At 41.2% G+C, this 57671-nt stretch carries 51 protein-coding genes and 1 riboswitch; of the genes, 27 read left to right on the top strand and 24 right to left on the bottom strand.

From position 1 onward, the window contains the following. Window positions 1-10 precede the first annotated feature (10 nt). The 5 genes from cobA to cysC all read left to right on the top strand — a co-directional run bounded on the left by cobA (window position 11) and on the right by cysC (window position 5808). Entirely contained in the window at window positions 11-886 is an 876-nt protein-coding gene (gene cobA, locus VCASEI_RS11540; RefSeq protein ID WP_086962078.1) for a uroporphyrinogen-III C-methyltransferase, read from the top strand. Window positions 887-949: 63 nt separating this feature from the next. Next, window positions 950-1858 (top strand): sulfate adenylyltransferase subunit CysD, encoded by a 909-nt coding sequence (gene cysD / locus VCASEI_RS11535; RefSeq protein ID WP_086962076.1) that lies wholly within the window; start codon window positions 950-952, stop codon window positions 1856-1858. A 77-nt stretch (window positions 1859-1935) separates the two neighbouring features. Further along, window positions 1936-3387, top strand: coding sequence for a sulfate adenylyltransferase subunit CysN (cysN, locus tag VCASEI_RS11530; protein ID WP_089110765.1), 1452 nt, complete (start codon window positions 1936-1938; stop codon window positions 3385-3387). 24 nt (window positions 3388-3411) lie between these two features. After that, window positions 3412-5136 (top strand): SLC13 family permease, encoded by a 1725-nt coding sequence (locus tag VCASEI_RS11525; protein ID WP_086962072.1) that lies wholly within the window; start codon window positions 3412-3414, stop codon window positions 5134-5136. A gap of 60 nt (window positions 5137-5196) precedes the next feature. Further along, on the top strand, window positions 5197-5808 hold the full coding sequence (gene cysC, locus VCASEI_RS11520; protein ID WP_089110766.1) for an adenylyl-sulfate kinase: 612 nt from the start codon (window positions 5197-5199) through the stop codon (window positions 5806-5808). Window positions 5809-5918: 110 nt separating this feature from the next. Here cysC and VCASEI_RS11515 read toward each other — a convergent pair whose 3' ends face one another. The 5 genes from VCASEI_RS11515 to VCASEI_RS11495 form a co-directional block, all read right to left on the bottom strand. Beyond that, window positions 5919-6458: a DUF3299 domain-containing protein gene (locus VCASEI_RS11515; RefSeq protein WP_089110767.1), complete on the bottom strand. Its 540-nt coding sequence runs from the start codon at window positions 6456-6458 to the stop codon at window positions 5919-5921. A 3-nt stretch (window positions 6459-6461) separates the two neighbouring features. Beyond that, a complete protein-coding gene (locus VCASEI_RS11510) occupies window positions 6462-7721 on the bottom strand; it encodes an ABC transporter permease (protein WP_086962068.1) in 1260 nt (419 codons plus the stop codon). Further along, window positions 7721-8452 carry an ABC transporter ATP-binding protein gene (locus tag VCASEI_RS11505; RefSeq protein WP_086962143.1) on the bottom strand — a complete coding sequence of 244 codons (732 nt, stop codon included), beginning with the start codon at window positions 8450-8452 and terminating at the stop codon, window positions 7721-7723. Before VCASEI_RS11505 ends, VCASEI_RS11510 begins: the two co-directional genes overlap by 1 nt. A 108-nt stretch (window positions 8453-8560) precedes the next feature. After that, a complete protein-coding gene (zrgA, locus tag VCASEI_RS11500; protein WP_110957803.1) occupies window positions 8561-9169 on the bottom strand; it encodes a zinc uptake protein ZrgA in 609 nt (202 codons plus the stop codon). A gap of 146 nt (window positions 9170-9315) precedes the next feature. Continuing rightward, window positions 9316-9867: a YtfJ family protein gene (locus VCASEI_RS11495; protein WP_374701003.1), complete on the bottom strand. Its 552-nt coding sequence runs from the start codon at window positions 9865-9867 to the stop codon at window positions 9316-9318. 303 nt (window positions 9868-10170) lie between these two features. Here VCASEI_RS11495 and VCASEI_RS11490 point away from each other — a divergent pair, with 303 nt between their 5' ends. Next, window positions 10171-10386 carry a DUF1107 family protein gene (locus tag VCASEI_RS11490; RefSeq protein WP_086962063.1) on the top strand — a complete coding sequence of 72 codons (216 nt, stop codon included), beginning with the start codon at window positions 10171-10173 and terminating at the stop codon, window positions 10384-10386. A gap of 166 nt (window positions 10387-10552) precedes the next feature. On the opposite strand, the gene msrA is transcribed toward VCASEI_RS11490, so the two are convergent. Further along, window positions 10553-11185 (bottom strand): peptide-methionine (S)-S-oxide reductase MsrA, encoded by a 633-nt coding sequence (msrA, locus tag VCASEI_RS11485; RefSeq protein WP_086962061.1) that lies wholly within the window; start codon window positions 11183-11185, stop codon window positions 10553-10555. 407 nt (window positions 11186-11592) lie between these two features. On the opposite strand from msrA, the gene tamA reads away from it, so the two are divergent. The 3 genes from tamA (at window position 11593) to VCASEI_RS11470 (ending at window position 17593) form a co-directional block, all read left to right on the top strand. After that, window positions 11593-13314 carry an autotransporter assembly complex protein TamA gene (gene tamA / locus VCASEI_RS11480; RefSeq protein WP_226983277.1) on the top strand — a complete coding sequence of 574 codons (1722 nt, stop codon included), beginning with the start codon at window positions 11593-11595 and terminating at the stop codon, window positions 13312-13314. Next, window positions 13314-17087 carry an autotransporter assembly complex protein TamB gene (gene tamB / locus VCASEI_RS11475; protein ID WP_089110769.1) on the top strand — a complete coding sequence of 1258 codons (3774 nt, stop codon included), beginning with the start codon at window positions 13314-13316 and terminating at the stop codon, window positions 17085-17087. The genes tamA and tamB overlap by 1 nt, the downstream gene beginning before the upstream one ends. A gap of 140 nt (window positions 17088-17227) precedes the next feature. Then, window positions 17228-17593 (top strand): DUF2799 domain-containing protein, encoded by a 366-nt coding sequence (locus tag VCASEI_RS11470; protein ID WP_086962057.1) that lies wholly within the window; start codon window positions 17228-17230, stop codon window positions 17591-17593. 76 nt (window positions 17594-17669) lie between these two features. Here VCASEI_RS11470 and ppa read toward each other — a convergent pair whose 3' ends face one another. Beyond that, window positions 17670-18197 carry an inorganic diphosphatase gene (gene ppa, locus VCASEI_RS11465; RefSeq protein ID WP_086962055.1) on the bottom strand — a complete coding sequence of 176 codons (528 nt, stop codon included), beginning with the start codon at window positions 18195-18197 and terminating at the stop codon, window positions 17670-17672. A 191-nt stretch (window positions 18198-18388) separates the two neighbouring features. After that, a complete protein-coding gene (gene fbp, locus VCASEI_RS11460) occupies window positions 18389-19399 on the bottom strand; it encodes a class 1 fructose-bisphosphatase (RefSeq protein WP_086962053.1) in 1011 nt (336 codons plus the stop codon). A gap of 257 nt (window positions 19400-19656) precedes the next feature. On the opposite strand from fbp, the gene mpl reads away from it, so the two are divergent. The 5 genes from mpl (at window position 19657) to thiQ (ending at window position 25364) form a co-directional block, all read left to right on the top strand. Further along, complete coding sequence (gene mpl, locus VCASEI_RS11455) at window positions 19657-21021, top strand: UDP-N-acetylmuramate:L-alanyl-gamma-D-glutamyl-meso-diaminopimelate ligase (protein WP_086962050.1); 1365 nt, start codon at window positions 19657-19659, stop codon at window positions 21019-21021. Window positions 21022-21099: 78 nt separating this feature from the next. Then, complete coding sequence (locus VCASEI_RS11450) at window positions 21100-21726, top strand: flavin prenyltransferase UbiX (RefSeq protein WP_089110770.1); 627 nt, start codon at window positions 21100-21102, stop codon at window positions 21724-21726. A 73-nt stretch (window positions 21727-21799) separates the two neighbouring features. Then, window positions 21800-21908, top strand: a riboswitch (TPP riboswitch). Window positions 21909-22002: 94 nt separating this feature from the next. Then, entirely contained in the window at window positions 22003-22962 is a 960-nt protein-coding gene (gene thiB / locus VCASEI_RS11445; protein WP_089110791.1) for a thiamine ABC transporter substrate binding subunit, read from the top strand. Window positions 22963-23019: 57 nt separating this feature from the next. Further along, window positions 23020-24609, top strand: a complete 1590-nt coding sequence (gene thiP / locus VCASEI_RS11440) for a thiamine/thiamine pyrophosphate ABC transporter permease ThiP (RefSeq protein ID WP_086962046.1) — start codon at window positions 23020-23022, stop codon at window positions 24607-24609. A gap of 35 nt (window positions 24610-24644) precedes the next feature. Next, window positions 24645-25364, top strand: a complete 720-nt coding sequence (gene thiQ, locus VCASEI_RS11435) for a thiamine ABC transporter ATP-binding protein (protein WP_086962044.1) — start codon at window positions 24645-24647, stop codon at window positions 25362-25364. A gap of 76 nt (window positions 25365-25440) precedes the next feature. Here the strand turns inward: thiQ and VCASEI_RS11430 are convergent, their stop codons facing one another. Further along, on the bottom strand, window positions 25441-26127 hold the full coding sequence (locus VCASEI_RS11430; RefSeq protein WP_110957802.1) for a hypothetical protein: 687 nt from the start codon (window positions 26125-26127) through the stop codon (window positions 25441-25443). Between the two features lie 368 nt (window positions 26128-26495). Beyond that, a complete protein-coding gene (locus tag VCASEI_RS11425) occupies window positions 26496-27935 on the bottom strand; it encodes a PhoH family protein (protein WP_086962041.1) in 1440 nt (479 codons plus the stop codon). A gap of 488 nt (window positions 27936-28423) precedes the next feature. Between VCASEI_RS11425 and rapA the strand changes: the two genes are divergently transcribed. From rapA to VCASEI_RS11410, 3 genes are all read left to right on the top strand, one after another. Beyond that, on the top strand, window positions 28424-31348 hold the full coding sequence (gene rapA / locus VCASEI_RS11420) for an RNA polymerase-associated protein RapA (RefSeq protein ID WP_086962039.1): 2925 nt from the start codon (window positions 28424-28426) through the stop codon (window positions 31346-31348). Between the two features lie 116 nt (window positions 31349-31464). Beyond that, on the top strand, window positions 31465-32202 hold the full coding sequence (gene rluA, locus VCASEI_RS11415) for a bifunctional tRNA pseudouridine(32) synthase/23S rRNA pseudouridine(746) synthase RluA (RefSeq protein ID WP_086962037.1): 738 nt from the start codon (window positions 31465-31467) through the stop codon (window positions 32200-32202). A 32-nt stretch (window positions 32203-32234) separates the two neighbouring features. Next, window positions 32235-33224 carry a D-2-hydroxyacid dehydrogenase gene (locus tag VCASEI_RS11410; RefSeq protein WP_086962035.1) on the top strand — a complete coding sequence of 330 codons (990 nt, stop codon included), beginning with the start codon at window positions 32235-32237 and terminating at the stop codon, window positions 33222-33224. A 78-nt stretch (window positions 33225-33302) separates the two neighbouring features. Here VCASEI_RS11410 and VCASEI_RS11405 read toward each other — a convergent pair whose 3' ends face one another. Then, the gene (locus VCASEI_RS11405; protein WP_086962033.1) at window positions 33303-34286 is read right to left on the bottom strand and encodes a TAXI family TRAP transporter solute-binding subunit; all 984 of its coding nucleotides are present in this window, start codon (window positions 34284-34286) and stop codon (window positions 33303-33305) included. A gap of 296 nt (window positions 34287-34582) precedes the next feature. Further along, window positions 34583-35053 carry a transcriptional regulator ArgR gene (gene argR / locus VCASEI_RS11400; RefSeq protein WP_086962031.1) on the bottom strand — a complete coding sequence of 157 codons (471 nt, stop codon included), beginning with the start codon at window positions 35051-35053 and terminating at the stop codon, window positions 34583-34585. A 300-nt stretch (window positions 35054-35353) separates the two neighbouring features. Between argR and mdh the strand changes: the two genes are divergently transcribed. Beyond that, window positions 35354-36289: a malate dehydrogenase gene (mdh, locus tag VCASEI_RS11395; RefSeq protein WP_089110771.1), complete on the top strand. Its 936-nt coding sequence runs from the start codon at window positions 35354-35356 to the stop codon at window positions 36287-36289. A gap of 104 nt (window positions 36290-36393) precedes the next feature. Here the strand turns inward: mdh and ispB are convergent, their stop codons facing one another. Continuing rightward, complete coding sequence (gene ispB / locus VCASEI_RS11390; protein WP_086962028.1) at window positions 36394-37365, bottom strand: octaprenyl diphosphate synthase; 972 nt, start codon at window positions 37363-37365, stop codon at window positions 36394-36396. Window positions 37366-37637: 272 nt separating this feature from the next. Between ispB and rplU the strand changes: the two genes are divergently transcribed. From rplU to folA, 6 genes are all read left to right on the top strand, one after another. Continuing rightward, window positions 37638-37949, top strand: coding sequence for a 50S ribosomal protein L21 (gene rplU / locus VCASEI_RS11385; protein ID WP_086962026.1), 312 nt, complete (start codon window positions 37638-37640; stop codon window positions 37947-37949). Between the two features lie 29 nt (window positions 37950-37978). Beyond that, the gene (rpmA, locus tag VCASEI_RS11380) at window positions 37979-38236 is read left to right on the top strand and encodes a 50S ribosomal protein L27 (RefSeq protein ID WP_017026335.1); all 258 of its coding nucleotides are present in this window, start codon (window positions 37979-37981) and stop codon (window positions 38234-38236) included. A gap of 182 nt (window positions 38237-38418) precedes the next feature. Next, window positions 38419-39591, top strand: coding sequence for an Obg family GTPase CgtA (gene cgtA / locus VCASEI_RS11375; protein ID WP_086962024.1), 1173 nt, complete (start codon window positions 38419-38421; stop codon window positions 39589-39591). A gap of 184 nt (window positions 39592-39775) precedes the next feature. Next, on the top strand, window positions 39776-40543 hold the full coding sequence (locus tag VCASEI_RS11370; protein WP_086962138.1) for a threonine/serine exporter family protein: 768 nt from the start codon (window positions 39776-39778) through the stop codon (window positions 40541-40543). Then, complete coding sequence (locus tag VCASEI_RS11365; protein ID WP_086962022.1) at window positions 40540-41007, top strand: threonine/serine exporter family protein; 468 nt, start codon at window positions 40540-40542, stop codon at window positions 41005-41007. Before VCASEI_RS11370 ends, VCASEI_RS11365 begins: the two co-directional genes overlap by 4 nt. A 55-nt stretch (window positions 41008-41062) precedes the next feature. Continuing rightward, window positions 41063-41548 carry a type 3 dihydrofolate reductase gene (gene folA / locus VCASEI_RS11360; RefSeq protein WP_170924594.1) on the top strand — a complete coding sequence of 162 codons (486 nt, stop codon included), beginning with the start codon at window positions 41063-41065 and terminating at the stop codon, window positions 41546-41548. A 62-nt stretch (window positions 41549-41610) separates the two neighbouring features. On the opposite strand, the gene VCASEI_RS11355 is transcribed toward folA, so the two are convergent. From VCASEI_RS11355 to lptD, 6 genes are all read right to left on the bottom strand, one after another. Further along, window positions 41611-42429 (bottom strand): symmetrical bis(5'-nucleosyl)-tetraphosphatase, encoded by an 819-nt coding sequence (locus VCASEI_RS11355; protein WP_086962018.1) that lies wholly within the window; start codon window positions 42427-42429, stop codon window positions 41611-41613. Between the two features lie 9 nt (window positions 42430-42438). Then, window positions 42439-42822, bottom strand: coding sequence for a Co2+/Mg2+ efflux protein ApaG (gene apaG / locus VCASEI_RS11350; RefSeq protein ID WP_086962016.1), 384 nt, complete (start codon window positions 42820-42822; stop codon window positions 42439-42441). A 196-nt stretch (window positions 42823-43018) separates the two neighbouring features. Next, entirely contained in the window at window positions 43019-43840 is an 822-nt protein-coding gene (gene rsmA, locus VCASEI_RS11345) for a 16S rRNA (adenine(1518)-N(6)/adenine(1519)-N(6))-dimethyltransferase RsmA (RefSeq protein ID WP_086962014.1), read from the bottom strand. Beyond that, a complete protein-coding gene (gene pdxA, locus VCASEI_RS11340) occupies window positions 43837-44862 on the bottom strand; it encodes a 4-hydroxythreonine-4-phosphate dehydrogenase PdxA (RefSeq protein ID WP_086962012.1) in 1026 nt (341 codons plus the stop codon). Before pdxA ends, rsmA begins: the two co-directional genes overlap by 4 nt. Beyond that, window positions 44849-46153 (bottom strand): peptidylprolyl isomerase SurA, encoded by a 1305-nt coding sequence (gene surA / locus VCASEI_RS11335; RefSeq protein ID WP_086962010.1) that lies wholly within the window; start codon window positions 46151-46153, stop codon window positions 44849-44851. The genes pdxA and surA overlap by 14 nt, the downstream gene beginning before the upstream one ends. Before the next feature lie 84 nt (window positions 46154-46237). After that, on the bottom strand, window positions 46238-48547 hold the full coding sequence (gene lptD / locus VCASEI_RS11330) for an LPS assembly protein LptD (protein ID WP_086962008.1): 2310 nt from the start codon (window positions 48545-48547) through the stop codon (window positions 46238-46240). A gap of 177 nt (window positions 48548-48724) precedes the next feature. Between lptD and djlA the strand changes: the two genes are divergently transcribed. After that, complete coding sequence (gene djlA, locus VCASEI_RS11325) at window positions 48725-49573, top strand: co-chaperone DjlA (RefSeq protein WP_086962006.1); 849 nt, start codon at window positions 48725-48727, stop codon at window positions 49571-49573. A 35-nt stretch (window positions 49574-49608) separates the two neighbouring features. Here djlA and VCASEI_RS11320 read toward each other — a convergent pair whose 3' ends face one another. The 5 genes from VCASEI_RS11320 to leuA form a co-directional block, all read right to left on the bottom strand. Further along, on the bottom strand, window positions 49609-50394 hold the full coding sequence (locus VCASEI_RS11320) for a DUF547 domain-containing protein (protein WP_086962004.1): 786 nt from the start codon (window positions 50392-50394) through the stop codon (window positions 49609-49611). Window positions 50395-50531: 137 nt separating this feature from the next. Beyond that, on the bottom strand, window positions 50532-51137 hold the full coding sequence (leuD, locus tag VCASEI_RS11315; protein WP_086962002.1) for a 3-isopropylmalate dehydratase small subunit: 606 nt from the start codon (window positions 51135-51137) through the stop codon (window positions 50532-50534). Window positions 51138-51147: 10 nt separating this feature from the next. Further along, window positions 51148-52602 (bottom strand): 3-isopropylmalate dehydratase large subunit, encoded by a 1455-nt coding sequence (leuC, locus tag VCASEI_RS11310; RefSeq protein WP_086962000.1) that lies wholly within the window; start codon window positions 52600-52602, stop codon window positions 51148-51150. 19 nt (window positions 52603-52621) lie between these two features. After that, on the bottom strand, window positions 52622-53716 hold the full coding sequence (gene leuB, locus VCASEI_RS11305; protein ID WP_086961999.1) for a 3-isopropylmalate dehydrogenase: 1095 nt from the start codon (window positions 53714-53716) through the stop codon (window positions 52622-52624). A gap of 75 nt (window positions 53717-53791) precedes the next feature. Further along, window positions 53792-55342 carry a 2-isopropylmalate synthase gene (gene leuA, locus VCASEI_RS11300; RefSeq protein ID WP_086961997.1) on the bottom strand — a complete coding sequence of 517 codons (1551 nt, stop codon included), beginning with the start codon at window positions 55340-55342 and terminating at the stop codon, window positions 53792-53794. A gap of 494 nt (window positions 55343-55836) precedes the next feature. On the opposite strand from leuA, the gene VCASEI_RS11295 reads away from it, so the two are divergent. Both VCASEI_RS11295 and VCASEI_RS11290 read left to right on the top strand, forming a co-directional pair. Beyond that, a complete protein-coding gene (locus VCASEI_RS11295) occupies window positions 55837-56364 on the top strand; it encodes a phosphatase PAP2 family protein (RefSeq protein ID WP_086961995.1) in 528 nt (175 codons plus the stop codon). Between the two features lie 6 nt (window positions 56365-56370). Further along, window positions 56371-57423 (top strand): MJ1255/VC2487 family glycosyltransferase, encoded by a 1053-nt coding sequence (locus tag VCASEI_RS11290; RefSeq protein WP_086961993.1) that lies wholly within the window; start codon window positions 56371-56373, stop codon window positions 57421-57423. Window positions 57424-57671 lie beyond the last annotated feature (248 nt).

Genomic DNA, 57671 nt, shown 5'->3' with positions numbered 1-57671 from the left:
CATTATTTGTATGGATACAATCAAACTATTTCCCAGTAAAAAAAAGGAAAGTAGTTCCAATGAGTCGGAGTTGTCATTGGTGGCTTTTTCTCAATTTACTCGCAGTCAATTACAAGCTGGTACGGTTGCTTTAATTGGGGCGGGGCCTGGTGATGCTGAGCTTTTAACGATTAAAGCTTTGTCTTATCTACAGCAAGCTGATGTCGTTTTATATGACTATTTAGTGTCGGATGACATTATGGCACTGATTCCAAATTCGACGATTTTGGTGTGTGTAGGGAAAAAGGCAGGTCATCATAGTGTCCCCCAACATAAGACAAATCAGCTGTTAGTCGATTTTGCTACACAAGGTTACAAAGTGGCAAGAATTAAAGGAGGCGATCCTTTTATTTTCGGTCGTGGCGGAGAAGAGTTGGAAGTTCTAGCTGATGCAGGTATTCAGTTTGAAGTGATCCCCGGGATTACTTCAGCAGCCGGTGCGACGGCTTATGCTGGGATTCCTCTCACTCATCGAGATTATGCTCAATCAGCCCTGTTTATCACTGGTCATTTGAAATCCGAAGAGGATCAGATGGATTGGACTACTTTGGCGCGTGGTCATCAAACGCTTGTGATTTATATGGGATTGATGAAGTCGAGCCATATACAAGAACAATTGATCAAACATGGTCGTAGTACTTCAACACCACTTGCGATTATTGAACGTGGCACGCAAAAACAGCAAAAAGTATTACTGGGCCAATTATCTGATTTATCCACTTTAGCTCAGCAAGCACAATCGCCTTCTTTGATTGTGGTCGGAGAAGTTGTGCAGCTTGCAAAGAAATTGAGTTGGTTTCAAACAGAAAACCAAATCACAAAACAAACCCAAAAAGTCGCGGTTTAGCCACACGCTAACGACGAACTTATTGAACAGACATGCTTATAAGAGCGATAAGGAAATAGTGACATGGACCAAGAACGTTTGACCCACTTACAGCAATTGGAAGCGGAAAGTATTCACATCATTCGTGAAGTTGCTGCGGAATTTGATAACCCCGTGATGATGTATTCAATTGGTAAAGATTCTGCGGTGATGCTGCACTTAGCTCGTAAAGCTTTTTACCCCGGTAAAATTCCATTCCCACTTTTGCATGTGGACACGGATTGGAAATTTAAAGAGATGATTGAGTTTCGTGATCGTACTGCTGAAAAATATGGCTTTGAATTGTTAGTGCATAAAAATCCTGAAGGTATGGCGATGGGGTGTAATCCATTTGTACATGGATCATCCAAGCATACCGACATCATGAAAACTCAAGGATTGAAACAGGCACTGAATAAATATGGTTTTGATGCCGCCTTTGGTGGTGCCCGTCGTGATGAAGAAAAATCTCGCGCCAAAGAGCGTGTGTATTCTTTCCGTGATAAGCACCATGGTTGGGATCCTAAAAATCAACGTCCAGAGCTATGGAAGACTTATAACGGTCAAGTAAATAAAGGCGAGAGTATTCGAGTATTCCCATTATCAAATTGGACTGAGCTCGATATCTGGCAATATATCTATCTAGAAAACATTGACATTGTGCCCTTATATTTAGCAGCCGTTCGTCCAGTTGTTGACCGTGATGGCATGCTGATCATGGTGGATGATGACCGTTTTGTGTTTGAAGAAGGGGAAACCGTTGAACACAAAAGTGTGCGTTTTAGAACGTTAGGCTGCTACCCATTAACAGGCGCTGTCGAGTCTAACGCCGCAACGTTACCCGAAATTATCCAAGAAATGTTAGTGGCAACTTCAAGTGAAAGACAAGGGCGGGCTATCGATCATGACCAATCAGGGTCAATGGAATTGAAAAAACGCCAAGGCTATTTTTAAAAAACGATCTCCATATTTTCAGATTGTAACGCTCTAACGTTTACTCCTAGAGAGTGGTTATTAACAAGGATTTTAATATGAACGCAGCAGTAGAGGCCGAGTTGGCCGAATTGGGTATTGAAGGATACCTGACGCAACATCAATACAAATCATTAATGCGTTTTTTAACGTGTGGTTCGGTTGATGATGGTAAAAGTACTTTAATTGGTCGTTTGCTACATGATTCTAAGCAGATTTATGAAGATCAATTAGCCGCAGTCAATAATGATAGCCAACGTGTTGGCACTACTGGTGAGCGCCCGGACTTAGCACTTCTAGTGGATGGGTTGCAAGCTGAGCGCGAGCAAGGGATAACGATTGATGTTGCCTACCGTTATTTCTCGACACAAAAGCGTAAGTTCATTATTGCCGATACGCCTGGGCATGAACAATACACACGGAATATGGCAACAGGGGCGTCGACTTGTGATGTAGCTGTTATCTTGATAGATGCTCGTAAGGGCGTATTAGACCAAACTCGTCGTCATTCCTTCATTGCCAGTTTATTGGGAATTCGTCATTTTGTGGTTGCGGTTAATAAAATGGACTTGGTGGAGTACTCACAAGCTCGCTTTGAAGAAATTCGCCAAGAATATTTTGAATTTGCTAAAAACCTAAATCAAGATATTGATATTCAACTGATCCCTATATCGGCGCTAGAAGGTGACAATGTGGTGGATCAAACTGAAAATCTTGCTTGGTATCAAGGCCTACCATTATTACAAATATTAGAGAATATTGATTTAAGCCAAGCGCATACACAAGGTGAATTCCGTTTACCTATTCAGTATGTAAACCGTCCTAACTTAGATTTTCGTGGTTTTTGTGGAACCATTGCAAATGGCACGATTGCGGTTGGCGATAGCGTAACGGTTTTGCCCTCTGGAAAAAGTTCAAAAGTGGCCCGTATTGTTACCTTTGATGGTGATCTCGACTCTGCGCGTGCAGGGCAAGCGATCACTTTGACTTTAGAAGATGAGATAGACATTAGCCGTGGTGACTTGTTAGTACCTATTGGTGCTTCAATTAAAGCCACCAATCAATTCTTAGCGGATGTGGTATGGATGACGGAACAACCTTTAATTGCTGGGCGTCAATACGATATTAAAGTTGCGGGAAAACAAACCATTGGCCAATTAGAGTCGATTAAGTATCAATATGACATCAATAAACTTGAGCAATTTGATGCCAAAGAATTACCACTTAATGGCATTGGATTATGTGAGATTTCGTTAACTGAAACGGTCGCTTTAGATAAATATACCGATTGTGAAGATACGGGCGGTTTCATTTTTATTGATAGACTCACTAACGTTACCGTGGGAGCCGGTATGATCCGTGAGCGTCTGATCGAACAACAAACGACAACCGAAAACTTGAGCTTTGAAGTTGAGTTAAACGCGCTTATCCGCAAGCATTTCCCACATTGGGAAGCCAAAGATATCAGCCAACTTTTTTCGGCGTCTGCGCCCAAAGATGTAAAAAAGTAGGGATATCAAATAGTGGAATATGCCATGTGGGATAAATGGTTTGTCTTAATATTGCTAGTGTCCATCATTGGCTGTTTGATCTTTACTAAGATCAAACCTAGTTTTATTTTTGCGGCGGCCGCTTTAGTTTCTTTTATGAGCGGAGCGGTTGATCTCGATGGCATTGCGATGAATTTTACCAATTCATCGCTTCTTACTTTGGTATTGCTGATTCTAGCATCATGTGCTTTAGAAAAAACACGGCTGATCAGTTGGATTAGTCGCCATATTTCTAAAGGACGATTAGGGACAGTTGTCGCCAAATTAGGTTTTTCTACGGCTTTTTTATCGTCTTTCACTAATAATACCGCCGTGGTGGTGTCTTTGATTGGTGCGATTAAGCGCAATCAGGCTCATGCGCCATCACGTTTATTGATCCCTCTTTCTTACGCCGCGATTTTAGGGGGGACCTTAACGTTGATTGGTACCTCCACGAATTTAATTATTAATAGTTTTGTCGTCGATGCTGGTTTGCCGAGCTTAGGTTTTTTTGCTCCAACTTTCATCGGTTTAGCCGTGTTAGTGTTTGGCGTATTAATCTTAATCCCTCTTAGTTATGTTTTACCCCAAAGTGATAGTAACGAACAAGATGATTTGCCTTATTTTCTTGAGGCGAGAGTGGAATCAGGCTCGCCATTAATTGGAAAAAGTATTGCTGAAAATAATTTGCGTGCTTTACGTAAACTCTTTTTAGCTGAAGTTATCCGCGATGGCGTCACTATGCCTTCGGTGACACCAGAGTTGATATTATTGGAAAAAGATCGATTATTGTTTTGTGGTGATGTTGAAAGTGTTGCCACATTGCAAGAAATTCCGGGTATTACCTTATTTGGTCAGCATCATCTTAATGGACAAAGTTTTATGGAGGTGGTCGTCAGTCAGTCGGCATCTATTTGCAATAAGACTTTAAAGTCGAGTCAATTTAGAGATCGTTTTGATGCCGTAGTGGTAGCTATTCGCCGTGGGCATGAACGATTAGAAGGCGGTTTGGGCAGTGTGAAATTAGCGGCAGGAGATACTTTAGTTCTTGTTCCGGGCAAAGGGTTTCATTCTGCAAGACAAGATAATGCTAAAGAATTTGTACTGGTTAATGATCTCGATTCAAGCGCTAAGCTAGATAGTCAAAAGTCGGCCATTGTGCTTTTGGGTTTTGCGGCAGTGATTGGTTTATCGCTGACAGGAGTGATCCCAATCATTAAAGGGTTAGCGGGGTATATCGTGGTTATGCTTGCGATTGGTGCTATCGGGATCAGCGAGCTGCGTCGCCGTTTTCCGATTGATATTGTTGTTATTGTTGGCTCGGCACTATCGTTAGCGCAATTGATGATGTCTTCAGGTTTATCAAAACAAATGGGTGAGTTATTTATCTATTTTTTTAATGGCTGGGGGCCTATTGGAGCGCTGATTGCGACTTACTTATTAACCTTGATCCTAACGGAATTGATTACTAATAATGCGGCCGCTGCTTTGGCATTTCCTATTGGTTACAGCATGGCGGTTGGTTATGGTACCGATCCAATGCCATTTATTATGGCGGTACTCTTTGGTGCCAGCGCAAGCTTTATCTCTCCGTATGGTTATCAAACGAATCTATTAGTGTACAGCGTAGGAAATTATCATATTAAGGATTTTCTCAAGATTGGCATTCCACTTTCGATTGTTTATTCCATCGTAGTGCTGACTTTGATCCCTTATTTTTTCCCTTTTTAACGGATGTTATTTTTCATGAATAAGGCGTAATGGCCGACCATGACAGGATGAATTGAATTTATGAATGAAATAAAAAAAGATGAAAATGTCATTTGGCATCAACATCAAGTCACTAAACAGACCCGCTCCGTTCTGAAAAAACAAAAACCGGTTGTGCTATGGTTTACTGGCTTATCCGGTGCAGGGAAATCAACGGTGGCTGGAGCGTTAGAAATCCAACTCGCGGAACTTGGTCACCATACTTATTTACTTGATGGTGATAACGTTCGCCACGGCCTGTGTCGTGACTTGGGCTTTTCAGCGCAAGATCGTCGTGAGAATATTCGCCGTATTGGGGAGTTAGCGAAATTAATGGCCGATGCGGGGTTAATTGTACTTTCTGCTTTTATTTCACCGCACCGTGCAGAGCGTCAAATGGTGAGGGATTTATTGCCAGAGGGGGAGTTTATCGAAGTGTTTGTTAATGCACCTTTAGAGGTGTGCGAAAAGCGTGATCCTAAAGGCTTGTATAAAAAGGCAAGAGCAGGGGAGATCTCTAATTTCACCGGTATTGATTCTGAATATGAAGCGCCACTGCACCCAGAGATTGATCTCCCAGCAGGAGAGAAAAACTTGGATGAGTTAGTCGAGCAATGTTTATCAGTATTACGTGAAAAATTGATAATTGCTTAAGACTTAATAAGCGACGCGATATGTATCAGGGATTTTGACTCAGATGAATAAACAAGAAGGAGCATAATAACTCCTTTTTTGTTTGCTACTCAAATTCGATTTCAAAAGGGTTACATATCATCATATTCTTCAATATTATCTCCGAGCATGGTGTAGCCGGTTTGTGCTAATTCATGATCCAGTGTTTGAGTTTCTAGCTTTCCAATAACATACACCACATCCCAAAGTTGTTGCACGGGCGCACCTTTGGGAAACTTTACATAAATAATCTGATTTGGAGGTGGGGGTGGAACGTGTATACAAGCGCCAAAATAAGGCACTAATAAGAATTCGGTAATGGTATTTTCGTCACCTTCTAAGGGGATGACAAAGCCGGGGATTTTTACGTAGCTGCCATTTAATTCAGGACGAACATTACCAATGGGGTTCTGCTTAGCCGCGCCACCATTGTGGCCTCCTGGCGCAGGCATTCCAAGCTTATCAAAGTTTTTTTGCTCATTTATCGGCACTAAATCTATCCAATCTAAAGTAAGTGCTTCCTTGCCTTGAGATGCCTGAGCTAACGATGTATGAGTGATTATTAGTAATGAAGTTATTAGCAATAAAGCGGTTTTAATCAATAAATGAAACGGCTTTGTTAGAGTTCTCATAGATCACAACTTAATGGTCATGCCATCGGCAACAGAATGGCGATAGGCTTTAATTGATGGCAATAATCCAATGATCATGCCAGCTAATTGCACCAACATTAGTAGCATAATGTCGTGGTGGGATAAACCGGTCAGAGCTATTTTAATGCCGTATTGATGTTCAATGATCGGAGCTGAAACACTTAGCACAATGTAAAGTAAGCCAATACCAACACTGATACCAAAGAAGGTCAATGCACTTGCTTCACTCATTAATAAGAAAAAAATATGTTTAGGTTGCGCTCCCATCGCTCGTAAAATAGCCATTTCTCGACGACGTTCCTGTAGACTGGTGAGTAGACTGGTTAACATTCCGAGTAAACCTGCTACGACCACAAAACCTGAAATAATCATTAAAGCTTGCTCGGCGACTGACATCATTCCCCATAATTCACTAAGGGCGATGCCGGGTAAGATCGCACTTAAAGGTTCTTTAGGGTAGTTATTGATTTGTCTTTGCAGCATAAAGGTTTGAATTTTGGAATTTAGGCCAAGCATGAAAGCGGTGATTTGTTTAGGCTCAAATTGTTTATTTTCTAAAATATCTTTATTTGGTGTTTTACCTAGGTGGGCGCCTGATTCCCATCCGACATGAATAGCCTCTATTGCGGCTAAAGATACGTGAACGGTTTTGTCTACAGGTGTTCCAGTAGGTGAGATAATGCCCACTATTTTAAAGGGCAGATTTTTGTGACGGGTAAAGGCTTTATCGCTGATCCCATGAGCGATAATGATTTCATCGCCAATTTGATAATGGAGTTTTTTTGCAACATCAGAACCAATGACAGCGTCAAATAAGCTATGGAAAGCAGTACCTTGCTGGAATGTAAGTGGTTGCTTACTTCCGTAGCGGTAGAATTTGAAATAGTCAGAATTGGTCCCCATTACTCGAAAACCACGATGAGAATCACCTAAAGAAATTGGAATTGCCCACTTTACTTGTGGTAGGTGAGCGATGTCTTGGTAGCTTTTCCAATCAATATTGTTGGTGGCATTCCCTATGCGAAAGACGGAGTAAAGCAGTAAATTCACATCCCCCGAACGAGCCCCCACAATTAAGTCTGTGCTGGAGATGGTATTGGCAAAGCTACTTTTGGCTTGAGTGCGAATTTTCTCTACACCAAGCAGCAACACAACGGAAATGGCGACGGTTAATATGGTTAGCAAAGCCGTCGTCTTGCGATTAAGCAAACTTTTCCAAGCCAAAACAATAATAGCATTCATCAGATATCACCTTGTTGGTGAGAAAGAGACACTTGATTAATGTCGGTGAGTTCAATGGTTCGGTCAAAGTGTTTTTGTAGACTAGAATCATGACTGACAAAAATAATACTAGCTTGGCTGCGATTGGCCTCTTCAATCAATAATTGGATAAATGCTTGGCGATTATCGTGATCGAGAGAGGAAGTGGGTTCATCGGCAATAATGATTTGGGGTTGACCAATGAGGGCTCTTGCTGCGGCAACACGTTGCTGCTGACCAATACTTAAGTCGGATATTGGACGTTCAAATACCGACTTAGGCAGATGAAGGCGCTGTAATAAACGTTTAGCTTGCTCGATCAACGGTAAATCAGAGGTTTTGGTTTTTTGTGATCTTAACGGAGAAAAACGACAGGGCAGTAAGACATTTTCAATCACGGATAAGTAGGGCAATAAATTAAATTGCTGAAAAATATAACCAATATGATGCGCGCGAAATTGATCGCGTTTAGACGCAGTCAGTCGCTCTAAAGGTTGATTCAATACAGTGATACTTCCCGATTGGGGGGTAATTATACCGGTTAACAGGCTTAATAATGTCGACTTTCCACTTCCACTGGGACCTTTGATAAAAACATGTTGCTGCACTGGGATCTTGAGATCATCAATCAATAAGGTTGGTGTATCCTGCTTTGGCCACGTAAAACAAACTTTGTTTAATTGAATGGCAAATTCAGGTGTTGTGGTTGTCATAGGCATCTCGGGAAAAATATTAAAAGTAAGGGAGCGCTTCCTTTACCTTATTCTCTAAAGGGTGGTAAAACCAAGAAAAACGCTCTTACAATATGTATTAATAAAAATTTACCATTGAATGGTATTGCTCGGGTTTTTCAGTTCGATGTGCTGCTGATTGGCATCAGTTAACAAGTTAATATCAATCGTTTGAGTGGACGGGAATTGAGTAAACCATTGAGTTGAGATAGAAGATAATTGTTGAATATTATTGCATTGGAAGTGGTATTCCAATGTGAAAGTGCCATGCTGGTGGTCGTGGTCGTGGTCGTGGTCGTGGTCGTGGTCGTGGTCGTGGTCGTGGTCGTGGTCGTGGTGTGCCTCTTTTGTTTGGGCTATGTTGTCTTTTACACTGACATACTCGGCTTTACATTGCGCGTTTTCAGGTAAATGTAAGATGCTCTCTGGTTGCTTGAGTAAATGGGTCACTTGCTGATATCGCTTTTGGTCTTCATCCGATTTAGGTTGATGTTCAAACCCTAAGACATCATTTCCTGGGGAATTGATTTCGACCAACAATTCGTTACCATCTTGTACGATATTAAAGGTAACAAGGCCATGTACATGAGCCTCGTGTTGAATAAATTCATGTTGGTGAGCTTGTTCTGCAAACACGGAAGTGCAAATGGAAGATAAGCCAAGAAGTAAAAAAGGGGAATAAAAACGATTAGTAAACATGTTATGCACTCTCACAATAATGAAAAAGAAAAAGTGAGTCGGCACCATTTATAAGATACTATTCTCACCAAAGCTCAATTGTTATACTATAACAATTGAAGCGATGGCAAGTTAAATGTTATGTTATTACATTTAAATGGCGTTTATTATAGATTTTTTTTGATGATTTTCAGTACTTGAGTGATCTCTCCTATACTTAATTCACCTGTTTTATTAAATAAAACTCGGCCTGTTTTATCTTGTACAATGATTGTGGATGACTTAGGTTCGAGTTGCCATTGTTTTGCCGCGACGCCATTTTCATCTAATACCATAGATGACCATGGAAAGTCCTTCTTACCATCTTCTGCGGATGATTTTACAAACGATCCGGTTCCCCAAATCGCATCATCTTGATTAACTATGGTGGTGGTTTGGTAATTTTCTTCGGAAAATTCAGCTTTTGTAATTGCTGCCATTAAAGGGGCATTTAATGCTTTCGCCCCACTTCTTCCTGCGATGGCTTGAATCACTCTTACTTTTCCCAACATCAATTCAGTATTCCAGGGAAGATAAGATATCGTGTCATTTTCGATAAAAACCTCACCACCTTTTTCAACACTAACGGCGGGGACGCCTTTTCCAATCTGAATGTTGTTTGCTTGAGCAAATATTGGTGAGATGCACAATAGTAGGGCAATGGAAATTTTTCTTATTATCATTTTTAATACCTATTTTAGGACTATAAATTGAGACAGTGCTTATATAATAGCGCATAAAATCAAATGGAAAGCATGAATTGTTGATTGGCTCAATTTATGCATTAACATTACTGACTATAATAAATCAGTCGATGAGTTTTGCCTGATGTCACTGTTTTGAAGCATTTTTAATGTATCAAGGTGGCTGAATTGGTGTTTTACAACTATAAACAGAGGTATCCACGTTGTGATATTTCAACGTATTTGGATGTATCGGCCTGTTAAATCGTTGTCTCAAATAAAAAATCATGGGTTATTTAAATGAATATGCAGCCAAACTTTAATCGTTATCGTCCACTACAAATTGCGCGTTTTGTGAAAGTTATCTTCAAAGGGCATTTTGGTATCAAAGGTATTGGAGAGTTTTATTTTGACGGTGGTAAAGTTTTATTACCGGATGTATCGAATAAAAAACAATTGAAAGTGATGAAAGAGGTTAACTCTGCTATTGCTCAATTATCAGTTCAAGCCGGATAGGATGGGTGAAATCTTATTCGAATAAACCCTAAAAGACGCTAAATAAGAAATACCAAACTGATGGCAATCAAGGTTGTCTGTGGAAAAGAGACAACCTTTGCAGTTTTAGGTTAATGTTTATCTAATGCAGCCAAGCCAGTTTGCTGTATTGCTTGATGATGGGAAATTACAAGTTTGGTGGAAAACAGATCCCTGTGCCACCTATTCCACAGTAACCTTGAGGATTTTTAGCCAAATATTGTTGGTGATAGGTTTCTGCCAAATAATACTCATTGATAAGGGTGATTTCAGTCGTGATATTTTTACTTAAACTTTCACCAATCGCGGCCTGATAAGTGTGGCGACTTTCTAATGCAACATTTAAGTCATCTTGGCTTTCCGTATAAATGGCAGAACGATATTGAGTACCAATGTCATTACCTTGTCGCATACCTTGTGTTGGATCGTGATGTTCCCAGAACACGACTAAAATAGCTTGTAAGGTGATTTGAGTTGGGTCGAAAATCACGCGTACTACTTCGGTATGTCCCGTTTCACCACTGCAGACTTCTTGATAGGTTGGATTTTTAGTGTATCCGCCACTGTAGCCAACCGAGGTACTGATCACTCCGTCTAATTGCCAAAAGATTCGTTCAGCCCCCCAAAAGCAACCTAACCCCAGCAATACCTCTTTGCATCCTAGTGGTTTTTCAGCGGTGAGGTTCGTTTGGTTGATAAAATGAAGTTCAGAAATCATCATTTTTTCATCGCGACCGATTAAGGCTGTTTCTTTGGTCACTAATTTGTTTTTATTTGACATATTTGCACCTCATGTTGCTTTAGAGAAAAAGGAAAGTCTGGTAGTTTAGCTTAACTAAGTAATAACAGACCGATTCGCTGTTGTGGTTATTTCATTTATGGCGATTTTTCTTGGGTATTATTAATTAACCTGAACTCTGGGTAACCTAAGTTAAACAACTTGTTTTTTTAGCGCCTAACTTCGTTAAAATTAACGCAATAGACTAGCTATTTGCTCATAATTTTTCCTCGTTATACATCTAAAATCTCTGAGTCGTTCTTTAAATGATAAAAATAGACTATAAATTAATAGGTTATAGATTTTTTCATCCCTAGTTCAGGTTAATGACTGAGATATAGAATTTCGGACAACCAACCTACCTTAATTTAGTGCGAGAGTACAAATATTCACATATGAAAATATCTTGGATGTCCTCATTATTTGGCGGTTTGCTGAGCTTTGCAGCAATGACGAGTTACGCCGATACAGACCTGAAAATTGAAGGATTAGATGGTGACCTTGAGGACAATGTATCGGCTTATTTATCCTCTATAAAAGAGGAGGAGTATTCGGTCTCATTGCGCTTTCAGTCTAGAGTAGAAGAGAATATTACTGATGCCTTAAAAGCATTAGGCTACTACAATCCCACGATGACCTTTTCGGTTGATGGTGATACCAATGAGCCTTCTGCAGATACTACTCTTATCGTAAAAGTGGATATCGGTGAGCCTACCATTATTTATGAAAGCGATATTGTCATTGAAGGTGATGCGGCAACGGATATTGATTTTTTGAATCTACTTGACCGCTCTAAACTTAATCTTGGACAAATTGTGAACCATGGCCATTATGAATCATTGAAAACCTCGATTCGTAATTTAGCCCTTCAAAAAGGTTATTTTGATGGCGAGTTCACTGATACTCGCTTACAAATATCCCCTCAACGTAATCAAGCGTTTGTCCATTTACACTATAAAAGTGGTGAGCGTTATATGTTTGGTGCTACGAGTATTATTGGCAGCCAAATTGAAAAAGAGCGTGTGCAATCTTTAGTGCCATATAAGGCTGGCGATTATTATCAATCGACAACGCTGGGATTATTGAATCAGAACTTATCCAGTTCGGAGTGGTTCTCGAGTGTTTCTGTCGAACCTGATCTTGATCATGCTGGAAAAGATAAAACATTACCTATGACCGTTAGGTTAGCCCCTCAAACTCGAAATCAAATTGAAACCGGTCTTGGATATTCGACTGATGTGGGGCCTCGCGGTAAATTATCTTGGAAGAAACCTTGGCTTAATCAGTATGGCCATAGCGTAGGAGCGAGTGTCGTGGTTTCTGCGCCAGAAAAAACGTTTGTGGCTAATTACAAAATTCCATTAGAAGACGTATTACGTGATTATTATTTAGTGCAATATGGCTATAAAGATGAAAATGATAATGATACTAACAGCCAAGAACAAAATTTATCCTTTGAACGTCATTGGCTTTACGATAATGGTTGGCATCGCAGTATTTATGTTCGAGTTCTATATGAGGATTATATTCAAGCTTCAGAGCAAGGGACCTCAACCTTTGTGTTACCCGGCATTTCTTTTTCTCGAGTCCGGTCTCGGGGCAGTACCATGCCAATGTGGGGAGATAAGCAAAGTATCAGTATCGAATTTGGTGATAAATCAATGCTTTCAGATACGAGAATTGTACGAGTGATTGGTCATACTGGATGGATTCGGGGGATCGGCCAGAATCATCGTTTCTTAACACGTCTAGATGCCGGCGGCGCATTTGCTGATGATTGGTCAGAAGTCCCGCCATCTCTGCGGTTCTTTGTCGGGGGAATCAACTCCGTACGAGGTTACGGCTATGAAGTGATTTCGCCAGAAGATGAAAATGGTAAGCTTGTTGGTGGCGCGTATATGGCGACAGGTAGTTTAGAATATCAATATAGAGTTACTGGAAATTGGTGGTGGGCGACGTTTGTTGATGCTGGGGATTCTTGGACCGATACGCCTAACTGGAATCAGGCCGTTGGGATGGGGGTTCGCTGGGGGTCACCTGTGGGACCCGTTAGATTAGATTTCGCTTATGGTTTGCAGGCAGATAAAGGCGATCAATTCAGAATTCACTTTACTCTGGGGCCTGAACTGTAATGAGACGACTCCTGAAATGGTTACTTGGCTTGATTTTATTGATACCGACCACATTGCTGGTGGTATTAGTTTTAGTCACTATTTTGGTCTTCACTAATATAGGGTTAAGCAGTGGTTTATGGGTGGCTCAAAAACTGGTTCCTGAACTGAAAGTTGGTTCAACTGAGGGCAGTTTATTACCGAATTTTAGTTTGCATGATGTTGAGTATGTCAATCCAGAACTTGGGGTTAAAACTTATTTAAAACGATTTGATTTTTCGACTTCTTTAGACTGTTTGTTCGAGCATTCTATATGCATTGATACAGTGGCTATTGATGGGCTTAAATTTTCGATGCCGACTCTCCCTGAATCAAATACGCCACCAGAGGATGAATCATCGGGTGGACTACCTGCACTTTTTTTACCTATCCCAATCTCATTGACTCACTTGAATGTGAATAATATTGAGATCAATGTATTAGGGTATAAAGCTAAATGGGATCATTTTTCAACGGGTTTCTATGCTCAAGGTCGGACGCTAACCGTACGTCCAATAGTATGGAAAAAAATTGATCTTACACTTGCTCCTGTCGAGGAATCCCCGGTTAAGGTGAAGCCTATCATACCACTATCTAAGCAGTCGGATATTACTCTTCCTAACGTTATTTTACCGTTTGGAATCAAGCTAGAGAAATTGGATGTTTATGATTTTACATTGAAGCAAACTCGTCCAGTCGTGGTGAACCATCTCGGATTGCAAGCAAGCGTAAGAGGAAGTGATGTTGAAGTCAAAAATTTCAAACTTGATATGCCAGAAGCGGATTTATCATTAGAAACAAAAGTGACATTATCCGGAGATTATCCTCTTTCGCTAGAAGCAAAAGGGATGGTTAAGATGCCAGACTATAAAGGTCAAGTTATTGACTTGAAAGCGAAAGGAAGTGTGGCGGATTTAACATTATCAAGCCAGCTTTCAGGCGATGCTATCGCCAAATTGAATGCACGAGTTCAGCCTTTAAAATCAACACTCCCTTTTGAATTGAGTTTACGCGATGTGAAAGCGCAGTGGCCATTTAAAGGTCAAGCAGATTACCAAGTGTTACTGAAACAACTTGATGGAAAAGGTTCACTGGAAGGGTATCAATTGCAGCTCGATGGTCAATTGGCTGGAACGGAGATCCCTCAAGTAAATATCTCAGGCAATGCTCAAGGGGATTTAAGTCAAATTTCTTTAGACCGATTGAATATTGATACTTTAGGCGGAAATATTTCGGGCCAAGTGATGGTGAATTGGCAAGCGCCGTTAAATTGGAATGCCACTCTAGGATTAACGGATATTCAACCGGGCTTACAGTGGCCGGAGGCCGAAGGCAAAATTAGTGGCAGTATTATTCATTCCGGTTCCTTGACTTCTCAAGGTGGTTGGCGGGTAAAAGTCCCGACATTGGATATTAAAGGTATTATACGAGATTACCCACTAGTTATAAGAGGGCAGTTGTCCGCGCATGATGTTACCGGGCGCGGTCAATATACCGTACGTACCCGTGGTTTAAAAATTGCTCATGCAGGTAATGGAATCAAATTGAAAGGTAAGCTTGATAAGCAATGGGATATGAACCTTGATGTTGATATGCCTAAGTTATCCAACACATTACCTCAATTAAAAGGGCAGATAAAAGGCAATATCCAATTACGTGGTGAACAAAAACAGCCTAAAGTAATCACAAATCTAGCCGCGACTAACATTGATTGGAATAATGCTGAAGCGACGCTGACATCCTTGAGCTTAAAAGGTGAGGTGTCCCCTTTTCCTGCGCCAAGTGGTGATATTGTCCTCCAAGCTCGAAAAGGATATTACCAAGAAAATAAACTGGATGACTTAACGCTCCGCTTTTCCGGTAATGAGCAACTACATCGACTTTCTTTAGAAACCGTCACCGACATTGCCTCAGCCAAGTTACAAATTCAAGGTGGGCTAAAAAAACAAAACGTTTGGAAAGGCCAATTACAAGATGCCAGTGTGGCATTGTCTGTTCAAAAAGATAAAGAGTCGCCAGTTTGGCGTATTGATCACCCTGTCGATATTCAATACATCTTAGACACTCAAACCGCCAATGTTCAGGCGCATTGTTGGCTGAATAGTCCTTCTAAAATTTGTTTGGATAGCGATCTAAAAGCTGGGGAATCTGGCGAAGCCAATTTATCTATTCAACATTTCACCTTCAATCAATTACAGGCCTTTCTTCCTAGCGCTACAAAGATTGAGGGTGAGATTAATGCGACAGCGTGGGCAAAATGGGCAAAAAATGCACCACCACAAGTGGAACTTGAACTTGATGTTCCAACCGGAAATATTACACAAGACCTTGAGCCCCCCGTAATCATTGGTTGGGATAAGCTGCATTTGTCCGCTGATTTGAAAGACAATAAATTAGCCATGAAATGGCTTTTTGACCTGACAAAAAATGGCCAGATACAAGGTCAGTTAGCGATACCAAATGTTCAGGCTAAGCAAATGGAAATCGAAGGTAAGAATACTATCGAGTCGATTCACCTCGGGTTTTTGAGCCCGTTGCTTGGGGAGCAAAATCGTATGAACGCTATCGTTCAATCTGATTTTGCTTTTAAGGGGCCCATGCTTAATCCGAAAGTGAATGGACAATTTAATATTACCGATTTTCTTTTAGAGGGACAGATGTTCCCTGTGGATGTCAAAAAAGGGGAAATTAATACCAAATTTAATGGGTATTCAGCCGTCTTAAACAGTGAGTTAGACACTGCTGATGGCAAATTAACCTTAAAAGGTGATGCCAATTGGGCACAAAGAAATCAGTGGTTTGCCAACTTAAGAGCCTTCGGTAATGAATTAAAAGTGGATGTGCCGCCAATGGTTGCTTTGAAAGTAAAGCCTGATCTCACCATTGCAATCACTCCAACGCTCGCCAAAATTACAGGTCAAATTGATATTCCTTGGGGGAGGATCTTGGTTGAAGAACTTCCTGAAAGTGCCATTAGTGTTTCAAAAGATGAAATATTATTAAATGAAAAGTTGCAACCCATTGAAGAAAAAACGGGGTTGCCAATGGCACTAGAGACCGATGTGACCATCAATATTGGTAATGATGTCAGTTTGTCTGCATTTGGATTAAAAGGAAATTTGGTCGGCAGCTTAAAAGTGTCACAGAAAAATAAAGGCCCTTTTATTCTCGGTGAAATTCGAATTGAAAATGGTTATTACCAATCGTTTGGTCAAGACTTGATCATCAAAGAGGGCAAGATCTTAATGAATGGTCCTGCTGATCAGCCTTATGTCGCGATCAAAGCGATTCGTAATCCAGATAATACAGAAGATGATGTAGTCGCTGGGATTCAAGTGACAGGGCCTGCTGATGCACCAGAAGTGACGATTTTCTCTGAGCCGGCTATGTCGCAAAACAGTGCTCTGTCTTACTTATTACGCGGTCGAGATGTTGATGATGTGGGCGGGGGCAGCGCCATGACAACTGCTTTGATTGGATTAAGTTTGGCGAAAAGTGGCAAAGTTGTTGGGCAAATTGGAGAAGCGTTTGGTGTGCAAGACCTTCAGTTGGGAACTGCAGGCTCTGGGGATGATTCTCAAGTGACGGTGAGTGGTTATATCGCCCCCGGTTTACAAGTAAAATATGGCGTAGGTATCTTTAACGCACTGGGGGAGTTTACGGTTCGATATGAGTTAGTGACTAATTTTTATATTGAAGCGGTTACCGGATTAGACAGTGCTGTTGATTTTATTTATCAGTTTAGTTTTGATTAAAAAGTGAACTTTAATCATAAGCCATGCGTATCTTATATTGCGAGTACGATTATTTAGTCTCAATCATTGAGACTATCAGTTATTGACTATTCAGTGACGAGTAATCACAAAGTACTTATTTCAATATAAGGAGAATAACGATGAAAAGTTTCTTTTTAATACTCATACTGGTGGTATTAGCTGGTTGTGCATCGCAACACGATATGCCAGATACTAGTAATGTCCAAGCATGGAAGGCGTATGGAGAAAAACAAGCTAATCAAGGTTTTGTTGAATATTCTAAACAGGATTTAGAGAAAAAAAGTGGACTTATGGAGCTTAATGCTGCCGCTGCCGATGCTTATCACCAAGGTTACTTGATTGGGCAAAAACAGTATTGTAGCCAAAATCCATCATGGTTAGCTTCTTCAGGACAAACTTACCGTGGCATCTGTGATGAGGTTAATCCGCAATTCGGCCAAAACTACATGGCCTCAAGTACTCAATATAATGGTAGCCGAATGTAGTGCTGTTATAACAAACCCCCAATGTTGATTACTCAACAATTGGGGGCAATTTATCATTGGTCTTTTTATGGCAGGGTTATTTTTTAGCGCGCTCAAAAGATTCTAAAATTTCTTGGCGTGCTGCTGCAACATCTTCCCAACCGTCTACTTTTACCCATTTGCCTTCTTCAAGATCTTTGTAACGCTCAAAGAAGTGAGTTATTTGTGCTTTTAATAAAGCAGGTACATCGTTGATATCTTGAATATGATCGTACTCTTTTGACAGCTTACTGTGTGGAACCGCGATCACTTTTGCATCTTCACCAGATTCATCCGTCATTTTTAAAACGCCAACTGGGCGACAGCGAATAACTGAACCTGGAATCAATGGAAATGGTGTTGGAACCAATACATCTACTGGGTCACCATCTAAAGAAAGCGTGTGGTTTACATAGCCGTAGTTGCATGGATAGAACATAGGTGCAGACATGAAACGGTCAACAAATACGGCGCCGCTGTCTTTATCAACTTCGTATTTAATTGGGTCAGCATTTGCTGGGATTTCAATCACGACATAGAGATCATCTGGTAGTGATTTACCAGCAGGGACGTTGTTTAAGCTCATGAGGCTTCCTTCCTAAGTTTTGATAATTGGATAATAAAATAACGTGATGATTATAACGTGAGTTGTGAAGGGTTTGTAAAGTGAATGAGATAAATATGCGAAGGAAATTTGTTCCCTTGATGGATGTGTCTATTTGATAATACAAAAGAGGAAGCCAACGCCTCCTCTTTCTTCTGAGTTCAGATTAAATATTATTCTGGGTATTGCTCTAAAAAGCTTTCGACTTTATTGACCATGATAGGAGAACCAACCACAAATGGCACACGCTGGTGTAATTCTGTTGGTTTTAGATCAAGAATACGATTTTTACCATCACTGGCTTTACCGCCTGCTTGTTCCATTAAAAAGGCAATAGGATTGCATTCATACAAAAGACGAAGCTTGCCATTTGGGTGGCTCTCTGTGCTTGGGTATAAATACACGCCACCTTTTAATAGGTTACGGTGAAAGTCGGCGACTAATGAACCGATGTAACGTGAAGTATAAGGGCGCTTCTCTTCTGGCACATTTTCTTGGCAATATTTGATGTATTTTTTTATTCCTGTTGGGAAACGAATGTAGTTGCCTTCATTGATGGAATAAATGGTGCCAGATTGTGGGATCATCATCTGTTCATGTGATAAACAAAATACGCCAAGCGAAGGATCATAAGTGAAGCCATGGACACCATTACCCGTGGTATAAACCAACATGGTGGATGAACCATAAATAATGTAACCAGCGGCCACTTGTTTATTGCCCGGTTGTAAGAAATCTTCTTGGGTTGGGGTGCTGCCAATCGGTGAAACACGACGATAAATAGAGAAGATAGTTCCGACTGAAACGTTTACATCGATATTAGATGAGCCATCTAATGGATCCATCAATACCACATACTTGGCGTTTTTATTTAGATCTTTATTGAATGCAACGGCTTCATCTTCTTCTTCACTTGCTACACCACAGACTTGATCTCGAGCTTCTAATGCGGCTTTGAATTTGTCATTCGCGTAAAGATCGAGTTTTTGTTGTTCTTCACCTTGAATGTTTTCAGCTCCGGCTGCTCCAGTAATGTCTACTAAACCTGCTTTATTGATTTCTCGGTTGACGATTTTTGCCGCCAATTTAATTGAGCCGAGAAGGGATGAAAGATCACCACTGGCGTGAGGGAAATGATGTTGGTTTTCTACAATAAATTCACCAAGTGTGCGCATGGTCGACATGATTGATCCTTATGTGTCGTTAGGCGAAACAATACCTTGTTTAGAGGTGTATTAGGTTTTAACGAATTGTAAATTGGTAAACTTTTTAATGGTAATGAAGTAACTTGTGAAATTTCACAAAGTGTGAGGTCACAACGGTTCTTTAAATGATAGCTTACTAAATTCTAACCATACTTTTTGTCTGCTTTACGTTACTATTCCACCCTCATTTATTTGATACATTCTCAACCTCCGCTGATGGAGCAGGAACGACGGTTATGCATATTCATATTCTTGGTATTTGTGGCACTTTTATGGGTGGAGCTGCGGTACTCGCAAGACAACTCGGACATAAAGTGACGGGGTGTGACGCCAATGTTTATCCCCCGATGAGTACATTGCTTGAATCACAAGGTATTGAAATAATTGAAGGCTTTGATCCAAGCCAACTAAGCCCTGCACCGGATTTAGTCGTGATTGGTAATGCCATGAGTCGTGGTAATCCTTGTGTTGAATATGTTCTAAATAACAATCTAAAGTACACCTCTGGCCCTCAATGGCTACAAGAGTTTTTATTACATGATCGCTGGGTGTTAGCGGTGTCTGGAACACATGGAAAAACCACGACTTCAAGCATGCTGGCATGGATTTTAGAAGATTGCGGTTATGCTCCAGGCTTCTTAGTTGGAGGGGTGCTTGGTAATTTTGGTATTTCAGCTCGATTAGGTGAAAGCGTATTTTTTGTGGTGGAAGCCGATGAATACGACAGTGCTTTTTTCGATAAGCGTTCAAAGTTCGTGCATTACCATCCTCGCACGTTGGTGATGAATAACCTTGAGTTTGATCATGCTGACATTTTCGACGATCTAGAAGCAATTAAGCGTCAATTTCATCATTTAGTCCGAACTGTGCCTGGAAACGGCAGGATCTTAACGCCAACGAATGACTCTGGTTTGGAAGAGGTGATTAAACGGGGTTGCTGGAGTGAACTGGAGCATATTGGTGATGATGGTCATTGGAAAGCGAGTAAATTGGCAAAAGATGGTAGTCATTTTGACGTTTATTTAGATGGTGCATTATCGGGGACTGTAAAATGGGATCTTGTGGGTGATCATAATGTTAATAATGCGTTAATGGCGATTGCGGCGGCTCGTCATGTTGGGGTGACCGCTGATCTCGCTTGTGAAGCCCTAGGGAAGTTCATTAACACAAAGCGTCGATTAGAATTAAAAGGTGAGGTGAATGGGATTACAGTGTATGACGATTTTGCGCATCATCCTACCGCTATTGATCTCACGATAGAAGGCTTACGTAATAAGGTGGGAAACCGTAAAATTATTGCCGTTTTTGAACCTCGTTCTAGTACCATGAAGATGGGCGTACATAAGCAAACGCTAGCCGCTTCATTTCAACACGCCGATGAAGTATGTTTGTACCAACCGAAGAATATTTCATGGTCGGTGCAAGACATTGCTGACCAATGTCCACAACCAAGCTATGTGGATAGCAATATTGATAGTTTTGTGGCACACATTGTGGCTCAAGCCGAAAGTGGGGATAAAATTTTGGTAATGAGTAATGGTGGGTTTGAAGGGATCCACAATAAGCTGTTAACGGCTTTAGAAGCAAAAAGATCATCGTAAGCAAATAGATCATGGGAAGTAAATAGATCACTATGATCTTTTCACTCTAAATCATCATTCTTTGTTGAGGAAATTCATATGTCTCAATCTGCAAAAAAGCGAATAACCCTAGCTTTCACGGGCGCTTCTGGTGCGCCTTATGGTTTACGTTTGCTAGAGTGTTTATTGGCGGCTGACTATACGGTGTATTTGTTGATCTCTTCTGCTGCTCGTGTCGTGATGGCAACTGAGCATGGCTTGAAGTTACCGAGTGGTCCAGAGGCTGCGCAAAAAGCATTAGTTGAACATCTAAATGGTCATAGTGAAAAGTTGATTGTGTGTGGCAAGGAAGATTGGTTTTCTCCAGTGGCTTCGGGCTCTGCAGCACCAAAACAAATGGTCGTTTGCCCTTGCTCTGCAGGCAGTGTTGCCTCGATTGCTCATGGCATGTCCGATAATCTGGTTGAACGGGCTGCCGATGTGGTAATGAAAGAGCGCGGACAATTATTGCTGGTGGTTCGTGAAACACCATTTTCGACATTGCACCTAGAAAATATGCATAAGCTTTCCCAAATGGGGGTTACGATCATGCCGGCTGCACCTGGGTTTTATCATCAACCAAAATCCATTGATGATCTGGTTGATTTTATGGTGGCACGAATCCTTGATCATTTAGGTGTTGAGCAAGGTTTGGTCCCTCGATGGGGTTATGATCAACGAGATTAAAATGAATTATGCTTATCATTTTTAGTGTTAATCTCTGGCCTATTAACGGTTAACTCAATACAATCACGTTCATTAATACTCATCGGGGTGCTAAATCAATGACGGATTTGGCTGAGATCTTTTAAGAGACCCGTGAACCTGAACCAGATAATGCTGGCGTAGGAATTGAGTCAGGATTCTTCTTCCTTTTCTCCCCCCTGTGCCGCTCACTAAATAAGGATTCATCTAGTGAACTTCACAACCCAATGGCTGACCGCTCTCACATTACCTTACGTGATGGCTTTTTCAACTACGGCTATCTCTGCTGAGAAAGAAACCCTAACCGTTTACACCTATGATTCATTTACTTCAGATTGGGGGCCAGGGCCTAAGATTAAGCAAGCATTTGAAAGCCAATGTGGTTGTGTCTTGAACTTTGTGGCATTAGATGATGGTGGATCGGTACTTAGTCGTATTCGTTTAGAAGGCTCAAATACTAAAGCGGATGTGGTGTTAGGGTTAAATAACAACATCATGGCGCAAGCGCAAGAAACGGGATTACTTGCAAAACATAATGTTGATACTTCAAAGGTTACGATTCCGGGAGGATGGAACAGCGACTATTTTGTTCCTTTTGATTACGGTTATTTTGCTTTTGTGTACAACAAAAGCAAGATGAAAAATCCACCGAAAAGCTTAAAAGAGTTAGTTGATCGTGATGATTTCACGATTATTTACCAAGATCCGCGTACTTCAATTACGGGGCAAGGCCTGTTGCTTTGGATGAAAACGGTATACGGTGACAATGCTGCGGATGCTTGGCAAAAAGTAGCTAAAAAAACCGTGACTGTCAGTAAAGGTTGGTCTGATTCTTACCCTATGTTTTTAAAAGGGGAGAGTGATATGGTTTTGTCTTACAGCACTTCACCGGCTTATCATATTATTGCTGAAAATGATGAGCAATACGCCGCCGCTGATTTTACCGAAGGTCAATATGCGCAAATTGAGTTAGCCGCTAAAATGAAAAGCTCTAAGCATCAAAAATTGGCGGATGAGTTTATGTATTTTATTTTAACTGACGATTTTCAATCGGTGATGGCGACTGGAAATTGGATGTACCCGGTGACTGATATTGCTTTGCCAAAAGGTTATGATCAGCTAACACTACCAAGTAAAATGTTATCACTTGATCCTCAAGTTGTGGCGAAACAGCTGAAAAGCTGGACTCGTGAATGGCAAATGGCGTTATCACAATAAATGTTTTGTTTCATTATTTGAACGTGTCATTGGCAAGCTTAACTATAGGAATGCATTGTGGTTAATGTTGCCGTACCTAAATTAGGCATTGCAGTTGCGGTGGCGATTGGCTTATTTGTGAGCTCAACAGTGGGTGCGCTCATTCAGCACGCCCCTACCTTAAATCTGGGTTGGATCGTTTCTGACCCTTATTACCGCCACATTACCTTTTTTAGCTTCTATCAAGCTTTCTTTTCAACATTACTGAGTATTGGTTTTGCCATTCCGGTTGCACATGCTTTATCTCGTCGTGAATTTAAAGGTAAAAATCTGCTGTTGAAGATTTTTGCGTCGACTTTGGTGTTACCTGTATTAGTTGGGGTCTTTGGTATTTTGGCTATTTTGGGTAACAGTGGGGTGGTGGCGGATGCCTTTAGAGCCTTTGATGCACGCTTACCTTTTTCTATTTATGGTTTAAATGGAATCTTGGTAGCTCATGTGTTCTTTAACTTGCCTTATGCTAGCCGTTTATTATTGCATTCTTTAGAATCTATTCCGAATGAGCAACATAAACTCTGTGCTAATTTAGGCATGACCCATTGGCAAAAATTTCGACAAGTTGAATGGCCACGACTGCGCCAGCAATTGCCTCAGGTGGCCGGCTTAGTTTTTATGTTGTGCTTTACGAGCTTTTCTACGGTGATGGCATTGGGAGGGGGGCCTAAATCGACCACTATTGAGCTGGCGATTTATCAAGCGATTAAGTTTGATTTCGATTTACAAGCTGGTGCCATTTTGGCGTTATGGCAAATGGTGTTGTGCGGTGTATTAAGCTTAACCTTATTACGCTTGACGAAAGTACTGCCAGCTTCAACTATGAGAGCTCAACAACGTTTAGCATTATTATCTGATACTAAAAGGGCAAAAATTTGGGATGGAGTGTGGATTATTGCTGCCATGATTTTAGTACTGCCGCCTTTATTCATGGTGGTTTGGCAGGGGCTTAATCCTAAGTCGTTAACCGTGTTGCAAGATGAACGATTTTGGCAGGCTTTAGCGGCCTCTATTAAAGTGGCTACTTTGGCGAGCACGCTCTCGTTATTGATGGGCGTTGCCATTTTGTTTACCAGCCGAGCTTGGCATTTAAAAGGCTTGATTCATCGAGCTGGTCGCTTAGAGCTGATGGGTACGATCATCCTCGTGACGCCGGGGATCGTGGTCAGTACAGGGTTATTTTTGCTGCTACGCAATCAGGTTGATGTCTTTAGTCTGGCTTTTTGGGTTGTGATTTTAGTGAACAGTTTAATGTCACTGCCCTACATCATTAAAACCTTGTCTCAGCCGATGTTGCAAACAGCGCAACAGTACCAGTTTTTGTGCCAAAGCTTGGGAATGAAAGGTTGGACGCGTTTTCGTTTGGTGGAATGGCGAGCGTTGAATAAACCGATTGCACATGCGTTTTCGATAAGCTTTATGTTTTCAATGGGAGACTTAAGCGCGGTGGCTTTATTTGGTAACCAATCTTTTACCACGTTACCCTTATACTTATTTCAGTTACTAGGCAGTTACCAAATGCCAGCCGCCGCTGCCGTATCCTTATGTTTATTACTGTTTAGCGTATTATGTTTTGCGTTAATTGAATCTGTCTTCAAGCGTGGCAGTCGTTAACACTAACCATTTTATTTTCCGATAAGAAGTGATGCATGCCTGATTTAGCGATAGAAATACAACAAGTCATTTATGATTACCAAGAGGAAACATTCCACTTTGATCTCGCGGTCGAGAAAGGCTCAATTACTGCACTTATGGGGCCTAGTGGGTCAGGCAAGTCCACTTTACTGAGTTTAATTGCCGGTTTTATCGAACCTAAACAAGGCAATATTTGTGTGTTTGGATCTTCGGTGGTTGGCTTTGCGCCTCATGAACGCCCATTGGGCATGTTATTTCAAGAGCATAATTTATTTAGCCATTTAACGGTGCGTCAAAATATTGGTTTGGGATTGCACCCTGGGCTGAAGTTAACCAAAGAGCATCGACAGAAAATTGAACAAGCTGCCAAACAAGTGGGATTAGAAGTATTGCTCGATAGACTTCCTGAGCAGCTATCTGGTGGACAACGTCAACGAGTAGCATTGGCAAGGTGTTTTGTTCAATCTCATTCTATATGGTTACTGGATGAGCCCTTTTCAGCCTTGGATCCCATTTTACGTGAAGAAATGTTGATGTTGGTGGCAAAGCTTGCCCAAGAACGTGAAGTCACGGTATTGATGGTGACCCACCATCTAACGGATGCCAAAGCAATCGCGACGCACTTTGCTTTTATGGAGCAAGGAAAGGTGAGTGAGAGTGGTAGGATGTCGAATTTAGATCAATTACATACTAATGCCCATTTAGCCGCATTTATTAAAGCGAGTGGCTATTAATTGAATCACGGGATGGTGGAAGCAAGTGGTGAGATAGTTAACCACTTGCCTTTTATTAGAACAAAAATATATTGTATTAACGAGAAGAACGTTGATTTAACGAAAGATTTCTTTGTTCGATGAAATCAGAATAGTTGTCACCTTCGGCTTGTTTAGACCACGCCAAAAAGCTAAATAGGTATCCCATCGCTGAATAGAAAATAATGGTGTAGCCTAATACTTCTAAACCTTCTTCGGCGACACGTTTTACGATTCTATCGTAATTTGAACCTAATATGCCTTCCCATAATTCGCCAATTCCAAATAAGCGAGAGAACACCAATAATAACGCCATGCCTAAATTTAAAGTGATGAAATGGCGGCTTTGAACGAAACAAGAAAAAGTGCTTAATGCTTGTTGTTTATTGCGTAGTGCAAAAATAATGGAAAAAAGCGCCACTAAGGTTGCTGGGATAACCCAAAAACCATGGAAAATCAAATCAAATAGTCCATCCAATTCACGGATAAACATACAAGCAAAAAAGCCGGTCAGTAAAACACAGAAATGACGAGTAGAAGGATCTTTGTAAGCGGTGTAAGCAAAAGAAAGAGTGGTCAGTAATAACAGAATTTCTTGTAGGTATTCTGTCATGGAATTTTCTGATAGGCCTTGTTTTAAATAAATAAAATCAATGCTTAATGTAATGATTGGCAAGGTAACTAAAAAAGCTAAAAAGACGAATTGAGCAAATCCGTTAAGAATGTTACGTATTTCTAAAGACATAATGACTCCGGCTAGCGATAAAAATGTAAAATCCCCCATATATCCCTAATACTTGAAGTTGCTGCTTTGTTGACTGCGTTTATCCACCCCTTATATTTTATAAAAACGTCATAGACGAGCTATGCTCATGGGGTCTCATTGACTTGTCGCCTCACTGCAATTCCAATTACTTTAGGTATATATATGAAATTTTATTCTGACTTATTTGGGGGGATTTGACATTTTATCTGGAATAGAAGGATTGATACCAATATTGTTTAGTTTTATAAAATAAATTTTAATGATAATTAAATCTAAATAGAAAGGTAGACAACGAAGGCGTACCGTGTGCACACCTTCATTGTTTCTCGCTTTTATTGATTCACTGGCTATAAATTTTCTTCTGCAAACTCAGCTAAACGGCTACGCACTACACCATTTAAGTGCACGTTGACGCTGCCTTCAAAGTTCTTAAAACGTTCTACCATATAGGTTAACCCTGAAGTGACCGGGGTTAGGTAAGTTGAGTCAATTTGCGCTAAATTTCCCGAACACACAATTTTTGTACCTTCTCCACATCGTGTGATGATGGTTTTTATTTGTGAGGCGGTTAAGTTTTGGCACTCATCCAATAATACAAAAGCATTTTGAATCGAGCGACCACGCATGAAGTTAATCGATTTAAATTGAATATTGGCTTTATCACAGATGTATTTGAGTGAACCTTCGGTGCAATGATCATTTTTGTGTAAGGCTTCTAGTGTGTCGGTTATCGCTGCCAGCCAAGGCATCATTTTTTCTTCTTCGGTTCCGGGTAAGAAACCAATGGCTTCGCCAATGTCAGGAGTATTACGAGTAACGATAATTTTATCAAACATCTTTTTTTCAATCGTCATTTCAAGTGCAGCCGCCATCGCAAGCATTGTTTTACCGCTACCAGCTGCGCCCGTTAAAATCACTAAATCAATCCCCGGATCAAGCAGGGCGTCCATTGCCATGCCTTGATAGACGTTCTTGGGGCGAATATCCCAAGCTTGTCGATGCATTAAACGTTCACGACTGAGATCTTTTATTTTCGCCGTCGTGGGGTGTAATTCTTCAACTCGACCGGCAAAGTCGGTGTCTTCATCGATCAAATATTGGTTGATAAATGTCGGTTCCAGCCCTTCTCTGTCGACCATGTGAAAGGTTTTACTGCCTGTGGTTTGGCTTTCTACTTGTTTAAAGTTATCCCAAAAGCTTCCTTTGTACTCAGTGAAACCTTTAGTTAGGAATTGAACGTCATCAATCAGTTGATCGGTGCGATAATCTTCAACATATAAAACGCCTGCGCCTTTGGCTCGCAAACGCATATTGATGTCTTTGGTTATCAGCACGACTTCCCGTGGTGCTCGGCGGTTTTGCAAGGCGATGACACCATTTAGAATACGATTATCTCCCGCTTTGTCGGCAAAGGCTTTATCGCTGTCTTGGATGTCAAAATCGGCCAGTATTGAAATGGTTCCGGTCGAATGGTTGTCTTTCGCAAAAGGAATACCCTGAGAGATTTCATCGGGAGTGGCATCATGGAAAATCGCTTCTAGTGCGCGAATGGCGACTCGCGCATCACGAGCCACATCTCGTTTGCTATCTTTTATACGGTCAAGTTCTTCTAATACCGTCATTGGAATGACGACATCATGCTCTTGGAAGGAATAGATAGCGTGGGGTTCATGCAAAAGAATATTGGTATCAAGGACAAAGATTTTACGCGATGTTTTATCGTGTGGTGTATGGGATGGATGTGCGTGTGATGTATTGTTGGTTAGCGTCTTTTCGGTTGCGCCCATAGCGTCTCCTTTTTTCCGCAGTGCGGAAGGCTAGCAGTTCTTGAAGATGACTGCAGTTTAATAGCCAGAGGTGGCTGCTATGTTAAGGCGCTTATCCTGTTCCTTAACCTAACGCTATCGAGTGTGTCGGTAGCGTGCAGCTACATAACGATCAAACCCTTCTATTTTTAAAACACTAAAATATTCATGTTTCAGCGCCTGTTTGTTAGCGTGACAGTGAGTATTTACCGTGTTCTCTATGAGTATATGAAAGATTTTCTCTTTCAGCTCTACAATAACGGTTAAATATTGACACTTTTATGTCAGCTCACAAATTTAATGCAATTCATCGTGATATCTAACCTTGCATACAGTAAGATATGCGGCTTTTTTGTGGGATTCTAAATAAGATATTTCTTTTGCTTTTTTGTTCTTTTTTACGAGAAAAGCAGTCGACAACCCACTAAAATATATCTTAATAGAGTTCAGTTTCAGAGGTAGTCAATTACATGGCATTTGCGTTAGGTCAACGTTGGATTAGTGATACGGAAAGTGATTTAGGATTGGGAACGGTTGTGGCTTTGGATGCACGAACGGTCACCTTAATGTTTGTAGCCTCTGAAGAAAATCGGTTATATGCTCGAAACGATGCGCCTATTACACGTGTGGTATTTAATGTTGGTGATGTGATTGAAAGCCAAGAAGGTTGGTCGTTAAAAGTTGATGGCGTTGATGTGCAAAATGATTTGATTACTTATATAGGTACTCGTCAAGATAGCGAAGAAAGCAATGTCGAGTTGCGAGAAGTCTTCCTGAACCATCAAATTCGTTTTAACAAACCTCAAGATAAGTTATTTGCCGGTCAAATTGATCGTATGGATAATTTTGTATTGCGCTATAACGCCCTGTCTAATCAATATCAGCAACATAAAAGCCCCATGCGTGGCTTATGTGGTATGCGGGCGGGATTAATACCTCATCAGCTTTATATCGCACATGAAGTTGGCCGTCGTCATGCACCACGTGTATTACTGGCCGATGAAGTAGGGCTAGGAAAAACCATTGAAGCGGGCATGATTATTCATCAGCAAGTATTGAGTGGTCGTTCTGAGCGTATTTTAATTGTGGTGCCTGAAACATTGCAGCACCAATGGCTTGTGGAAATGATGCGTCGTTTCAACCTGCATTTTTCGGTGTTTGATGAGGAACGCTGCCTTGAGTCTCAAGCGGATGCGTTAAACCCATTTGATACCCAGCAATATGTATTATGTTCGCTGGATTTCTTGAAAAAGAATTCAAAGCGTTACAATCAGGCTTTGGCTGCTGATTGGGATTTACTCGTGGTTGATGAAGCGCATCATTTAGAGTGGAGCGTCGATGCACCAAGCCGTGAATATGAGATGGTTGAAGGCTTGGCCGCGAAAATTGCGGGAGTACTTCTTCTGACGGCAACCCCAGAGCAACTGGGTCATGAAAGTCACTTTGCCCGCCTACGTTTACTTGATCCTGATCGCTTTTTTGATTACCCAACGTTTGTGAAAGAAGAGCAACAATACGCACCAGTGGCTGAAGCGGTAGCGAGCTTAGAGTCTGGTAAGCCGCTTACTAACGATCAAAAAAATAGCATTACTGAATTATTGTCAGAGCAAGACGCCGAGCCTCTATTTAGAATTCTAGATGGGTGCAGTTCACAAACTGAATTTGATATTGAGCAGAAAACTTTAGCTCGCCAAGAATTGATTGATAACTTAATGGATCGTCATGGTACTGGGCGCATATTGTTCCGTAATACTCGTGCAGCGATTCAAGGTTTTCCGGAGCGCCATGTACACATGTTAGAAATGCCAATGCCTGAGCAATACACTCGAGCGATGCGTGTATCTAAGATGATGGATGGTGATCTTCCTGAACAAACTCAAGCGCTGAAAAACTTGTACCCAGAAGAGATCTTACAAGATCTCGAAGGCGATAAGACTTCATGGTGGACGTTTGACCCTCGTGTGACTTGGCTTATTGATAAAGTATTAGAAAAACGCTCGGAAAAGATCTTAGTGATCGCATCACGCTCCTCTACCGCCTTGCAATTAGAGCAAGCTTTACGTGAGCGTGAAGGTATTCGAGCCACGGTATTCCATGAAGGTATGTCGATTCTTGAGCGCGATAAAGCAGCCGCTTACTTCGCTCAAGAAGAAGGTGGTGCGCAAGTACTGATCTGTTCTGAAATTGGCTCTGAAGGACGTAACTTCCAGTTTGCTAATCAGTTGGTGATGTTTGATTTACCATTCAACCCGGATCTACTAGAACAACGTATCGGCCGTTTAGATCGTATTGGCCAAATTCGTGACATTGAAATTTTCGTTCCGCATTTAGAAAATTCAGCGCAATCAATTTTGGCTCACTGGTATCACCAAGGTTTGAATGCGTTTGCGGAGACCTGTCCAACAGGCCGTTCTGTCTACGATCAATATTCTGAACAATTGGTCTCGATATTGGCATCGGGCGAGATGGCCGAACTGGATCATTTAGTTGAAGAGTCAGCGTTATTAAATAAAAAACTGAAATCTAAGTTGGAACAAGGCCGTGACCGTTTACTTGAAATTCATTCTAACGGTGGTGAAAAGGCGCAAAAAATAACAGAAACCATCGCCAGCGGTGACAATGATACGAATCTGGTGACGTTTGCATTAGGCCTTTTTGATACGATAGGTTTGAACCAAGATGACAAGGGTGACAATGCCTTAGTCGTGACGCCATCAGAACACATGATGGTACCAAGTTATCCTGGATTGCCGTATGAAGGCGCCACGATTACTTTTGATCGTGAAACTGCGCTTTCTCGTGAAGATATGCACTTTATGAGTTGGGAGCATCCAATGATCCAAGGTGGTATCGACCTGTTACTCAGTGAAAATGTCGGCACTAATGCCGTATCTTTATTGAAAAATAAAGCGTTACCTGTGGGCACTATGTTCTTAGAACTCGTTTATTTAGTGGATGCTCAAGCGCCAAAGCGCAGTGGCATTAACCAATTCTTGCCAAAAACGCCAATTCGTTTATTAATGGATAGTAAAGGGAATGAATTATCTGAACAGGTACCATTTGATACGTTTAACCGTCAGTTAAGTCCGATTAACCGCCACATGGCAAGTAAAGTCGCCAGTTCAGTTCAAGATCAAATACATGCTTTGATTGAAAAAGCTGAGCAGGCGGTATTACCTAAACTGGACGACGTGCGACAGGATGCGAATGTCGAAATGCAACACAAGCTTAATGGTGAATTAGAACGTTTATTGGCTTTAAAAGCGGTTAACCCCAATATTCGTGATGAAGAAATTACGGCGATTGAGCAGCAAATAGAAACACTATCGAATTACATTGAAACCGCTCAATTACAGTTGGATTCGTTGCGTTTGATTGTAGTTGCGCATCAATAATAAAAAGAGTCGCTCCTAGCTTTTTCGCTGGGCGCGACACTTTCCATATTGTTATCGTAGGCTCAGGCTCTCAACCGGAAAGACTAGAGTTTACGAATCCACTCCTTAGGAACCCTATGGCTCTACTTGAATACTTTCCACCGACCGATCCTTGGACTGATATCATTTACCAAGATGAGCACATTTTGGTGGTGAATAAGCCGGCAGGGTTATTATCGGTTCCTGGCCGTTTAGAAGAACATTACGACAGTATTTGGAGTCGCCTACGTGAAAGCTATCCGAATATTGAGGTGGTACACCGTTTAGACATGGCGACCTCTGGTTTGATGCTATTTGCTTTAACTAAAGAAGCAGAACGTCACATTAAGAAGCAATTTCAATATCGCCTCACTCATAAAATTTATTATGCGCGAGTGTGGGGAAGTGTTGAGCACGACCAAGGTGAGATTGATTTACCGCTGATTTGTGATTGGCCAAATCGCCCTAGGCAGAAAGTGTGTCACCAAGATGGCAAGCCTTCTTTAACGCGTTATCAAGTAGTGGCGCGAGAAGAGCAGACGACCATAGTTCGCTTACTGCCAATCACAGGGCGTTCACACCAACTACGAGTGCATATGATGGCGCTTGGTTATCCGATTGTTGGTGATGAATTTTATGCGACTCCAGAGGCGTTCGAGTACTCTGAACGGCTGCAATTGCATTCTGCTGAGCTGAGTTTTTATCATCCAAAGGATAATCAATTAGCGACAACTTTTGTGCCTTGTGATTTTTATCTCGACGCCGACGCGCAAATTTTGCAACACTTTATGCCTGTAAGTGAGCTGCCAGATTATAAAACATTAGTATCATCTTAATTCATTCAATTGATTGCTGAAAAGGATTCTACATGCCCCTAACGCCTACGCATCTTCCAAGCAAACCGACGGTGGTATTTCTTGATGTCTCGACCATTCCAGAACATATCAATATTCCGAATCTGACTTTTGAACATCAATGGCAACAGTTTGATTTAACCCCACCTGAACAGGTTGTCGAGCGCATTCATTCGGCTGATATTGTTATTACCAATAAAGTTCCGCTTACTGCTGAGGTTTTGTCTCAAGCGCCAAATTTAAAGATGATTGCGGTGGCGGCAACAGGAACCAATAATGTTGATTTGGATTACTGCAGAGAACATAATATCGTGGTTACGAATGTACAAGGATACGGCACGCGCTCGGTGCCTGAACATGTAATGGCTATGATGTTTGCTTTAAAGCGAAACTTAGTTGGTTATCATCAAGATATTGCCGCTGGTGAATGGCAAAAGAAAAAACAGTTTTGCTTTTTTACACATCCGATTACCGATGTTGCTGGTGCGACTTTAGGTGTAATAGGAAGCGGAAGCCTTGGACAAGCAGTTGCTGTATTGGCTAAAGCAGTTGGTATGAAGGTCGTCTTTGCTGAGCGTAAAGGGGTGACCCCTGCACGGTTAGGCTATATGGCTTTTGATAAGGTGATAGAAACGGCGGATGTGATTTCTTTGCATTGTCCACTCAATGATGAAACTCGTCATTTAATTGCGAAGCTTGAGTTTGAAAAAATGAAGCCCAGTGCCATTTTGATTAATGCTGGTCGTGGTGGGCTAGTACATGAAGCTGATTTAGTCGAAGCATTGAAAATGAAGCAAATTGCTGGCGCAGGTTGTGACGTATTTATCCAAGAACCTGCTGATGAATCGAACCCTTTAATTGCGAATATGGATTTACCGAATTTATTACTGACCCCTCATGTGGCTTGGGGAAGTGATTCTTCAATTCAAACATTGTGTCATATTCTGATGGATAATATTGAGAAGTTCCAACAAGGTATTTCGCAAAATAGGATCGTTGGTTAAAAATAATATTTTCAATGGCTTGAATGTTAAGAAGCATTTAAGCCTTGTTGAATCCTTGTGTTTGATGCGATATGTGAATCACAGTAATCCCACTTCTTTATAGTAGCGAATTGCACCTGTGTGTAACGGAACAGAGATACCATCTTTGATCATGTTCTCTTTTTTCAACAATGAAAAAGCGGGGTGTAATCGTTTAAAGGTATCGAAATTTTCAAAGACGGCTTTGGTGATCTGATAAGCTACCTCATCGGATAGTGAACGATCCACGCTGACAACCGATAACATACCAAAACTTTGTATGTCTTTATCATTATTCAGATAAAGATTGGCTGGTACCGATGTGTGAGCGTAGTAAGGATGTTGATTGATGAGTTGATCAATGTGTTTCCCTGTTGCTGGTACTAGCCGTGCTTGGCAGGCAGTTGTCGCCTCTTTTATTGAGGCGTTAGGATGGCCAATGATTGAAATAAAAGCATCAATTTTATTATCACATAACGCTTGAGCTCGACCCGCCCCTGTATATTCAGTGACTAAAGAAAAGCTTTTGTTTGTCCAAGAAAATTGTTTCATGAGCATATCAATAGTTGCGCGATCGCCTGAACCAATATTGCCTATATTGACGCGTTTTCCTTCTAAGTCATGAATGTTTTGAATATCAGAATCACGTCTAGCAATAATATTAAAAGGCTCGCTATACAGTGAGAATAAAGCCCTCATATTGGTATAGGGAGAGTCAGACTTAAAATCTGAGTTACCTTTAAATGCTTGATATTGCCAATCTGACTGACTTATAACGGCATCCATTTTACCCATACGTAATGCGTTAATATTGTCGACTGAGCCTGCGGTAGATTCCACTGAGCAGCGAATATGGTGCTTTAGGCGACCTTTATTAATTAGCTTGCAAATGGAGCTACCAGCAGGGTAATAAACACCAGTTACTGCGCCTGTTCCGATTGTGATATAGACTCTTTCTTCTGCTTGAGTCGTGCAGGAGAAGAGTAAAAGTAAGACTGTAGTAAGGTTAAAAAAGGTGCGAGACAAAAATGAAATAAAAATCATGTAAACGTCCTTGTGCCATTTAGGCGATGATATCTATCATTGCAATATTTTGATCAGGATGACACTAACTGGATAGTATTTTATACCAAATCCATAGGCATAAAATATTACTTGAAGTTAACTATATATTGCTTAGCTATACTAAAGGTAAGTATGGCATTGGGGTAGACAATTGTAATCGTGAAGGAGAAAAGTGAGAAGGTCTTCACGTCATTCAAGATTAGTCCTTAAATGACGTGATGATATAGCCGTTATGGCGATAATTTTGGCATAGCATTATTCGGGGGTGCTAGTCACTAGCCTGCGTATTCAAATAATTCGCAAACGGAGTCAAAAAGCTGTTTGGTGGTAATGTTTAATGTTGGAGTGATAAAAATGGTATCATCTCCGGCAACCACACCTAAAATACCTTCCGATTTCCCCAATGAATCTAATAAGCGAGCAATCAACTGAGCCGCGCCTGGGCCCGTGTGGATGACCACTAACGCATTATTATGGCCAACATCTAATACCAACTCTCTTAGCGAGCTTGAAGCCGTTGGAACACCGAGTTCTGCGGGTAAGCAATAAACCATCTCCATTTTAGCGTTACGAGTTCTCACGGCACCAAATTTGGTGAGCATGCGCGATACTTTGGATTGATTAATATTATCGAATCCTTCTTCTCGTAGTGCGTCCACGATTTCACTTTGAGAGCCAAAACATTCTTCTTTTAGAAGAGCTTTAAATGAGCGGACTAAATGATCTTGTTTGTCACTATTTCGCATAATGGTTTCTTTTACTCATACATATAATTGCATTATTTTCGCATAGATGAGCAATAATCACCAAGTAGTTACGTCAAATTTTAGATAATTTATTCTAAATGACTGAATTAATAATAATCACAAAGAATTCTGTAAGGTTGTGTTTTATTTCTGATTTTCAATTGGGTGAGTGCAATATCTCAAAGCTGAAGTTATCCAATTGTAATTAATATGGAGATATTGTAACTTTAATTTCAATCTAGGTTGTAGACCTAAATATACGTTAATAACAATAAATTGATTGTCAAAGGAGAAAGGCTAATGAAAGTAGCTGTGATTGGTGCCGCTGGTGGTATTGGACAAGCACTCGCTTTATTGCTTAAAAATGGACTTCCTGCAGGCTCAGATCTTGCTTTATATGATATTGCGCCAGTAACGCCAGGCGTTGCTGCCGATTTAAGCCATATCCCAACGCCTGTTTCTATTAAAGGTTATGCAGGTGAAGATCCAACACCTGCACTTGAAGGTGCCGATGTGGTACTGATCTCTGCTGGTGTTGCGCGTAAGCCAGGTATGGATCGTTCCGATCTTTTTAATGTTAATGCTGGGATCGTAAAATCGCTTGCTGAAAAAATTGCGGTCACTTGTCCTAATGCTTGTGTTGGTATTATTACTAACCCTGTTAACACGACCGTGCCAATTGCGGCAGAAGTACTCAAAAAAGCAGGCGTGTACAACAAGCGTCGTTTATTTGGTATTACAACTCTTGATGTGATTCGCTCTGAAACGTTCGTATCTGATCTGAAAGGGGTTTCACTTGATGGTCTTGAAGTACCTGTTATTGGTGGGCACTCAGGGGTAACGATTCTTCCTTTACTTTCACAAGTTCAAGGTGTGGAATTTACTGCAGAAGAAACGGCAGCACTGACGAAGCGCATTCAAAACGCGGGTACTGAAGTCGTTGAAGCAAAAGCAGGTGGCGGTTCTGCAACACTTTCTATGGGGCAGGCTGCTTATCGTTTTGGCTTGTCTTTAGTGAAAGCTCTACAGGGTGAGCAAGGTATTGTTGAATGTGCTTATGTTGAGGGTGACGGCGAGCATGCTCGTTTCTTCGCACAACCGATTCGTTTAGGTAAAGAAGGCGTAGAAGAAATCTTAAGTTTTGGTGAGTTAAGTGACTTTGAAAAAGAAGCATTTGATAGCATGTTAGATACACTGAAAAGTGATATTGCACTAGGCGAAGAGTTTGTAAAATAACAAACAATAATTATTTTATTATTTAAATTAAATCCCGTTTTGTAGCGAACAAAACGGGATTTTTTATGTTTGTTTCATTTAGAAGAAAGAGTGCGTTTTCAGATTTATTTGGTTCTATTAACGGCCATATGCGCCAGTGTCACTAAGGCTTCTTTGTATTCTGAGTCAGGAATAATCGCTAACTCTGCAATGGCTTTATCCGCTTCTTCTTCTGCTCGTTTAGTCGTGTATTCAAGTGAGCCTGTTTGATGCATCGCATCCATAATGGCATCAAGCTTTTCCATTCCATTTGAATGCTCAATGGCATTACGAATCATGATTGATTGTTCTGGCGTGCCGTTACGCATCGCATAAAGGAGTGGTAGGGTAGGTTTACCTTCGGCAAGATCATCACCGACATTCTTGCCCATTTCTTTACCATCCGATGTGTAATCCATCACATCATCAATTAGCTGGAAAGCTGTACCTAAATATTTGCCGTAGTTTTGCAGTGCCACTTCAGTTTCTTTTGGCGCATCGACTAATAAAGCCCCAATCTGTGTGGCAGCTTCAAATAAACGAGCCGTTTTAGAATAGATAACTTGCATGTAACTTTCTTCGGTCGTATTAGGATCATTACAGTTCATTAATTGTTGAACTTCGCCTTCTGCGATCACGTTAACAGCATCACTCATTAGCTTGAGGATCTTTAAGGATCCAAGGCTGGTCATCATCTGAAATGAACGAGTGTAAATGTAGTCACCAACCAAAACACTGGCAGCGTTGCCAAAAGCGGCATTAGCCGTTTCTTTGCCTCGGCGCATATCCGACTCATCCACGACATCGTCGTGTAATAATGTCGCTGTGTGAATGAACTCAACGAATGCTGCTGCGGTAATATGGTCTTTTCCTTGATAACCTAACACTTTGGCTGAAAGCAGCGCTAGCAAGGGGCGTAGACGCTTTCCTCCCCCACTGACTATATAAAAGCCAAGCTGATTAATTAGACTAACTTCAGAATTAAGTTGGGCGTGAATGGTTTCATTCACTTTTACCATGTCGTCGGCAGTTAGCGCCTGGATAGCTTTAAAATCCATTGTTCTTCCAGCAGAGATAGGCCCAGTGTGGCCAAAATAATAAAAATAATGACCGATTCTACACTAAAAAACATTGATAAACACGAGTGTAAACGGCATCATTAACGCACTTTAATCAGGCGATGATCTTTTCGCCATTTTTTTTAATATTTATCTTGTCAAAGGGTAGGCTCTCAAGTAGAATCTGCGCCCTATTGATGACAAGTTTAAGCGCACACCTGATATGTTTAAAATAACTAACATGATGCTGTGCGGAAAAAGCGGAGTAAAATATGTACGCTGTTTTCCAATCTGGTGGTAAACAACACCGTGTAAGCGAAGGACAAACTCTTCGTTTAGAAAAATTGGACGTAGAAACTGGTGCAAACGTTGAGTTTGATTCAGTTCTTATGGTTGCTAATGGTGAGGAAATCACTATTGGTGCACCTCTGGTTGCTGGCGGTAAAGTAACTGCGGAAGTAGTTAAGCACGGTCGTGGCGATAAAGTTAAAATCGTTAAGTTCCGTCGTCGTAAGCATTCACGTAAGCAAATGGGCCACCGTCAGTGGTTCACTGAAGTCAGAATTACTGGCATCAGCGCTTAATCTAAAGCTTATTTCGAAGGAGAAGTAACATGGCACATAAAAAAGCTGGTGGTTCTACTAATAACGGTCGCGATTCAGAAAGCAAACGCCTAGGTGTTAAGCGTTTTGGTGGCGAATCTGTTCTAGCAGGTAACATCATTGTTCGTCAACGTGGTACTAAATTCCACGCTGGAACCAATGTTGGTATCGGTAAAGACCATACTCTATTTGCTTTATCTGAAGGTAAAGTTAAATTTGAAGTTAAAGGTCCTAAGAACCGTAAGTTCGTAAGCATCGAAACTGCATAAGTTTCTGTTTACAATTGAATTCAAAGCCCTGCCTTTATGGCGGGGTTTTTTATTTATAACAAGATTATATAATAGGCCCTAGACCCTAGACCCTAGACCCTAGACTTCGACAATATATACTAGGATTTACAGTCTGTGGTCTACACTCATAATAACTTGCCAATATGCAGGTGGAGTAGCAAATGAAGTTCGTTGATGAATCAACCATAAAAGTAGAAGCTGGTGATGGCGGTAATGGCGTTGTTAGTTTTTGGCGTGAAAAATTTGTTGAAAAAGGCGGCCCTGATGGCGGTGATGGCGGTGATGGCGGTGATGTTTACATGCAAGCCGACGAGAACTTAAACACACTAGTCGATTACCGTTTTGAACGTTTCCATAAAGCGGAACGTGGTAAAAATGGTGGTGGTGGTAACTGTACGGGTAAACGTGGTGCGGATAAAACCATTAAAGTACCGGTTGGGACTCGTGCTGTTGATATTCATACTAATGAAGTTGTTGCAGAAGTGACTGAGCACGGTAAGAAAATCATGATCGCCAAAGGTGGTTGGCATGGTTTAGGTAACCAACGTTTTAAATCGTCAGTGAATCGTGCACCACGCCAAAAGACAATGGGTACCAAAGGTGAAGTACGTGAATTGCGTCTAGAACTACTATTACTTGCGGATGTCGGTATGCTTGGTTTGCCAAACGCGGGGAAATCAACCTTTATTCGTGCGGTATCGGCAGCGAAGCCAAAAGTGGCTGATTATCCATTTACCACATTGATCCCAAGTCTTGGGGTGGTTCGTGCTGGCGCTGAGCGCAGTTTTGTGATCGCCGATATTCCAGGTTTGATTGAAGGGGCAGCAGAAGGTGCTGGCCTTGGGGTTCGCTTCTTAAAGCACTTAGAGCGTTGTCGTGTGTTATTACATATGGTCGATCTTCTTCCTATTGACGGCTCAGATCCAATTGAAAATGCTCTGACTATCATTGATGAATTAGAACAGTACAGTGAAAAAGTCGCGGCGAAGCCACGTTGGTTAATTTTTAATAAAGTGGATCTTCTAACAGAAGAAGAAGCGGATGAGAAGATCCAAGAGATCATCGATGCGCTAGGTTGGGAAGGTCATACTGCCAAAATTTCAGCCGTAAATAAATTGGGTACCAAAGAGCTGAGTTTTGAGCTTGCTGAGTTTATGGAAAATCTACCTAAGGAAGAAGAAGTCATTGTTGAAGATGATAAAGTCGACTTTAAGTGGGATGATTATCATAAAGATGCCATGAGTGGCAAAAATGTGATTACGGAAGATTCAGATGATGACGATGATTGGGATGACGAAGAAGATGACGGCCATGTTATTTATGTTCGTGATTAAATAATCTCATTTTTCATTAATAGATATAAGAAAGCTGTGATTCTCTAGGATCGCAGCTTTTTTTATTTTAAATCATCCTTTTTAGCATTGGATTAAGGCAGACTAATAAAAATATTACGGTAAAACCACCATGAATATTAGAACGGTATGAATAATGATTATCAAAGGATTGGTATCACACGATATGGACGAAAAACAAAGAGTCATATCTCGCTTGATTGTACAAGTGGGGCAAATGTTGTTAGCTCATGGTGCAGAAAGCACATTGGTAGGGGATCTTACTCATCGGCTTGGATTGGCCTGTGGTATGGATGAAGTTGAAGTCTCCATGTCGGCAAGCTCATTAGTAGTGACGACGGTCATGGAGGGGCATTGTGTGACGACCGCTCGGCGTAGTCCTGATCGTGGTATCAATATGAAAGTAGTCACTGAAATTCAACATATTTGTATTATGGTTGAACGTAAAGTAATTGATTATCGACTTGCTGAGCGAAAACTAAATCAAATACAACCCACGCGTTATAACCGCTGGTTAGTGCTATTTATGATTGGCCTATCTTGTGCAGCTTTTGCTCGTTTAGCGAATGGGGATGAAATCATTTGTGCGATCACGTTTCTTGCATCAAGTGTTGGGATGTTTATTCGACAAGAAATTGCTCACCGAAATTTTAATCCTCTGCTTAATTTTACTGTAACGGCTTTCGTGACCACCCTGATATCTTCTCAGGCGGTCGTGTATCAAGTCGGTAATTATCCTTTTTTAGCCATGGCTTCATCGGTATTAATGTTGGTGCCAGGATTTCCACTCATTAATGCTGTAGCTGATATGCTAAAGGGTTATGTCAATATGGGGATCGCTCGCTTTGTCATGGCAAGTTTACTGACATTCGCTACCAGTTTAGGGATTGTTGCGGCGATGACATTGACTGGGACATGGGAGTGGGTACGATGATCGATTTTCTATGGGCTCTTATTAATGTAATGTTACTTGCTTCAATACCCGCAATTGGTTTCGCCCTCGTTTTTAATGTGCCTAAAAGCGCGTTAAGGTACTGTGCGTTAGGGGGAGCGATTGCTTATGGTATTCGTTTTACATTGATGGTTTATCTAGTTCCTATTGAATGGGCAACTTTTTTTGCTGCGACAATTGTGAGTATCATCGGTGTTCATTGGTCACATAGATTTTTGGCGCACCCTAAAGTTTTTACGGTCGCCGCCATGATTCCTATGGTGCCAGGTGTTTATGCCTTTAAGGCTATGATTGCTTTGGTTGAAATTAATTCTAGAGGATTTGACCCTCAGTTATTTTCCATGCTCATTGAGAATTTTTTACAGGCGATGTTTATCATTGCCGGGCTTGCAATAGGCCTTGCAATGCCTGGATTGATATTTTATCGTCGTCGCTCTGTAATATAACTTTTGGTTGTATGCTCAATAGTGACATGATTAAGATCATCAAAAGGATTAGGTTTTGAAACTCAGTATGATTGCCGCCATGGCAAAAAATAGAATTATAGGCAAAGATAATCAGATGCCTTGGCACTTACCGGCCGATTTTACGTGGTTTAAACACTGTACTATGGGCAAACCGATAGTTATGGGCCGTAAAACGTATGAGTCCATTGGTCGTCCTTTGTCGGGGCGACTCAATATTGTACTTAGCCGAGATGCTTCTTTAGTCATTGATGGCGTTACCGTCGTGAGCTGTATCGAGGAAGCGAAGCGGGTTGCGGGTGCTACCGATGAGCTTATGGTCATTGGTGGTGGCAGTATTTACCAAACCTATTTAAATCAAGCTGATCGCTTATATTTAACCTTTATTGATGCTCAAATTGATGGAGATACCCAATTTCCTGATTGGGGAGAAGGCTGGAAGACCGGGTATCATGAGCAATATACTGCTGATGAAAAAAATCAATATGATATGGAATTTATGATCTTAGAGCGTGAAGATTAAAGCCGTGCGCTTTTTTGATTATGGGTGTGATCGCCTATTTACACCCACTGTAGCTGCGCTTGTTAAGACTTATTTTTCGATACTTGTGTGAAAAGTTGTTTATCTTCCCATCTCAACATCGAAAGGTATTCACCCCAAACACAGCCCGTATCTAAACCTATTACATTCGCCTCTTCATCATGACAGCCCATCAACGCAGCCCAATGCCCAAAAATAATAGTTTTCTCAAAGGGTTTACGTGACTTTATTTTAAACCAAGGTTGCAATGAGTCATTACTCATTTTGCTTGGTGGAAGTTTACAGTCCATATCTAATTCGCCATTTTCTGTGCAAAACCGCATACGGGTAAAAGCATTGATGATGTACCGATATCGTTCAATACCTTGCAGTGATTCAGTCCATTGAGTTGGGGTATTCGCGTACATGTTTTTAATGAGCCAAGGCCAGTCGCTGCTTTGTAATATTTGTTGGACTTCTTGAGCCGCTAGCCGTGCGGTTGATAAATCCCAGAGAGGCGAAATACCAGCGTGACACATAACAAATTCATCATGTTCAGCCATTAATGGTTGGTGGCGAAGCCATTCCATTAGCTCATTTCTGTCTGTTGCTGTGAATATATCAGCCGTTTTATCTTTTGGTTTTATTGGGTAATAACCGAGATGAATGGCGAGTAAATGAAGATCGTGGTTACCTAAAATACAACGAGCAGATGACCCTAAGCCACGTACGAAACGCAATGTTTCTAATGAATTGGGACCTCTTGCAACAAGATCACCAGCCAGCCATAAAGTATCCACTTTCGGGTTAAATGAAACTTGTTTAAGCAGTAATAAAAGCTCGTCAAAACAGCCCTGAATATCGCCTACAATATAGTTGGACACGTTACCTCACTAGTTCAATATATTTGGAATAGCTAATCGAAATGGAGGAATATCCGCTAGAAATTCGTTGCCTTGAAAGTCAAGCATCACATAGTGACCCTGCATCACACCGACAGGTGTTTCAAGAGCAGTACCACTGGTGTAAGTGTATTCTTGCATAGGCTCTATAACGGGTTGTTCTCCTACCACGCCTTCACCTTCAATGGTTAATTGTTTCGCGTTAGCGTCCGTAATTAACCAACGTCGTCCGATTAATTGTACAATATCTTGGCTTAAATTTCTGATGGTAATCGTATAGGCAAAAACATAGCGGTTCTGTTCAGGTTGGGATTGTTCTTTAATATAACGGGTGTGTACTTGGCATGTGACGCATGGTGGGTTGACTTCAGTCACTGTTTTTCTCCTATCCTTAGAGGTAACGCTTCATTTTTCTTATCGAATATTTTAGCCGTGGTACAAGAGTTTGAATGGGCAACGGATAAACAATACAAATGGAAACATTAACAATATTATGAAGCTTGGACCGTCAGACTACTTACTGATGAGTATATAGGAGCCATTATTCATGACCCCTATATTTTATTGAGTATTACTCTTGTTCTGACTTTGTATTGTTGGCATCCATATAATTTGCCAAAGCAACAAATTGAACTAGCGTTAAGTTTTCTGGACGTAAGCTTGGACTGATGCCTAATGCTTCTAACTCTTCAGCAGAGACAAGATTCTTAAAGCAATTACGAACTGTTTTACGACGCTGGTTAAAGCCTTCGCGACATACTCTATCTAACCACTTTAAGCTCGTTGCCGGATGTGGCAGCACTTCATAAGGTGATAAACGCACGACGGCTGAATCGACTTTAGGTGGTGGAATAAATGCTGTAGGTGGAACTTCTAATACAGGCATCACTTTACAAAAATATTGAGCCATTACCGTTAATCGACCATATGCTTTGGTACCAGGGCCGGCTGCAAGTCGGTTAACTACTTCTTTTTGTAGCATAAAGTGCATGTCTTGGATGTCTTTATGAAATTCAAATAAGTGGAACATGAGTGGCGTAGAGATGTTGTATGGCAAATTACCAAAAATACGTAGTTTATTATTGGGTTTGACGAGTTGATTGAAGTCAAAACGCATTGCATCACCTTCATGGATGGTGAGCTTGCTTGCTAAATCTGGATGATTACGCAGACGCTCAGCTAAGTCTCTATCCAATTCAATAACGGTTAATTTGTCCACTTCACGACCAACAGGTTCTGTGATGGCACCTAACCCCGGCCCAATTTCAACCAAGTTTTGTCCCGGCAGTGGGTTAATAGCAGAAACAATTCCATCAATAATATACGGATCATTTAAAAAGTTTTGGCCAAAACGCTTACGGGCTTTATGACCTAGATGGACATCATTACTCATTGCTTACTCTCTTTTTGCTTCTGTTCTGGCTGTTTTGAGCTTTCTGCCAGTTCTAGAGCATGGGTGATTGCAGTTAAAAAACTACCAATATCGGCATTCCCTGTGCCAGCTAAATCCAGTGCCGTTCCGTGATCGACTGAAGTTCGGATAAACGGCAGTCCTAAAGTGATATTAACCGAATTACCAAATCCTTTATATTTTAGTACCGGTAACCCTTGATCATGATACATCGCTAATACGGCGTCAGCTTGTTCTAAATACTTTGCATTGAAGATGGTATCGGCTGGCAGTGGACCGATTAAATTCATGCCATTTTGCTCTCTCATGCGTGTTAACGTCGGAGTGATGGTTTCGATTTCTTCGTGCCCAAGACAACCGTCTTCACCCGCATGAGGGTTTAAGCCACAGACATAAATTCTGGGCGTTTCTATGCCAAATTTATTGACTAAGTCATCATGTAAAATGCGAATGATGCTTTCTAAGCGCTCACTGGTCACTGCCTGACTCACATAGGCTAAAGGTATGTGAGTAGTCACTAATGCGACTCGTAGGCCCTCTGTTGCGAGCATCATCACAACCAGTGGTGTCTTGGATTGCTCAGCAAAAAATTCGGTATGCCCACTAAAAGCAACTCCAGCACGATTGATAACGCCTTTATGGACAGGGCCAGTTACTAATGCATCAAATTCACCACTGATACTACCTTGGCAGGCTCGTTCCAGTGTTTTTAATACGTAATGACCATTGGCTTCATTTAGTATGCCAGCGATAACCGGTTCATTTACTGGAATATGCTCAACGGTTAATTGTCCTTGTTGAACAGTTTTGGGCGAGGTATTGACGTCGTAGTCCAATAATTGAATGTTGATTCCTAACTGATTAGCTCGCTCTGTGAGCATAGTTTTATCGGCACACACAATTAATTGATGAGGCCATTCATACTGAGAAAGCGCTAATACCAAATCGGGGCCGATTCCCGCCGGTTCTCCAGCGGTAATGACAATACGTTTAACCTTTGTCATTGTTATTTTGCTCATTATTTTTATCTAAAACTTCAACGTAGGCACTGGCTCTAATTTCTTGCAGCCATGCGCCAGCTTCTTCATTAAATTTACGCTTAAACAATATTTGATAGGCGCGATTTTTCATGGCTGATTCTGTTTTATCGACCGAGCGACGATCGAGGACTTTTACAATGTGCCAACCATGAACTGTTTTGAATGGAGGGCTTATTTGTCCAATTGGTAATGTTTCGACTTGATGTTTAAATTCAGGTACGTAGTTGTCTGCTGTCTGGAATCCTAATATACCATTAGCAACGGCTGAACCAGGATCTTGGCTATATTGTTGGGCTAACTCCCCAAATGTTCGTTTACCTGAGTTAATTTGTTCAATGAAACCATCTAATTCTTTTTTCGCCCCTTCATCACTTAAGATGATAGAAGGTTTAATGAGAATGTGTTGAGCATTGACCTCAGTCACAGCAACCGTTTCCAGACCTTTTACATCTTGTATCATCAAAATGTGGAAACCCACGCCACTACGAAATGGACCAATAATCGCGCCACGGCCTTGGGTGGTAATTTGGTCGGCAAATATAGTTGGCATTTCTTCTTTGCGCATCCACCCCCAATCACCACCTTGTAAAGCTTTAGGGCCTTTTGAGTAGGTGTAGGCTAAGGTCGAGAAATCTTCGCCTTGTTTTAATCGGGAGACTAGTTCTTCGGCCTGTTGTTCGGTTGCTTCTTTATCATCAGAAAAATGTAATTGTATTTGAGCTATTTTATACTCGACCGTTTCCGTCGTTCTTTCTGCTAATAGTGCGGCGAGGGTTTCAACTTCAGATGGCGAAATATTCACTCGGCGTCGTACTTGGGCGTTCCTCGCTTCACTAACCGCCATTTCTTTACGGATCTGCTCACGAAATACTGGGTAAGTGAGTCCTTGTAGTTGCAACGATGCTGTTAATTGTTCAAGAGTTTGACCATTTTCTTTCGCGATGCTTTGAATTGCTTGATCTAAACGTTGGTCATCAATTTGAATCCCCATTCGTTTTGCTTCTTGTAATTGAATTTCATCGAGTACCAACTTTTCTAATACTTGCTCTTTGAGGACGTCCGCTGGGGGGAGTGGTTGTCCTTTTTCGCCTGCATTAGCTTTAACCGTTTTCATTGCTGTGTCGATATCGGTCTGTAAAATTACACCATTATTGACGATAGCAACAACGTGATCGAGTGATTGTGGCGTAGCCGACACAATTGGTGAGCCGAGAAGGGTCAATACACTGAATAATGCGGGGATCCATATCTTCATTATTTCTGATTTCCAATTAGTACAACAAAATAATTACAAAGTAGAGAAAGCCAGCCATATTAGCATGACTGGCAAATCGGTTCATTAATTGGCAAGGCTAAATGGGCGACCGTAACCGAGTGAGTTACCACCATCGCTGTATTCTACGCCTGCATTTTGGCCTAAGCCTTTGATGCCGATATTTAAACTGACTTTAGATTCGTATTCTGGGCCCGGCTCTGGGTATATTTGAGCCACATCACCAGAAGATAATATATGACGAGAGAAGGTAAGGCCAAGGAACCAGCAGTCATCATTATAAGTCACGCCAAGTAAGCTTTCTAACATGTCGTTTTCAGTCATGTCGTGATAGTAGTTTGCTTGCACACTCCAACGTTGAGCAACGGTAAAATTGGTCAAAATACCTGCTTGTGAAATGCCGTCTCGTGTGTAGGTGTTGAGCTGACTTTCTGAAATGTTGGGCGCGTTATCTGCTATGTAATCTTTAGAGATATAGCGATAGTTTAGCTGGGCGTAGCCACCGGATGGGATCTTATATTCGAGGGTGCTATTTGCCAACTGTAAAGTGGATACATTGCTGTCGTATTGTAGTCCGCCTTTATAAAGCCAGGAATCACTTATATTCCATTCATTTTCCAGAGCCCAAGCAGAAAGATTGGCTTCATCACTGCTTGGATTAATGTAATAAATTTGACCAAGTGATAAGTTGAAACGTTCTTTATAGTTCTCGTCATAAAAACGTGATGTAGCCCCGTAGCTTAACTGATTTGCAGGCGCAATAAAGTCAACACTACTGTATTTCATATCGCGGAATAAGCCATAGTAATCCGATTGTAAGAGTGTTGTATCGTAACCACTGTATATTTCCGATTGATCGACTTCGGGGATATAAAGATACTGCATACGAGGTTCAAGCGTTTGAGTGTAACCGCCAAGTAAGCGTTGGTTGTTATCCATGAACAATGAGCCGTTAAGGCGATATTCAGGCACCACTCGCTGTGCGCTTTCTTTTAGATCGGAATCTGCAGCTGAAACACTTCCATTTTTCAAATCTTGTTCGTAATAGGTATACATTAACTTTGCTTCAGAGGTTAGCTGCCCCCAAGGTGCATAAAACGGCACAATAAGGCTTGGCTCAACATGAACACGAGTAGCGTCAGGTAATTGATCGTTATCTGTTTCAAAGCGACTGATGTGGCTGTCCCATTCAAAATTAACATGAGGCAGTACTTCAGGTCTGTGGTATTGATATTGTAATTGTGGCATTAAGCGGTAAGGCGTTGCCCCAGTAAGAATTTGAAAGTCACGAACTTTTAATGTGGTATCTGAGAAATCAGTACGGTAAGAGACTTCACCCGATTGAAGTAATTGACCATCTTCACGATTACCGATGCTTGAGTCTAGATCATCTAAGTAAGTATCATCGCTGACTCGGGAGTAATCAACTGAGAACTTCCAATTGCGATCATAGATGCCATCATGAGTTAAGTTTAATCCCCAGCGAGCCCCTTTATCTTGGTAGAGGTCGTCATCATTTAGGTATTCAAAATTTACTGTACCGGAGCCAAAGCCATCCGTTAGGTAACGAAGTTCATTATTAAATTGAACGCCACGCTTTTCCATATAGTTTATCGTGGTGGTTAAATCGTAATTAGGCGCTAAGTTAAAATAGATAGGGACATTAATTTCTAAACCATTCTTAGTATCGTAGCCTCCCGTCGGGTATAAAAAACCTGTTTTACGTTTGTCACCGATCGGTACGGTAATGTAAGGCCAATAAAAAACAGGTACATCGAGAATTTCAAAGCGCGTATTATAAAACGTCGCTTCTTCTTCATCATTATCGATATCAATATCAGAGGCTTTGACTCGCCAGGATTTATTGCCTTCTGGGCAAGTGGTTAACGAGCCATCTTCCATGCTATAGATCGCTTGGCCATCTTTTAAAATATAAGCGGCTTCTCCACGGGCGGTTTGACAAAGTAATTTATACTGGGTGTTATGGAACTCAATGCGATCGCCTTTAAGATCGGATTTGACTTTATTGGATTTAGACTTGATTTGTCCATCGTTCATTGTCACATTACCGTCTGCGAGTACACTATTGTCCGCTTGGTTGACGGTGACAGTATCTGCTGTGATGGTTTTGTGGCCTTGGGTTACGACAACATCACCTTGGTAGACCGCTTCATTTCGTCCTTTTGCATTAATGCTATCGGCTTCGATATTGACGGGCTCTTCAGGAGCGTCAGGTGATGTTTTTTCCGGTGCGATACATTGATCGGTAGGAATGATTTCCGGCACACTATCACTACTACTTTCATTTGCGAAAGCGGTAGGCAAAAAGGCTGCACTTATAAGTGTGGTAAGAAAAGTGCGAGAAATTGAAAACATTGAATAAGTTTTTCCTGTGAAAACTGAATGAGACGATATTTAAAGATAACGGTTATTTACAGAAATAAGACGAATTAAGTATAGATTTCTATATCATATAAGAATCTTATGAGAATCGACACTATACAGACAATAGTTAACAATAAAAATTCATAGTTTGGGATTTGGAATCGACATATGTTAGGTAAATTATTAGGTATTCTGTTTGGCTCGATGATTGGCGCGATTCCTGGCGCGATTATTGGGTGCTTTATAGGTCACCAGTTTGATAAAGCACGAAGAAATCAGCGCGGGTTCCAATCTGCATTTGGCTCTGGGGCATCTCAAGCGGAACGCCAAACGGAATTTTTTCAGGCTGCTTATGCGGTTATGGGGCATGTTGCGAAAGCCAAGGGCCAAGTAACGAAAGAAGAAATTCAATTGGCTTCGGTCATGATGGATCGCATGAACCTTAGCGATGAGCAAAAGAAAATTGCTCAAGAAGCTTTTCGCCAAGGGAAGGAATCAGATTTTCCATTGTTAGAAACTTTGCGTAAGGTGCGATTTTCGGCAGGTCGCCGACGTGATTTGTTGCAGTTTTTCCTTGAATTACAAATTTCAGCGGCTTTTGCTGATGGTGAATTACACCCTAGTGAAATACAAGTCCTGCAAACTGTTGCGCAAGAGTTAGGATTTACGGCTCAATATTTACAGCAGCGTTTGCGGATGCAAGAAGCGGCATTTCGTTTTCAGCAAGGTGGTGGTTTTGGCGGCTATCAGCAGCAAGGCCAACAATCTGGCGGGGGGCAGTGGCAACAACGTACCACAGCTTCACAACTGAACGATGCTTATGATTTATTAGGTGTGGATAAAGAAGCTGATTCTAAAACCATCAAACGGGCTCACCGTAAGCTGATGAATGAGCACCATCCTGATAAGCTAGTTGCAAAAGGTTTACCACCAGAGATGATGGAAGTCGCAAAACAAAAAGCGCAAGAAATTCAGAGCGCTTATGATCTTATTAAGAAAGAAAAAGGATTTAAGTAAGCTTAATTATCTAGAATTTAGGTGATGTATTTTTTTCATTCTTTCTTTTCATTTAAAGCCCAGTTGTAATCATAACTGGGCTTTTTCGTTATCTGGCTAAGTGATGGATAAAATGAAGAAAGGTATTTTATGACCTCAGATTCTCCGCCAAAATCGATCGCATACCATTTGAAAATTGATGACAATTGCACCGTATCATTGTGGATGTTGACGCCTTTATTGCTATTCACAAATTCATTTTCAGCCTGTTTTAATAACGCTTCGGTATTGCTTGAGGTAAAGGCGTTAGACGCTAAATTCGGGCAACCTAAGCTGGCACAATTGAGGGCATAATGGATTCGTTTATCTTTCCAGATAGGGCGTAAAATACGATGTTCAATATCATTTAACGTTAACTCTTTTTTATTGATAGTTGTGATGTTGTCATCCCATGGGCCAAACGAAAAGAGGCCACCAAGTTTGGTGATGGATTGTAGCGGATAATGATCAATAATAAGTTTTACGGTTAATGCATTGTATAGATTGATCCAATAGGCGAATTGTTCTTGTCTGTTCAGTTGGCGTGGGTCTAGCTTGGCTAAAGATTGCAGATAGTGATGAAGCGTTTGTTTGTCTTTATCACTCATGGTGGCATAACGAAATAAGTGATTTTTGCTTTCGACAACGAGGTTATGATCGAGAATAGTTTGCCATGCGGAATGGTCGATAACTTGAGTACTCTTTTCGTTGCTCACATTCCAATAAGGCCAAAGCTCAGCCTTAGGCGCGGCAATCGAGCTAAAAGAAAAAAGAGAAAGTAGTAAAAGCGTGAGTCGATACATGGTTAGTCTTCATTTATGGTATGTACAGATAAAGGTAGACCAATAAAACGCAATGGTTCTTTCATAAAAATCCTAGCATGTAATCAGTCAATTGAGCTGATATACATACTAGGATTTGATAATGAGAATGGCTTTTATTATTTCAAAAAGCTTGGAATATTATTTTCAAATTCCGCGATTTTATCGGCGTGTTGTAAGGTTAGACCGATGTTATCCAAGCCATTTAATAGGCAATGACGGCGGAATTCATCAATTTCAAACGAATAGGCTTTCCCGTTGGCTGAAACACTCATTGCTTCTAGATCAACGGTGATTTGTGCCCCTTCATTGGTTTCAACAAATTGGAATAATTCATCGACTTCACTTTCGGTTAATTTTACAGGCACAAGTTGGTTGTTGATCGAGTTACCATAGAAAATATCAGCAAAACTTGGCGCAATCATCACTTGAATACCGTAATCGGCTAATGCCCAAGGCGCATGCTCACGCGATGAGCCACAACCAAAGTTTTCACGCGCTAGCAAAATACTGGCGCCTTGATAACGAGGTTTGTTCATAATGAATTCAGGGTTTGGTTGTTGCCCGGCATCATCTAAAAAACGCCAATCATTAAACAAGTGTTGACCAAATCCAGTACGGGTTACTTTTTGCAGAAACTGTTTTGGAATGATCGCATCGGTATCAATATTAGCAATATCCAATGGAACCACTAGGCCGGTATGTTTTTGAAATCCTTGTGACATAGTGTGCTCCTTATTGTGTTTTTTCTGTTTGTGACGATAAGTTGAATTGACGAATATCAACAAAATAGCCAGCGATTGCGGCGGCCGCAGCCATGGCAGGGCTAACTAAGTGAGTACGGCCATCACGACCTTGACGGCCTTCAAAGTTACGGTTGCTGGTGGAAGCACAACGCTCTTGAGGTCCTAAACGGTCATTGTTCATCGCAAGGCACATAGAGCAACCCGGCAAACGCCATTCAAAGCCTGCATCGATGAAAATTTTATCCAAACCTTCAGCTTCAGCTTGAGCTTTTACTTGTTCAGAACCCGGAACGATTAAAGCTTGTACATTAGCAGCTACTTTTTTGCCATTGGCGGCAGTTACTACCGCGGCGGCGGCGCGCATATCTTCAATACGAGAATTAGTACAAGAGCCGACAAAGACTTTATCGACACTGTAATCAGACAATTTCTTACCCGCCTCTAATCCCATGTAAGCCAGTGCTTTTTTAGCCGAGCTTTGTTCGACAGGATCTGAGAAACTCTCTGGAGCCGGAATAATACCATCGACAGACATCACTTGACCGGGATTGGTACCCCAAGTCACTTGTGGAGTGATTTCTGAAGCTTCTAGTGTAATAACTGCGTCAAACTCGGCCTCATCATCTGAGCGTAAGCTCTTCCAATATTCAACCGCAGCATCAAACTCAGCGCCTTTTGGTGCGAATTTTTTACCTTGAACATAGTCAAATGTAGTTTGATCTGGTGCGATAAGGCCAGCCTTTGCACCAAGCTCAATCGCCATGTTACAAACGGTCATGCGGCCTTCCATCGAAAGATCCGTAATGGCTTCACCGCAGAATTCAACTACATAACCAGTACCGCCAGCGGCTGTGGTTTTTCCAATGATCGCAAGTACAATGTCTTTGGCGGTAATGCCATCAGCGACCTTGCCTTTCACTTCGATCTTCATGGTTTTAGCTTTCGCTTGTTTTAGCGTTTGAGTCGCCAAGACATGTTCAACTTCAGAAGTACCAATCCCAAAAGCAAGCGAGCCAAATGCGCCGTGGGTGGCTGTGTGGGAATCACCACAAACAATGGTCATACCCGGTAGGGTGATCCCAAGCTCCGGCCCCATAACATGTACGATACCTTGATATTTATGGTTTAAATCATAAAGGGTAACGCCAAACTCTAGGCAGTTCTGCATTAGGGTTTGCATTTGAATCCGTGCCATTTCACCTGAAGCATTAATGTCTTTGGTGGTGGTGGACACATTGTGATCCATCGTGGCAAAAGTTTTACTTACTTGGCGCACAGGGCGACCTTTCTCTCGCAAACCATCAAAAGCTTGCGGTGAGGTGACTTCATGTACTAAATGGCGGTCGATATATAAGATTGGTGTTTCACCTTCTGCCGCTACGGCGACATGAGCATCGTAGACTTTCTCGTATAGTGTTTTTGATAAAGACGTAGATTTTGACATTGCTTCTACCCGCTCGTGCTTATTGATTAGAGTTAAGGATATATTGCGCGATTTTGTCACCCATTTCTGAAGTAGACAGCGCTGGTTTATCACCCGCTAAATCACCCGTTAGCTCTCCGGCTTCTAGGGCTTTAGATACTGCATTTTCGATATCTTGCGCAGCTGATTCTTCATTTAAGCTATAACGGAGCATTAAGGCTGCTGACAGTATTTGAGCCACAGGATTAGCAATGTTTTTACCAGCAATATCTGGTGCGCTGCCGCCTGCTGGTTCATACAGACCAAACTTGCTTTCATTTAGGCTAGCTGAAGGAAGCATGCCCATTGAGCCTGTGATCATGGCGCATTCATCAGAAATTATGTCGCCAAAAATGTTAGAGCAAAGCATCACATCAAATTGAGACGGATCTTTGATAAGTTGCATAGTGGCGTTATCAATGTAAATGTGTGACAACTCGACATCAGGGTAACCTTTGGCGATTTCTTCTACCACTTCACGCCATAAGATTGAGCTTTGTAGAACGTTGGCTTTATCGACAGAGCAGACTTTTTTGCCACGCAAACGTGCCGATTCAAAGGCAATTTTCGCAATGCGTTCAATTTCGTAGCGATGGTAAATTTCCGTATCAAAAGCTTTTTCTTCTGGGCCTTGGCCTTCACGACCTTTAGGTTGACCAAAGTAGATCCCGCCAGTTAATTCACGCACGACGACGATATCAAAACCACGCTCAGAAATATCTGCGCGTAATGGGGAGAATTTTTCTAAACCGGCATGGATTTGTGCAGGGCGAAGATTACAAAATAATTGGAAGTGTTTACGCAGAGGAAGCAATGCACCACGTTCTGGTTGATCGTTCGGAGGTAGATTTTCCCATTTAGGGCCGCCGACTGAACCAAATAAAACGGCATCTGATTCCTCACAAGCTTTTAGTGTGCTATTTGGAAGTGGTGTACCGTGATTATCAATGGCAATTCCGCCGACATCATGTTGTTCACGTTCGAAAGTAATCGAGTGTTTTTTCTCTATCGCATCAAGAACTTTATGTGCTTGTTGCATCACTTCTGGGCCAATGCCATCACCGGGTAAAACTGCAATTTTGTACGTAGCTGCCATGGGGTATCTCTTCCTTAAAAATTAAACCTGTAAACTAGAGCAAGTGATGGTTGTATCACTTGCTCTGAAGTAGGGTTATACGGTTTCCATTCTTTTTGATTGTTTGATTTCTGCGATTTGATCGGCACGATGAATGCTATTAATAACATGAAGCAGTGCTTGACCTGAAGCTTCAACGATATCGGTTGCTAAACCAGTACCATGATATTTACGACCTTTGTAATTGGCAATAATATCGGCTTGACCTAAACCATCTTCACCTTCACCTTTGGCGGTTAGGTCGAATTTATCTAGCACGATGTCATAACCCGTTAACTTATAAATACATTGGTATAGAGCATCGACTGGACCATTACCGACAGCCGCTTCGCATTTTTCTTCATCGCCACACAATAATTTAATGCTGGTGGTCGCCATCACGCTGCCAGATTGAACGCTTAAGTAATTCAACTTAAAGTAGTCGTCTTCATCACGCAAGTTGGCAAAATGCATTAGAGATTCCAAGTCGTAATCAAATACTTGCCCTTTGCGATCCGCTAGCTTCAAAAAGTCTTCATACAAAGTATTTAGATTGTAATCTGAATCACTGTAACCCATGGTATCCATATGGCTTTTCACAGCAGCTCGGCCAGAACGACTGGTTAGATTTAAGGCTTGGTTTTTAAGGCCAATTGATTCAGGTGTCATGATCTCATAGGTATTTTTATTCTTTAGCATGCCATCTTGGTGAATACCTGAGGAGTGGCTAAAGGCATTGGCGCCCACAATCGCTTTGTTACTTTGAATTGGCATATTACAAAGCTGACTAACAAGCTTGCTAGTACGGTGAATTTCATCGTATTTAAGCCCCGTATTCACACCTAAGAAGTCACCACGGGTTTTTATGACCATGGCGATTTCTTCAAGTGCGCAGTTACCTGCTCGTTCACCAATCCCGTTAATGGTTCCTTCAACTTGGCGCGCACCTGCTTGAACCGCGGCCATTGAGTTTGCCACTGACATACCTAAGTCATCGTGGCAATGGACTGAAATCACTGCTTTATCGATGTTTGGAACTCGGTTAAATAAAGTAGCGATAATGCCGCCGAATTCGTTGGCTAAAGTATAGCCGACTGTATCTGGAATATTGACCGTGGTTGCGCCTGCATTAATTGCAGCTTCAACAATGCGACATAGGTTGTCGATTGGTGTACGGCCAGCATCTTCACAAGAGAATTCGACATCATCGGTATATTTACGAGCACGAGTAACAGAGCGAACAGCCATCTCGACTACATCATCATAACTACGGCGAAGTTTGTCTTGGACGTGAATCGTCGAAGTTGAAATAAAGGTATGAATTCGGAATGCTTCGGCGACTTTTAGAGCTTCTGCTGCGACATCGATATCTTTTTCTACCGCGCGAGATAGGGCACAAATACGACTGTTTTTGATGTTTTTAGCGATAGTTTGAACGGATTCAAAATCACCAGGAGAGGAAATAGGGAAGCCAGCTTCAATTACATCAACACGTAAACGTTCCAGTGCATAAGCAATTTGCAGTTTTTCTTTCACCGTTAGGCTGGCTGAAAGTGCTTGTTCACCATCACGTAGAGTGGTGTCGAAGATAATTACTTGATCATTCATGGTGGCTTCCTTTTGATGTTAAGTACGCGATCCAACGCGATTTAAATATTTAGCTTTGATGGGCTAAATGCAATAAAAAAGCCCGCATGATAATGCGGGCTTTTTTGGAATTCTTATGTGGTATGTTTCGTCCACTGCCTACCCGCGCGATTTGTTCACGATAAGGAGGAGGCTGAGTAGAGTTGAAACATTGTTAGTCATTTATTTTCTTCCACATAGTTAGTGGTTAAATTAGTACCGCATTTTCGGGGGCAGCGTCAACCTTTTCGTCGAAAAAAAGTCAAATAAAAGTGACACCTCATTCTTATCAAAATCTATTTTCTTATAGTTAACATTGATATTAAGTCTGAGTAATTGATATTGAAGAATAATTTATAAGGTGTATTTACTTTATGTAATTTCATGATAAGAACAAATAATCGTCACCTTTTTGTCATTTACTTCGCCTAGCTTGGTAGCAGGAACGCTCATCATGAGCGAACAAGGAGTCAATGATGAAAACCATACAACCTATTGCTCGCTTCGACTTGGCTTTTTCTCTGTTTTGTTTACGCCACCGATTTAATGAGCCTGTTGCTCAAATGAGTAAAGCTGTTTCACATACTGGTGATGGGCATCTATACGCTGTTATGGGGCTATTAGCATGGGGATTTGAACCTAGAGTAGGTCAAATGTTCTTGATGACAGGGTTAGTTGCTTATTTTATTGAATTACCAATTTATTGGTTGGCAAAAAATAGTTTCAAGCGTCGTCGACCAGCTCAAATGTCGGATTTATTAACCTCTTTTATTACCCCTTCAGATCAATACAGCTTACCGTCTGGGCATACGGCCGCTGCTTTTCTTATGGCTGTGTTGTTGCAACACTTCTATCCTGAATTTGGTGTGTTTCCATTTGTGTGGGCTGGGCTTATAGGGTTATCGAGAATTTTATTAGGTGTCCATTTTTTTACCGATATTGTATTGGGTGCTTTATTGGGAATGGGAAGCGCATTATTCGCAATTGATATATTGAAAGGATAATAATGAATGAAAATTCTTTATGGTGTGCAAGGAACAGGTAATGGCCACATTGCACGAGCCAGAGCGATGGCTCATGCTTTTAAATTACAAAATGTGGATGTGGATTTTTTATTTTCCGGTAGAGAAAAATCAGCTTATTTCTCAATGGAAGATTTTGGTGATTATCAAACCCGTCGAGGTCTCACCTTTTGTACCGAAAAAGGAAAAGTGAATCATTTAAAAACGGCAATAAATACCAATCCAAATCAGTTATGGAAAGAAGTTTCTGACGTCGATTTATCTAGTTATGACGTGGTGTTAAATGATTTCGAACCGATAACGGCTTGGGCTGCAAAAAGACAAAAAGTTCCCACCGTTGGGATCAGTCATCAAAATGCTTTTCGTTATTCCGTTCCTAAGAAAGGCGCAACATGGTTAGATCAAACTCTCATCCAGCATTTTGCGCCAACAGAATTTTACTTGGGATTGCATTGGTATCATTTTCAGCAACCCATCCTTCCTCCGATTGTTCATACCTCTCTTGGCCTTGAAACATCAAAGCAGAGTTTCATTTTAGTCTATTTACCTTTTGAAGATTTAAATGAAGTGTCTCAACTTTGTCTTCGGTTTTCTAATCATGAATTTATTTGTTATCACCCTTCAGTGAAAGCCTGCTATCAGCAAGAAAATTTAACATTTATGCCTTTATCTTATACGACGTTTCAGCAACATCTCCATGCCTGCCAAGGTGTGATGGCAAATGGTGGATTTGAATTACCATCAGAGGCATTAACGTTGGGGAAGAAATTACTTCTCAAACCGCTTTCAGGTCAATTTGAACAAATGAGTAATGTTGCCACTCTTGAATCGTTGGGGTTAGCTAGCTCGATGATATGGATGGATCCGAGCAGTGTCAGAGTTTGGTTAGATGAACAGCCTGCTGAAAAAGTAATTTATCCTGATGTGGCTGATTCTATTGCCCAATGGGTAAGACAAGGAGAGTGGGGAAATGTTGGAACGCTTTGGAGTGATTTATGGGAGCAGGTTGACTTCCCTCATTACGCATTGATTAATGAATGAACGTGTCGTGTTCATTATTCATTCAGTAAGAAAATAGGATTTATAAATATTTACATTTTTTATATTTAACTTTAACTTATTGATTAATTGCTATTTTAGTGATTTTTAGTGAAATAATCTGATTTAATATCAATATGTTTGCCTCATCATTTGTATTGATGAATAGTGTGTCGGTCGCTCATTCATTGGCGCGACAAATACAATGAATATTAAATATCTTTTTGCAGCTTTTAATCATCAATATAATA

The organism is Vibrio casei (assembly GCF_002218025.2).
GTDB classification, from domain to species: domain Bacteria; phylum Pseudomonadota; class Gammaproteobacteria; order Enterobacterales; family Vibrionaceae; genus Vibrio; species Vibrio casei.
Note: the sequence above shows the minus strand (reverse complement) of the source record. Positions and strands in the feature narration are given on the sequence as shown.

Bases quoted from the DNA above. Each gene is read 5' to 3' on its own strand.
- cobA (WP_086962078.1), top strand. From the start codon at position 11: ATGGATACAATCAAACTATTTCCCAGTAAAAAAAAGGAAAGTAGTTCC.
- cysD (WP_086962076.1), top strand. From the start codon at position 950: ATGGACCAAGAACGTTTGACCCACTTACAGCAATTGGAAGCGGAAAGT.
- cysN (WP_089110765.1), top strand. From the start codon at position 1,936: ATGAACGCAGCAGTAGAGGCCGAGTTGGCCGAATTGGGTATTGAAGGA.
- VCASEI_RS11525 (WP_086962072.1), top strand. From the start codon at position 3,412: ATGTGGGATAAATGGTTTGTCTTAATATTGCTAGTGTCCATCATTGGC.
- cysC (WP_089110766.1), top strand. From the start codon at position 5,197: ATGAATGAAATAAAAAAAGATGAAAATGTCATTTGGCATCAACATCAA.
- VCASEI_RS11515 (WP_089110767.1), bottom strand. From the start codon at position 6,458: ATGAGAACTCTAACAAAGCCGTTTCATTTATTGATTAAAACCGCTTTA.
- VCASEI_RS11510 (WP_086962068.1), bottom strand. From the start codon at position 7,721: ATGAATGCTATTATTGTTTTGGCTTGGAAAAGTTTGCTTAATCGCAAG.
- VCASEI_RS11505 (WP_086962143.1), bottom strand. From the start codon at position 8,452: ATGACAACCACAACACCTGAATTTGCCATTCAATTAAACAAAGTTTGT.
- zrgA (WP_110957803.1), bottom strand. From the start codon at position 9,169: ATGTTTACTAATCGTTTTTATTCCCCTTTTTTACTTCTTGGCTTATCT.
- VCASEI_RS11490 (WP_086962063.1), top strand. From the start codon at position 10,171: ATGAATATGCAGCCAAACTTTAATCGTTATCGTCCACTACAAATTGCG.
- msrA (WP_086962061.1), bottom strand. From the start codon at position 11,185: ATGTCAAATAAAAACAAATTAGTGACCAAAGAAACAGCCTTAATCGGT.
- tamA (WP_226983277.1), top strand. From the start codon at position 11,593: ATGTCCTCATTATTTGGCGGTTTGCTGAGCTTTGCAGCAATGACGAGT.
- tamB (WP_089110769.1), top strand. From the start codon at position 13,314: ATGAGACGACTCCTGAAATGGTTACTTGGCTTGATTTTATTGATACCG.
- VCASEI_RS11470 (WP_086962057.1), top strand. From the start codon at position 17,228: ATGAAAAGTTTCTTTTTAATACTCATACTGGTGGTATTAGCTGGTTGT.
- ppa (WP_086962055.1), bottom strand. From the start codon at position 18,197: ATGAGCTTAAACAACGTCCCTGCTGGTAAATCACTACCAGATGATCTC.
- fbp (WP_086962053.1), bottom strand. From the start codon at position 19,399: ATGTCGACCATGCGCACACTTGGTGAATTTATTGTAGAAAACCAACAT.
- mpl (WP_086962050.1), top strand. From the start codon at position 19,657: ATGCATATTCATATTCTTGGTATTTGTGGCACTTTTATGGGTGGAGCT.
- VCASEI_RS11450 (WP_089110770.1), top strand. From the start codon at position 21,100: ATGTCTCAATCTGCAAAAAAGCGAATAACCCTAGCTTTCACGGGCGCT.
- thiB (WP_089110791.1), top strand. From the start codon at position 22,003: ATGGCTTTTTCAACTACGGCTATCTCTGCTGAGAAAGAAACCCTAACC.
- thiQ (WP_086962044.1), top strand. From the start codon at position 24,645: ATGCCTGATTTAGCGATAGAAATACAACAAGTCATTTATGATTACCAA.
- VCASEI_RS11430 (WP_110957802.1), bottom strand. From the start codon at position 26,127: ATGTCTTTAGAAATACGTAACATTCTTAACGGATTTGCTCAATTCGTC.
- VCASEI_RS11425 (WP_086962041.1), bottom strand. From the start codon at position 27,935: ATGGGCGCAACCGAAAAGACGCTAACCAACAATACATCACACGCACAT.
- rapA (WP_086962039.1), top strand. From the start codon at position 28,424: ATGGCATTTGCGTTAGGTCAACGTTGGATTAGTGATACGGAAAGTGAT.
- rluA (WP_086962037.1), top strand. From the start codon at position 31,465: ATGGCTCTACTTGAATACTTTCCACCGACCGATCCTTGGACTGATATC.
- VCASEI_RS11410 (WP_086962035.1), top strand. From the start codon at position 32,235: ATGCCCCTAACGCCTACGCATCTTCCAAGCAAACCGACGGTGGTATTT.
- VCASEI_RS11405 (WP_086962033.1), bottom strand. From the start codon at position 34,286: ATGATTTTTATTTCATTTTTGTCTCGCACCTTTTTTAACCTTACTACA.
- argR (WP_086962031.1), bottom strand. From the start codon at position 35,053: ATGCGAAATAGTGACAAACAAGATCATTTAGTCCGCTCATTTAAAGCT.
- mdh (WP_089110771.1), top strand. From the start codon at position 35,354: ATGAAAGTAGCTGTGATTGGTGCCGCTGGTGGTATTGGACAAGCACTC.
- ispB (WP_086962028.1), bottom strand. From the start codon at position 37,365: ATGGATTTTAAAGCTATCCAGGCGCTAACTGCCGACGACATGGTAAAA.
- rplU (WP_086962026.1), top strand. From the start codon at position 37,638: ATGTACGCTGTTTTCCAATCTGGTGGTAAACAACACCGTGTAAGCGAA.
- rpmA (WP_017026335.1), top strand. From the start codon at position 37,979: ATGGCACATAAAAAAGCTGGTGGTTCTACTAATAACGGTCGCGATTCA.
- cgtA (WP_086962024.1), top strand. From the start codon at position 38,419: ATGAAGTTCGTTGATGAATCAACCATAAAAGTAGAAGCTGGTGATGGC.
- VCASEI_RS11370 (WP_086962138.1), top strand. From the start codon at position 39,776: ATGGACGAAAAACAAAGAGTCATATCTCGCTTGATTGTACAAGTGGGG.
- VCASEI_RS11365 (WP_086962022.1), top strand. From the start codon at position 40,540: ATGATCGATTTTCTATGGGCTCTTATTAATGTAATGTTACTTGCTTCA.
- rsmA (WP_086962014.1), bottom strand. From the start codon at position 43,840: ATGAGTAATGATGTCCATCTAGGTCATAAAGCCCGTAAGCGTTTTGGC.
- pdxA (WP_086962012.1), bottom strand. From the start codon at position 44,862: ATGACAAAGGTTAAACGTATTGTCATTACCGCTGGAGAACCGGCGGGA.
- surA (WP_086962010.1), bottom strand. From the start codon at position 46,153: ATGAAGATATGGATCCCCGCATTATTCAGTGTATTGACCCTTCTCGGC.
- lptD (WP_086962008.1), bottom strand. From the start codon at position 48,547: ATGTTTTCAATTTCTCGCACTTTTCTTACCACACTTATAAGTGCAGCC.
- djlA (WP_086962006.1), top strand. From the start codon at position 48,725: ATGTTAGGTAAATTATTAGGTATTCTGTTTGGCTCGATGATTGGCGCG.
- VCASEI_RS11320 (WP_086962004.1), bottom strand. From the start codon at position 50,394: ATGTATCGACTCACGCTTTTACTACTTTCTCTTTTTTCTTTTAGCTCG.
- leuD (WP_086962002.1), bottom strand. From the start codon at position 51,137: ATGTCACAAGGATTTCAAAAACATACCGGCCTAGTGGTTCCATTGGAT.
- leuC (WP_086962000.1), bottom strand. From the start codon at position 52,602: ATGTCAAAATCTACGTCTTTATCAAAAACACTATACGAGAAAGTCTAC.
- leuB (WP_086961999.1), bottom strand. From the start codon at position 53,716: ATGGCAGCTACGTACAAAATTGCAGTTTTACCCGGTGATGGCATTGGC.
- leuA (WP_086961997.1), bottom strand. From the start codon at position 55,342: ATGAATGATCAAGTAATTATCTTCGACACCACTCTACGTGATGGTGAA.
- VCASEI_RS11295 (WP_086961995.1), top strand. From the start codon at position 55,837: ATGAAAACCATACAACCTATTGCTCGCTTCGACTTGGCTTTTTCTCTG.
- VCASEI_RS11290 (WP_086961993.1), top strand. From the start codon at position 56,371: ATGAAAATTCTTTATGGTGTGCAAGGAACAGGTAATGGCCACATTGCA.